We start from the raw sequence: 42661 nt of genomic DNA on the forward strand, positions 1-42661 counted from the left end.
ATTGAGCCTGTTAACAAGCAGAGTGGCCTGTATCTGATTGAGGGACGCAATCGCAAGCGCCATATTATTCCCCAGCAACGGGTACGTCTGGATCGTCTGGAGCCGCGTCTGAGCAGCTGGAACATGGATAACTATATTGTTCAGGAAGGCATTCCTGTGCAGTTGCCGAATGGCAGGGTCCATGATTACCGTATGCTGGTACAGAAAAATAGCCAGGGAGTATGGGAGCTAACGGGATGTGCCGGGCGCATCGGTGCACATCGGAGTGTCACTTCCAACCTGCATGGCGGAGGCAAGGCAGTACCGATGAAGCAATTGCTGACGCAATGGATTCGTGATGAAGGCCACAGAGAGAAAATCATCAAGCAAGGGGAAAAGCTCGGACTGGACATTGCTGCATATCTGGAAGAAAGCTATGGGGCATTATGTGAGCTTGCGCTCGATTTGGCAATTAATAAGGACGGTCATATCTACGTGCTTGAGGTCAACCCGAAGCCGGCTCGCGAGGTATTTTCACGCATTGGCGAAAAAGAAACCTATCGTCGTGCCATCACCAAACCTATGGAATATGCCCTATGGGTCTACCACACTCAGATTAATCCGAAGCCACAGACGGAACAAAAAGCAGAAGAACAAACAGAAGATAAGACAGAAAGTAAAACAAAGGAAGGCTCCGCCTAAGTGGCTGCCTTCCTTTGTTTTGTTATCTGCTTAACATCGTTTGCATGTATTATTTATATGGTACGCCACAGCGATTTATAACTCTTATCTGCGTTTTCACCGTTACTCTGCGTTTTTATAAAGCGTAAGCAACTGCGTAAAGTCTGTAATAATCGCATCGGACCCTTCCAACTCATCATTCACACCAAATCCAGCATAAGCACAGCCGATCACCGTCTGTCCGTTCTTTTTGCCAGCTTCCACATCTGAGGAACGATCTCCTACCATCCATACATTCGAAATATCGTGCTTGCTCAACAGAATTTCTAGCAAATTCACTTTGGAAAGCGTACTGTATTCCCCAGCGCTGTACAGTCCTTCAAAAATAGGAACCATTTCATACGCTGCAGCGATCCCCTTTACGTAGTCCTCCAGCCCGTTACTGGCTACGAATAATCGGACACCTTGCTCATGAAGTGCCTGAAGTGTTTCTTTTACATGTGGATACAGAGCATGACTTCCATTCTTCAACCCCTCCAGCTCCAGCTGAAGCAACAACTCGTCCGCTCTTCTGTGAGCTGCTTCACTAGCTTCTGGCATCACTCTTCTCCAGATTTCATCCAGCAGCATACCCAAACTATTCAAAATAAGCTCCTCGGGAGGTGTCTCTCCTTCATAAAGCCCTTCGGCGCGCAGCGTATCAAACAGCTTGTGGTACGCAGGAAGCAATAGCGTCTCTGTCTGAAAAAGCGTACCGTCCATATCAAATACCATAGCCTCAGGTTTCTTCAACACAGGTGCATTGTTCATGTAGTTATCAGTCATTCCTTTCCTATGTAAGTTTACACTCCAACCCCTCTCATGATAAGCAATAAGAGAGGTCTGTGTAAACCTCATTGCGCATACCGTTAACTCTTATATTTTTTTAGAACAGTCCTAAAACAATGTAAACCGCCCCACATGTCTGTGTGTAGAGCCCCCCGTGGAAGCTTAAGATCCACACCACTCCAATACGAAAACCCCGCTTCTTCTATCCATTGTTCCATCGTTGAAAGATCCACTGTAGGATAATCAAATGTCAGTAGAAGCATGCCGTCATCCCGTAAAGTTCGGTGAAATTCACGCAAGGCTGCCAAAGATTCATCGGGGGTTAAGTGCTCCAACACTGATATACATACAATTTTGTCAAAACTGGAATCTTCATAGGGCAATGCGGTCAGATTGGCATGGGTGGAGTGGAGACGAACCGGTAAAATCTCCTGAATGCGCTCAGCGGCCTCCTCCCCAATATCCTGCCGCACCTCGGCCAAGATAGCATCTACAGAAACGATGCGTATATCCAGATCGCAGGCATAGACCTGAGCGCAACGGCGGGCCAGCTCAAATTTAAATGGATGAGGGATTCCACATGCCGCGTCCAATACTGTATCTTGCCCGGACATAAATTGAAGACACCACTCATACTCATAGGGACGACTCCACCAGCTTTGAGGGAGTCTGTAAATCATGTTAGACGAGTTGGGATCAGAATATACAAAAAAGCGAGACAGATACGGGTCAGCCATATTCATGAATGTAGCCTCCTTTGGAGATGTTTAGATTACTCTTGCTACACAGCATAATTCATGACCCCGTTTCTCACCTTGAAGCTTAGCCAACAATCCCATTTGCTCTGTAAAGGCAAGCTCACCATACAAAGGATGTGCTTGCAGCAAGGCATCCAAACCAGCAGGAAGCTGGCGGGTGAACAAAGCCACCGGGCGCAAGCCGGACTTTTCCAGCAAGAGCGTCAGTGTATGATCCGAATAATGGTACAAATGATCTTCCTCCGTAAATAAAGGTGAGTGAACGCCATAAGCCTCGTTGGTAAACGAGTTTTTATTGGGCACCGTAATATATAACGTTCCGTCAGGTTGAAGCTGTTCACGCAAATCCGTCAAAAATGCGACCGGGTCCGCGATATGCTCCAGCACATGCCAGCATGCGATGGCTTCGTATTGGTGCTCCAGAGGTAAGTCGGCTTCTTCCTCTAAACTTTCAGTCTCAATCGCTTCCTGATCTTTATAATCTTGATTAATTTCTAGAGATTGTTGAATTTGAGCATCTAGCTCTGTTTCACCGTTCCAATAACCCGGTAATAATTCCACCTCATATTTGCACTTGGCATAGGCACGCGATTCACTGGACGGCTCAATGCCCACTGCATTCCAGCCAGCTTGAAGGGCAGCATGGATAAATTCTCCAGTTCCTGAACCAATCTCAAGTAGCTTTCCTTTTTTGGGACTGAACATATCGAGCAACATAAGTCCAAAAAGCGCATGATCCCCATAGGTAGACGCCGCTGCACTATCCCGCATAGCAACCCAATTGGCATTATAAATCTCTGCTATCATTTTCTCAGACTGAATATGATCCACATCCTTACGAAAAACCAATCCACAGAAGCCGCATCCCATCAAGGTAAAGTGTTCATAATTGTGAAATACTATCGTGTCGGCTGAGCCACACAATTTGCATTTTACGCTCTGTTCTGCTCCTCTCCCCTTCTCCTTACCATAAGAAATAACCTTGGCTTCACCTTTAATTTGGAGATCGGATTTGTTCATGACCTGTACACTGGCCACCTTGGCGACATCCAAGGCGTTCACCTGATGGTCAGGTTCATATTCTGATGTAGGTTCTTTTTCTGTATTTTTGTTGTCCTGATCCACCCAGAGCGTAAGTCGTGGGTTCGGGTCCAAAATGGATTCATATTGCTCTTTCCATCCATAACGAGCACTTGGGTCAAGCAGCTGGTACCGCTCAAATTTAGCCATGCGAATAGCAGGTGTATACCAACCCCAATGTTGAATACGGTAGTTGCTGATCTCTGTGGGAAGGTCAAGTACATTTTCGGGTAATCTCCCACAGTGCAAGGACTGCTCCTTCCATTTATAAGGGAACCCCTCTTTATATCGAATTAAAAAAGGACGGTAATACCGATGAGCCTGCCAATAGTCATCATCACGGTAATGCGTCGAAGACCACATATCAAACAACCTGAAACAAATCGTATCCGCTTTCGTTCCCGCTAACAAAGAATGTACCCCTTGGGCAAAGCGGGATTCGAACATTTCGTCAGCATCCATGCTTAATATCCATTCGGGAGAAGAAGCCAATGTCTCTCTCCACTGCTGCTTTCGAAGTTCGACTTCATTGATAAAAGAGGGTGTTTCATTGCGGATCAGACGTAGAGGGATTCCTTGTAAGATTTCCCGGCACAACGCTCCGCTATCGTCATGACTACCATCATCAATAATGACTGCTTCATCAATGTATTCCCGGTGACTCAGCAGCACGTCTGTAAGCTTGCGATCTGCCTCATTGCATACCGTCATGGTCAGCGTCAATTTAGGATTAGAGACAGGCGGTGTATAAAGCTCACTTTGTCGTGGACCAGTGAACGCCGGGGGTACAACAAACGAATCTGCCGTGTACTTGGCAAAGACAGCAGTTTCGCGGAGATCATCGGGTATAACTGGAGCTTCATTGAATTTAGGGGTTCTTGACGATGCTGGACGATTGAAGGCTGGAGAGCTTGGAGAAATATCGGAGTGTTCCGCATGTGTTACATGCTCTGGGCGGTTCGATGTAAAGTACTTTAGGGTGAATAATAGCTGTTCTGCCTTCATTCGATCGGCTTCCCGATATAGATGCATTGCCGGATAGTGTGTGTCTACAAAAAGTGGAAATCCAAATGCAGCCGCTCGAATACAAAAATGTCGATCTTCTCCCCAATAAGAAACATTTTTGATTTTACCAAAATGAATCCCTGCTTCCAGCGCCCGTCTGCGGATTAAGGTACACGCGCCTAGACCACCCACCTCATACAAACCTGGAACATGCAACTGGTGTATAAAATGCAATTCACGTTGCGCTCGCTCCTCTGCCGACAACACTTCGCCATCTTCACGATGGAACAAGTTATATTCATCACTAACCCACACTTGAGGCAATAGCGGTCCTTCCGGTTGCCAGCGTGTCCAGAAAATCTCTGATACAATATCCTTCTCCGTCTCCACCAACCTGCACAAGGTACGGGAATGGAGAACCAGGTCTGAATCGACCAGAAACAACGCGTCATAATTGTGCTGAAGTGCATAATCAATAAGACGATTTTTAAAGCCAGCCACTTTCCAGACAAGAGCAGGCGGCCAATAATGAGTGTGCTCATCACTTCGGGTTTCCACTTGCTGCGAGCCTGTTAACAAGGGTAAAACCCGTCCCGGAAGTCGATTGGAAAAGTCAACTAGCCACTGGCTTGAAATCGGATTGTCATTATCATCGACAAACAAATAATCCGGTAGTACGTCAGGTGCCTCCAGACGCTCCAATGCTTGAAGGAACAAAGACAAAATTTCCGGCTTCTGGTGCACCGGGCTGCCGATTAGTATACGCATGTGTCAACGCCTCCATCAGGCGGAAGCCTCATAACCATTCCCCCTCCATGTCCTAACGCATACCATAATTGCGACCAAGCGATATGGGAGTGAGCGTGGTATGAATGGACTTACACCTGGAAATATCAATGAAAACGACATCAATACAAAATACAATCTCCCCACTCAACGATAAAACCCATCCTGTCGCACATCCTAACCCGGAACGTCACCCACATCTTCAATCCATACCCTTCCCCCAAACATCCAGCTTTGATTTTCTAATTTATTAGAGCAGAACTGAATTTATGATCATCATATCCCCTTTACATGTTCAAGCCGAATTACTACATAATGAGCAAGCTATCCTAATAAAATGGAAATTATACCGAGTTTTTTGGGAGGGACAGAGAGCATGGTGACTGTCAGCTTATGTATGATTGTCAAAAACGAAGAAGAAGCCCTTCATACCTGTCTGAAATCAGTCCATGACCTGGTGGATGAAATCATTATCGTTGATACTGGATCTACCGATAGAACCCAAGAGGTCGCTGCATCATTCAACGCTCGGATATACAACTTTGAGTGGTGCGATGATTTCTCCGCTGCCCGTAATTATGCGTTTGATCAGGCCACGCAAGAATATCAATTTTGGCTGGATGCCGATGACATACTGGAAGAAAAAGATCGACTATCCTTTCTCAACTGGAAAAAACAAGCCACCCTCTCTTATGACAGCATTACAATGGATTATGTGCTATCCGTAGATGAACAAGGACAGCCGTTGTATAAGCTCAAAAGAAACCGAATTGTACGGCGTGATCGCAGATTCAGATGGACCGGATTTGTTCACGAGTTCCTGAATGTAACAGGCAGCATCTTTCATAGTAATATGGCGGTGACTCATAACAAAACACGAGCTTATACTGCTCGTAATTTGCACATATATCTCAAGCATCGGGAGCAGGGCACCGTATTTTCTGAACGAGATCACTACTACTTCGCCAATGAATTATATGATAACGGACGCACACTAGAAGCCATTCAGCAGTACGAACATTATCTAGGGCTAAATCAAGGATGGATAGAAGATCGGATTGCTGCTTGCTTTAAGCTTGCGGATTGCTACGGTCGTCAAGCACAAAAACAGGAGCAACGGATGGCACTGCTCCGCACACTTACCCTCGATGTACCACGCGCCCAATTCTGCTGTGCTTTCGGCAATTTGTTCATTGAAGATGAGCAGTATGCTCAAGCCATTTATTGGTTTCGTCAGGCGACGCTGATTGAGCCCCCGCAAAATGTGATGGCCTTAACCAATTCGTCGTACTATACCTGGTTTCCACACTTGCAATTATGTCTCTGTTATGACCGAATCGGTGACATCGAAAAAGCAAAATCGCATCATCGCATAGCCCAGTTGCACCATCCTACTCATCCAAGTGTTTTATATAACGAGCAGTATTTTGCACAGCTAGACCAAAAATAATATTCTGTTGAGCGCCATTAAAAAAGTCGATTTCTTTTGTAGTAAATCGACTTTATTAGCTACAATCTGCTTTGTTTACAAGTTACTAGTTTTATAGATAGGAAAGGCCACCTGCACGTGATGCTTGCAGATGGCCTTTCCTATTCGTCATACAAGACTCCTTCAGAACACCTTTTTCCGGTCTCTTTCTCCCTTCAAAATTTCTACTGACTCACGGAAACGCAACGAATGAATCACCTCACGTTCACGCAGAAACTTCAAACTATCCTGCAAATCCACATCGTCTGTCAAATCAATCAGCCACTGATATGTAGCTCGCGCCTTTTCCTCTGCCGCAATATCCTCATACAGATCAGCAATCGGGTCACCTTTAGCTTGGATATAGGCCGCTGTAAAAGGCACTCCGGAAGCGTTTTGGTAAAATAACGCATGGTCGTGTGCCGCATAATATTCGCCTAGACCGGCTGCCTCCATTTGCTCCACACTCGCATCCTTGGTTAGCTTGTAAATCATAGTCGCAATCATCTCGAGGTGCGCAAATTCCTCAGTGCCGATGTCATTGAGTACACCGATCACTTTATCGGGAATCGTATACCGCTGATTCAGATAGCGCAATGCCGCTGCCAGCTCGCCATCCGCTCCGCCATACTGCTCCATCAGCAGTTTAGCCATATGAGGATCACATTTGCTGACACGTACGGGATATTGCAGTTTTTTCTCATATACCCACATTTATGTTCCTCCTTTATACAAAAGGTTGACGATTCCCTACCTATACCTGCCACGGCCAAGGTGATTGGCTCCACTCCCAAGGATACTTGGAATAGGCACGACCAAAATTCTGTAAGGGTCCATATAGGAGTTGATACTCGTTAGCAATCGCCGTTCTTTCCTGTGTCAGCTTGTTGAACTGTTCGATGGCCTGCAAATCATCCGGGTGTGTATCCAGATACAAATTCAGTTCCACCAGCACAAAATCCACCGCTTGGAGCTTCTCCAATAGCGCATAAAACTGGGCATCACCCGGCTTGGTTTGAGGCGCATAGGCTTGGGGCGTATAACCTTGGATCGGTTCTCTGGGTTGACTATAGTCCTGGGCTTGATTTTGATACTGGTTCTGATATTGATATTGGTTCTGGTATTGATATGAATTTGAATAAGGGCTTTGAGACTGATTCGGCTGTTGATGTCCACCCTCAGGCTGATTTGGCTGTTGGAATTGATTTGGGGACTGACCCTGATTTGGATTCTCCATTTTATTCGCCTCCCCCCTGGTTTCTCCTAGGCTCATAAGGACTGTAAAGCAATGGCCATAGCGTTCCTTTCGTCAGTGCTTCCTCTGGACTGAATTGTGGCAGACCAGGGGGCTGAAATTGTATAAACAAGTTTGGCGGGAGCACATAAGTCTTGCACAGAACGGGCGGACACGGATCGAACGGGCCGACAAACGGGGCATACTGACCTTGCTGTGGAAATTTCACGGGCCGGGACCTCCTTTAATTGATCCATCTGCTTTACTATTCAACATATGCCGCATCGCCCAAGTCTCGAACAAAAAAATAACGGATACAAATTTTTGTTCAAAGAAATAAACTATCGAACTGCTGCTCAAGCTGATTATGGCATCCTCCCCGCTATCTATATTTCGATTGAATTGCAGTAGTAACTAACTCAAAAAGAGCCTTTAAAACCACGATAACGTGGATTTAAAGGCTCTTTCTTTCAGCACTCTATATAACTACATATCTGAACTAATCATGGCTATCTCTGTGGATTAGGATTCCTCATCGTTAGAAAGCTCATCTTCAATGACAGGCTCAGTTTTACGGTGAATTTTCACTCTCATAATGCGAAGCCTTGTTGCTTCCTCCACTTCAAAGGTCAGATTATAAAACTCTATTTTCTTCCCTTTCACCGGACTGCCTTCCAATTCCTTGAACAGCCAGCCTCCGATGGAATCCACTTCGTCGTCTTCAATGTTCACTCCAGTTAAATCATTCACATCCTCAATGAGCATACGACCGTCCACAGAGATAAAGTCTTCCTTCATTTCCACGCTTGGACGTTCATCCTCAAACTCATCATAGAGATCCCCGACGATTTCCTCCAGAATTTCCTCCGCTGTCAGCAGACCGGCGGTTCCACCGTATTCATCCACCACGAGAGTCATTTGGGAATGCTTTTTCTGCATAAGGCGTAGCACATGACTTACTTCCATGGACTCAGGCACGTTCAGAATAGGACGCACCACCGAGGCCAGATCCAGTTGCTCACCCTGCTCGGCTAACAGAAGATCTGTAATATGGACAAAACCGATAATCTGATCTTTATCCTCGACTGCTACCGGGTAACGGGAATGCTTGGTCTCACTGATAATCTTCAAATTTTCCTTAAACGACAAATTCGTGTACAAGCAATCCATATCAGTACGCGGCAACATGATTTCACGAGCAAGCAAGTCGGAAAAATCAAAGATATTATCCATCAGCTTGATTTCATCCTTATCGATTACACCACTCTTGGCGCTCTGATTCATCAATATACGGATCTCTTCCTCAGAATGTGCCGCTTCGGCTTCACTCGCCGGCTGAATGCCGAATGCCCGTAACAACATGTTTGCGGCAGCATTTAACACCCAGATTACAGGTAGAAAAACCTTATAAAAAAGCAGCAAGGGCGCCGATAAAAACAACGCCACACCTTCAGTCTTTTGAATCGCCAAAGACTTGGGAGCCAGTTCGCCCAATACAATATGCAAAAAAGTAATGACGCAAAATCCGACGACAACGGATACCGTTGTAATCAGTGTACCGTCAGTTACACCGAGTTTGTGCATGAGTGGCTCTATCAGGTAGCCGGATATTGCTGGCTCACCAATCCAGCCTAGCCCCAATGAGGCCAGCGTAATGCCCAATTGGGTGGCAGACAGATAAGCATCCAACTTTTGGTTCACCTTCAGCGCATAGCCTGCCAGGCGATGACCCTCACTTTGGAGCTGCGTCAATCGGGATTGGCGCATTTTGACCAGCGAAAACTCTGCGGCCACAAAAACACCGTTTAGAAAGACAAGCAGCAGTACCAAGAAGAGATTCACCCCTAGCAATCCCCAATGAAACTCGGTATGACCATCCAATACGAACTCCCCATTTCTTTAGTTAGCATTTTGCACCATTCGACTTGTAAGTTATTCAATTCAGTATTTATGATTGAAAACTGTAATTGTAATCATGTAAAAATGCTTATAATTGCAAAGCTTTTCTTGATTTAAAGTCTACACCCTTGTAATACATATCTGCTACGAGTAGATTCGGTCCGCAACACGCAGCCGCATCACAATGACAGTTCACGGTCTGATTTAGCGGATGCTCATTCAGCCATTCACCGAAAATATTATCTAGACTGTTTTCCTGAATGTTTCCGAAAGCTGGAATGTCTGCAAAATCCGTCACATATACGCTACCCGTGAACATATTCACATTTACACGGTTTCTTCCGTCTGGATCATTACGTACCGTAATATTCGGTTCTTGTCGCAAACGGCGAAGCAATTTACGGTCTTCCTCATGCTCTGAACAAGCAAAGAACGGTAGGGTACCAAATAACATCCACATGTCCTGATTTCGTACATCCAGCAGTTTATCAATCGAGTTTCGCATATCGTCAAGGGACAGTACAGGCAAGGCAGAAGCAAAATTCGACGCGTACATCGGGTGAACCTCATGCCGGCGGCATCCCATTTCGTTGATCAACTGATGAATGCCTCCTAGCTTCGTGTGTGTCCGATAATTAATCATGGACTCAGCTGAAATGAACATTCCCATTTCGCTCAATTTGCGTGCATTCTCTATCATTTTTTCATACAGGCGCACAGCACCCGCGCGTGGAGTCGGACGTCCGGTATTTGCAAATCCCACTTCATAAAAATCGTCAGCATTTAAATAATTAAACGATATATGCATGACATCCAGATACGGAAGCATCTTCTCATATCTTCTGATATCCAATGTCAGGTTGGAGTTAATTTGCGAACGAATACCGCGCTCTTTAGCATACTTCAACAGCGGAACGATCACATCGTCCACTGTTTTATCAAGCAATGCAGGTTCTCCGCCTGTAATACTTATTGTCTCCAGATGCTCAACTTCATCCAGCCGCTTCAGCATCAAATCTAAAGGAAGGAAAGGGGCCTCCTTCATAACCAGCATATCGCCGACAGCGCAATGCTCACAGCGCATATTACATAAATGTGTTACGGTCATTTCCACACTTGTAAGCAAATGACGACCATGTGTACGCAGTGAGACAATCGGGTCCCACGGATCATACGTTGGCGATATTTGGGGTAGTGTGTTATTTTGTAGAACTGTCATTATGTTTTCACCTTATTTCTGTTATTAACCTCAAAAGACGTATAATTATCATATCATGATGTGTAAAGTGCCTGCATGCTTTCTTCCACATCCTCTGCTAATCTACGCGTACTCCTCCGAAAGGGCCGGTAGCAGCGCCTAATGTATTTGTAATCATAACCGAAAGGGATACGGATAAATCCACATCATAAGGCGCCTTCAGTTCCTGCCCATCCCGGTCTCTTACAATACGAATGACAGGCCTTTGCGGGATTTTGGAATGTATACGCACTACGACTCCCTCTTCCCCTGTGTTGAGCATTACAGAAAGCCCCAGAGGGTAAATAGCTACACAGTCACGAAAGGCTTCCAGCATCCGCTGCTCATACAGCGTTCCTGCCCCGGCGTATAGCACCTCCATTGCTTCATAAGGCAACAAAGCCTGCTTGTAGATTCGACTTGCCGTCATCGCGTCATACGAGTCCGCCAGACCGATCCATTTCGCATATTCGTGGATTTGGTCCTTCTTCCAACCGTGTGGGTATCCACTACCGTCAATACGCTCATGATGCTGTAATGCACAATGAGCTGACAACAAGGGAATCCCGGGTTCGTCTTTAAGTAGCTTATAGCCGATCACTGTATGTGTTTTCATATGCTCATATTCCTCGTCCGTCAATTTACCCGGCTTATAGAGCACTTGAGGTGAAATCTTCATTTTACCGATATCGTGCAGTAATGAACCTATCCCTAGCTCCATGAGCTGATTATTATCGTAGCCATTGGATATCCCCAGGACTAGTGAATACAAGCATACATTCAAAGAATGATGATACAAATCCTGATCCGCGGCCCCGATATCCATCAACATAATGATGGCATCCTGGCGGCCTCCAATATCGTCCAGAATCGATTCCATGACCTTATAAAATGACTTGCCAAAATATTTGTGCTTATGATCTACGGAGTAGGATGACAAACCCTGAAACTGCTTTTTGATTTCCTGTAGCGCCGCCGCCCTTGTCTGTTCATGGATCATCTCGGGTATGACGATATCTTCTGTCACTGCATCCTCAATGTATACATATCCAATTCCGACTTGGCCTAGACGTTCAATCAATCGCGAAGTAAGCTCAACACCTTCCGAGAGCAGCACCATTCCATTTTCATTGTATATTTTTTTGCCCAGCTTCATGCCGGCTCTCAATAATGTAACAGGTACCAGTCGCAGCTTAATCCTCTCCCGATTGTTTTGATACCTGAAGCCACCTAGCTGCAAAACATTCTTCCATCGCGCCCGGACGCTTCAACTCCATTTCAATCAAATCCCGTAAAAATTCTGGAAGCATAAATTGGAGATCTGTTCCGTTCGCAAGCACCTTATAGCCTGCTTTGAAAGTGAACATATCCAACGTGCCCACTCTGTATTCCTCATCTTCTTCCAAGGGTTGACCCGCTACATGAATGTCCGTCACTTTTTCATAAGGAGCACGGTCCGGATCATACTGAATGGTCAACCCTTCCACACACATGGTGCCAAGTACTTTGCCTCTAAAGCCAAAGCCGGTCATGGGCTTGTCTGTAAATTCAGGCAGCAGGGACTGCTCCAGTGTCAACCGAATGTCTCTTCCCCGCAACTTCATAACACAGGGATTAATCGGCGATGGGCATAAGGAATGTAGTATTCCTTTGCTAATATCTCCTTGAGGCAACGGACCAAGCAGTTGACCTGCATTGACGAGGGCAATTTCGGTTCCTGTAAAATGGGATACCGATTGTGCCAGCAAATTCCCGAAAGGGGACTCCTCATTATAGGCGATCTCCAATTCCCGATCCGTTACTGCCACCGTGCTCTCCATGGCGCGTTCTGCTTGTCTGCGATGCAACACAATGGCCGATGCCACTTTTTCGTCCAGCAGCGTCTGATTCACAGGAACTACGCCGCCTGAGGTAACTCGAAACGGTTCAAGACTATGGTTACGGGTTAGTGTCACTTCACCGAGCAACGTTCCGAACTTCCCGGCCCCACATAGAACGGTGTTCCCAATCTGAAGCGGTTCCTCCAGCACATGGTGGGTGTGACCACCAAGAATAACGTCAATCTCAGGAAACTGGGACGCTAATGTCTCATCAGAGGGTAAACCCAGATGAGACATCACGACCACCACATCCACCTGCTTTCTGAGTGCCGCTATCTGCTTCCCCAGCACCTCAAACGGATCAAGCACATCCCAGCCCAACAATTGATAAAACTCTGTAAAAGGAGCCGTCACACCTAGTAAACCGATCTTGATTCCTGCTTTGTTCAAAATAACGGATTCCTTCATCCACGAAGGATTCCTCCCCGTAGCACGCTCTGTCAGATTGCCACATACAACTGGACAATGAATGCCTGCATATGCCTGTTCAATCATATCCGAGGTAAAAGTCAGTCCCTCATTATTACCGATCGTAATTGCATCGTATCCTGTCAGATTAATCACATCCACATTTGCCCCACCGAGCGTTCCTTCCGTTTCGGGGGCCATCCGATCCATGTGGTCTCCTATGTCCAGCACAAGAAGCGCATCCCCTGATGCAGCTCTTCGTTCATTGATCATCGCGGCTATCGAAGGCATACTGCCAAAATGACTATGGATATCATTGGTATGCAAAATGGTCAACGTTTGCCGAGTCGTCATCTCCATAACCGCCCTCCTCTATATTTTATATATCGACTTTGGAGCTTCTAATGTTTAAGCATACCATGTTATTTAGCAATATGGTACATATGAGGTGGACATAGATAGTGAAAATCATTGACATTACCTTCTATATGTAACTCAGAGGTGACGGGTCCTTGGGACCTATTTTACAGCTTGGAATAATAGTAAATTAGTCGTTGTCATCCCATATAATTCTTGATATATTAAGTTTGTTTCGTATTTTCGACAAATTTACGACAATAAGGAGGTTAGCGCATGAGAGTTCACGTTACCGATGCCAAGCCGGGCGATCGCCTCAAATCCGATACATACAATGGGCATGGTGTGCCTGTCATGATACAGGGCACCGAGCTTCAGCATGACGATATTTCCAAGCTCATTATGCACGGTGTCGATTATATCGACATTGATGCTGGTTCTACGAGCATTCCGGTTGGCTTTGCCCCCGATGTTCCAGCTTCCCCCGAGTCCCTTAAACGCGCCGTTCCCCTCATAGAGCAGACGATCAGCGGCTTTGAAAGCATGTTCCTCGAAGCTTCCTCAACTGGAAAATTTGATGAATATCGAGTTGATGAGCTCTTCGGCCCTCTCGTTTCAGAACTGGCTCGTCAAAAAGATGTCGTATCTCTGCTGTTAATTATGGAACGAGGAGACCACTATACCTATAATCATTCTCTCCAAGTAGGCATACTGTCATATTACATTGCCACTTGGCTAGGATATACAGAGGAAGAGGCATATGCCGCTGGTAAAGCTGGATATTTACACGATATAGGCAAGTCCATGATACCGGATGAGATTTTGAACAAACCGGGTAAACTGACACCTGAAGAATTTCATGAGATGAAAAAGCATTCTCTGTATGGCTATGATATTATTCGCAATTCAACCAGCGATGAGATTTCAGCAATCGTCGCCTTGCAGCATCACGAGCGCGAAGACGGAAGTGGGTACCCCCATGGACTGTTCAAGGAAGAAATTCATCCTTTTGCCAGCATAACAGCTGTTGCCGACGTATACAGCGCGATGATTTCCAATCGTGTGTATCAGACGAAGCAGGAGTTGCTGACTGTATTACGCGAGCTGCACAGTATGAGTTTTGGACATCTAAATCCAGAAACTACCCAAGTGTTCATCAGACATATGCTACCGAATTTTATTAATAAGCAAGTTCTATTGACTACAGGCCAGACAGGAACCATTATTCTGAACAATCCTGTGGATTACTTCAGACCGTTAGTAAGAATTAACGACGATGAATATATAGATTTATCCAGGGAACGCCATGTATCCATTGATGAGATTTATCTGGAATCCTGATCTGCCACTGCCACCCGGCGTTACTTTGTTTGTATGGAATGATTGTTCGAAGCATAGGTTACACGAATGAAAAGAGACTGTCCTTAATCCGTAGGTTTTTCCTACAAAGGACAGCCTCTTTTTGTGTTACGGACATAAGCCTAGTTACTATCTGTATTTATATATTTAATCCTAGGAATTAAGATCTTGTAGACCTGGGCTATGTTCATTAGGCAATTCAGGCATATACGGAAGAGGGAAGCCTTCTGGAGGGTCAATGACATTCAAATCCCCACCGTTTCTGCTTGGAGTTTGCCCATTGAATATTTCTCCAATACGGGTAGAATCCAATCGAAAATTAAACTGTGCATTGTGAAAGCCCATTTCAACATACTTCCGACATTCTGGATACTTGTTAATATCGTAGTTTGGAACCGGGAACAATTTTCCCCAATCCACTCCAAGTGTCTCTAATGCTTTGGCAAATGCATTTTGATGAGCATTATCCCGTACAATCAAAAAAGCCAATGTTTCCCGGAATGTTTTGTTCGAGCTCATTTCGTAAATTCGAGATTTTTGCAGAACCCCTGTAGATTCGAGTACGAGATTATCAAGCAAATCACTAATCAGATTGCCGTGGGAATAGACATAACTGCCTAACCAAGGATTACCACTTGCATCAACGGGTAAGGAACTTTGAGCTCCCATAATAAAATGATGAGGGTTGGCATATTTTATCGCTTCATCCAAAGGAGCATGATCAACTCCAGCATCGCCGGCTTGGTCTTCACCTGAGCCAGTCAGAAGTTGATTTATGGTATGTTGGACCAGTTCAACATGACTAAGCTCCTCTAGAAAAACTCCTCGAATCAAATCCCTATATTGAACAGCATTACCACGAAAATTATTACTTTGAAAGAAAAACTGCATCATGGTACGCATTTCTCCAAATCGACCACCCAATACCTCCTGAATCACTTTTGCAGCAGCTGGGTCGGGTTTATCAGGTACTATTATGTTAATTAAATCTTCTTTATAAAAATACAATACCAAAACCCCCTTAGAGTTTTATTTTGAAGTGAAACATATGCTACCCTTTTTTATCATTTTTATACAAGTCAAAGAACCAGAAAAGTTATTTTCATGAAGGATTCTATCATTCTAGCAGTATTAGGGGATTTTATGGTTAGGCATATCCTCGTTTTGTTGCGCATTGAATGGGTTAATATAGCATGGATTCACTAAACTGCTTTTAACCTATAGGAGGACTAATTATGTTTAGACATCAAAAAGAGTTGCAGTTCGAAGTGAAAGTAGAGCGACCTGACCCTCTATTTGCCCGACAGGTACAAGAAGTTTTGGGAGGCCAATTTGGAGAAATGACCGTGATGATGCAATATTTGTTTCAGGGGTTTAACTGTCGCGGTGATGAAAAATATAAAGATATGTTAATGGATATTGGAACAGAAGAAATAGGACATGTGGAGATGCTGTGTGCTTTAATTAGTCAATTACTTGATGGGGCTAAACCAGAAGATCAGGAGCAAGCTGCCAAAGACCCTGTTACAGCTGCCATTATGGGAGGAATTAACCCGCAGCACCTGCTGGTCAGCGGTCTTGGTGGATTGCCTACTAATTCCAATGGAGTTCCATGGAATGGTTCTTACATTGTGGCTAGTGGCAATCTTTTGGCAGATATGCGGTCCAACCTGCATGCAGAGAGCCAAGGTCGATTGCAGGTAGCAAGACTATATCATATGACGCAAGACGAAAGCGTTAGGGCTACATTACGGAAAATGCTAGCACGCGACCGCTATCATCAATATCAATGGATGGCGGCAATTCAAGAATTAGAAGAAAAAAATGGTGTTGTGGTACCGGCTTCCTTCCCTCCTGAAGCAGAGCAAGAATCTCAGCCTGAAGCATATGAGTTTTGGAACTTGTCAGAAGGCGAAGAATCTAGTGAAGGTCTGTGGGCAACAGGAAGTGCGCCGGATGGAACCGGAAGCTATGTATACATCTCTAACCCCATTGCCAAAGGACAGATCTATAATGCCAAAATACCAGCAACCGAGTTGCATCATGACTTAGACCATAAAACTTCAGATAAATAAATATGTAGAAGCGAGCTGTCCCAACTTTTGGGGCGGCTTTGGCTTTTTGTCGACCTATTAAGGATCTGTAAACCCACTTCAAACGTAAACACGTATTTACACGTAACCAAAAAAAATAGAAGAAAGACGAACTTAAAAAGTTCGCCTTCTATACTAGCAGGAGATCCGAGTCGGTACACAATCGGCCTCTGCTTCAGTCAAACCATCGTTCATTAAACAAGAGGTTCCTCAATCAATGTTGCGAAATTAAACTGGTGTACATGACCATCATTTAATGTAGTCTGGCCCGTAACGAAATGTACGTGTTTTCCATTTCCGACTGGAATAGCTGGTCCTGTTCTAATCCTTCTCAGATTATGAAAATGGTTCACAAAATCAGTTTTCGTAAGATCAATTTCGTGGACATGACTTCTTCCAACTCGAATCGCTTGCCCAGTAACACCTGCAAAGCGGTGGTTATGTCGGTCTGCGCCTGCTTCAGCCAGTTTGGTACTACCTTCAAATTCATGTACATGCCTCTGTGTCTGTTTAGCTGAGATTGTTTTCTTCTTGACTACAGGTTTATTCTTCTGCATCCGTTGCCTGCCTCCTTATGTTTTGCAGTTTTTACAGTATCCTATTAAGCAAACATAGTTACGTGCTAGGCGATTATCTGCAGTCCTAACAATAAATTTTTGGTTTCACATGGCATTAGAAAAAAAGAAGAAGACGAACTTAAAAAGTTCGCCTTCTACATTTAAAAGGAAATTCGAGTCGGCACAAAATCGGCACGACTCGGATTAAACAGCTTTAATTACCTCAAGTACCTTGTCTCACAAAGGGTTACCGCGTTTTAACCGATACTACCTTCCATTTCGAACTTGATCAAGCGGTTCATTTCTACCGCATATTCCATCGGTAGTTCTTTGGTGAACGGCTCAATGAAGCCCATAACGATCATTTGTGTTGCCTCAGCTTCGGTCAGACCACGGCTCATCAGATAGAAGAGTTGATCTTCCGATACTTTGGACACCGTTGCTTCGTGCTCAAGTGTAATATCGTCATTCATGATCTCATTATAAGGAATAGTATCTGAAGTTGACTGATTATCCAAAATCAACGTATCACACTTAATATTCGATTTTGCACCTTGAGCCTGACGACCAAAGGAAGCTAATCCGCGATACGTTACTTTACCACCGTGCTTACTGATCGATTTGGATACAATGGTGGATGTAGTATCTGGTGCCAAGTGGATCATTTTCGCACCTGCATCCTGATGCTGGCCTTTGCCTGCAACAGCGATGGACAAGACCATCCCTTTCGCTCCACGACCTTTCAATACAACGGCAGGATACTTCATTGTCAGCTTGGAACCGATGTTGCCATCAACCCATTCCATCGTTGCATTTTCTTCAGCAACCGCACGTTTAGTTACCAGGTTGTAAATGTTTGGTGCCCAGTTCTGAATCGTTGTGTAACGAACGCGTGCGTTTTTCTTACAAATAATTTCAACCACAGCACTATGCAGCGAGTTCGTGCTGTAAATTGGAGCTGTACAGCCTTCTACATAATGCACAAAGCTGTCTTCGTCAGCAATAATGAGCGTACGCTCAAATTGACCCATGTTTTCCGAGTTGATACGGAAGTAAGCCTGCAATGGAACTTCACATTTCACACCTTTAGGCACGTAGATAAAGCTACCGCCTGACCATACCGCACTGTTCAGGGCCGCAAACTTATTGTCCGCAGGAGGTACGACTGTGGCAAAATACTCTTTCAGAATCTCAGGATGCTCACGCAACGCTGTATCGGTATCCATGAAAATGACACCCTGCTCTTCCAGGTCCTTTTGCATGCTGTGGTAGACAACCTCGGATTCATACTGTGCGGATACACCAGCCAAAAACTTTTGTTCCGCTTCAGGAATCCCTAGTTTATCAAAGGTTTCCTTAATTTCTGTAGGAACCTCTTCCCACGTTTTCCCTTGCTTCTCGGAAGGTCTTACATAGTACTGGATATCATCGAAATCCAGTTCATCCATGTCTCCGCCCCATTTTGGCATTGGCATTTTTTCAAATTGCTTCAATGCTTTCAGACGGAACTCCAACATCCAATCCGGTTCACCCTTAATTTTGGAGATTTCCTTTACAATTTCCGGAGTGAGACCCTTACCTGTTTGGAAAATGGACTTGTGCTCGTCACGAAAGCCATACTTATACTCTTCCATTTCCGGTGCTTTCTTGGCCATGTTTCTCAAACCTCCTCTGTTCTATTTAAATTATTTATCTTCGTCAATCCCTTTGCGCAGCGCGTTCCAAGCCAATGTCGCACATTTAATGCGAGCCGGGAACTTATTGACCCCTGACAAAGCTTCCAATTCTTCATAATCATCAAATTCGACCGCTTCGCCCTTCATCAGAGAGGAGAAGCGACTCGCCATATCCAAGGCCTGATCAATCGTTTTTCCTTTGACCGCTTCTGTCATCATCGAAGCCGAGGACATACTAATCGAGCAGCCTTCACCTGTAAAACGGGCATCCTCGACTACGCCGTCTTTCGTTTTGAGTTGAAGGGATATCCGGTCACCACACGTAGGATTATTCAAATCCACCGTAACAGCATCGTCCTCAAAACGTCCGCGATTGCGCGGATTTTTATAATGATCCATAATCACGCGTCGGTACAAGTCATCAAGTTGCATCGCCAAAATACTCCTTCGTTTGGATTAAGGCGCTGACCAGAGCGTCGATATCGTCTTCCGTGTTATAGAGGTAAAAGCTGGCACGTGCAGTTGCACTGGCTTTCAACCAGCGCATCAATGGCTGGCAGCAATGATGGCCCGCACGTATGGCCACCCCTTTGCTATCCAGTACAGTAGCTACATCATGCGGATGCACATCATCCAAGTTGAATGTTACAAGCCCGACATGACGTTCAGCAGGTCCGTAGATCGTCAAACCCTCCACTTCACGGAGACGTTTGAGTGCATAATTCGATAGACGGCTCTCATGCTGTGCAATGGTGTCTAGTCCGATGCTTTCCAGAAAATCAATGGCAGCTCCCAAGCCAACTGCCCCAGCAATAATCGGGGTGCCACCTTCGAATTTCCAAGGCAGCTCCTTCCATGTGGACTCATACAATCCCACATCGTCGATCATTTCACCGCCAAACTCAACGGGCTCCATGTTTTCCAGCAACGCCTTCTTGCCGTAGAGTGCACCAATTCCTGTAGGAGCACACATTTTGTGACCAGAGAAAGCATAAAAATCAGCATCTATGTCTTGCACGTCTACTTTCATATGTGGCGTACTTTGTGCACCGTCGACAACGATAACTGCACCTTTGCGATGTGCAATAGCAGCAATCTCTTTGACCGGATTCACAACGCCAAGCACATTGGAGACATGCGCAATCGCAACAATTTTTGTGTGTTCTGTGACGGTTTTCTCCACGTCTGCAAGATCAACGCTACCGTCCTCTTGAAGCGGAATATATTTTAAAGTCGCACCCGTGGCTTTGGCTACCTGTTGCCACGGAATCAGATTACTGTGATGTTCCATCGGAGTGATGACAATTTCATCACCCTCCTTACAGTTAGCTCTACCGTAAGAAGAAGCCACCAGATTCAGCGCGGTTGTTGTCCCGCGTGTAAAAATGATTTCCTGACTGCGCTTGGCATTCAGAAAACGGGCTACCTTCTCCCTCGCACCTTCATAAGCATCCGTAGCGCGGCTACCCAAGGTATGCACACCACGGTGTACATTCGAATTATCAAACTCGTAATAGTGCTTGATCGCCTCGATGACCGCTAGCGGCTTTTGCGAAGTGGCCGCATTATCCAAATAAACCAGCGGATGACCGTTAATCTCCTGATGTAAAATCGGGAATTGTTCACGGATCAATGCAGTGTTCATTGGCCTAACTTCCTTTCAACAAGGCTTTGCAGCTGATGTTGAAGTCCTTCGAGCGGAATTTCAGATACGACAGGTGCCAGGAAGCCATAAATAATCAATCGTTCAGCTTCTGCACGGCTAATTCCGCGGGACATCAAGTAATACACTTGCTCACGGTTAACCTGACCAACCGAGGCTGCGTGTCCAGCCGTTACATCATCTTCATCAATCAACAGGATCGGGTTAGCGTCACCACGTGCTTTCGGGCTGAGCATCAGTACACGCTCCGTTTGCTGACCGTCTGCTTTGGTAGCGCCTTTTTCAATTTTCGTAATTCCGTTAATGATGGAAGATGCTTCTTCACGCATAACTGCGCGTGTAATCATCTGACTAGCGGAATTTTTACCAAAATGCTGTGCTTGTGTCGTATAGTTCAGCTTTTGTGAACCAGAACCTACAGCAATAACCTTGGCATCCGAGTTGGAGCCATTGCCTTTGAGCACAGACATGGTATTGCTCGCTGTATTGCCGTTGTTCATTTCGCCTACAATCCATTCGATAGCAGCGTCATTTCCGAGCGTGGCACGACGAATGGAAATATCAGTTACTTGCTCTCCAAACTGATGCACTGTCGCGTAGCGTACTTTAGCGCCTGCATTCGCAACCACTTCTACCGCACCGTTATGAAGAACAGGTGCCGCCAAATCTGCAGATACATAGTTGTCTACGTACGTCACGGAACTATGGTTTTCAGCTATGAGCAGCACATGCGGCGCAAAAGTTGCAGTCGCATCATCCGTGAGGAACACAGCTTGAAGCGGTACGTTCAGTTCTACATTTTTAGGCACATAAGCAAATACTCCACCGTTCCAGAGTGCTGCATGCAATGCCGACAATGAATTTTCTTCAGCCTTAATAACAGTGTTCAGATGAGCTTTGACCAAATCAGCATGCTCTTTGACCGCCGTTTGCAAATCCGTGAAAATGACGCCTTGCGCCGCCAATTCCTCGCTCAGCTTCACATATACCGCACCAGAGTTGCGCTGGATGATCAGACCGCCCTCCTGCTGTTCTTTAACCAGATCAGCAATGGCTGCAGGAACCTGACCTACAGATGCAATGACCTCGCTCAATTTATGTTGACCGTAGTCGTTTAAATTCCAACGTTCGATTTTTGTTTTTTCAAATACCGGAAGCTCCAGTTGGCCTGCAAGCTCAAGTGCTTTTTGTCTGTCTTCGGCCAGCCAAGATGGCTCGCCATTACGTTCGGACAGAACACGCAGTTGCTCGGAATCTACCGGAAGGATTGTTTGTGTTGTCATCAGTTTTCCTCCTCGCTTCCGGCTTACGCCTCTTGTCCTACAGTTTCATCAACGATACCCAGCTCTTCCTTGATCCAGTCGTAACCGTCCGCTTCCAGACGCTCAGCAAGCTCAGGACCACCGGATTTAACGATACGTCCTTGCATCATTACGTGTACATAATCTGGTTTGATGTAGTTCAACAGACGTTGGTAGTGAGTAATCACAAGGAAGCCACGGTCTTCAGAACGCATAGCGTTTACGCCGTTAGCTACGATTCTCAAAGCATCGATATCCAGACCGGAGTCAATTTCGTCCAGAACGACAATTTTGGGATCAAGCATCATCATTTGCAGAATTTCATTCCGCTTTTTCTCACCACCGGAAAAACCTTCGTTCAGGTAACGGTGAGCAAACTCAGGATTCATTTCAAGCTCTTTCATTTTGCCTTCCATTTGGCGGATAAACTTAATCAGGGAAATCTCTTGTCCTTCTTCACGGCGCGCGTTGATAGCACTACGCAAAAAGTCGGAGTTTGTTACCCCTGCAATTTCACTTGGATACTGCATCGCCAGGAACAATCCTGCACGTGCACGCTCATCCACTTCCATATCCAGCACGTCTTCTCCATCCAAAGTTACTTTGCCATCTGTGACTTCATATTTAGGATGACCCATCAAAGCAGATGCGAGCGTACTTTTACCCGTTCCGTTAGGACCCATGATAGCGTGGATTTCTCCGCCCTTCATTTCAAGGTTAATCCCCTTCAAAATTTCTTTACCTTCAATGGTCGCTTTGAGACCTTCAATCTTAAAGTTTGTAGCCATATTCGCAATACCCTCCAAAAAATGTAGTGTGGTGTCGAAATCAGAAAGATATTTAAACAGGGGAGCCCCCTGATTTCAAGCAAATGTAATAATTAAAAATTTATTTATAATCATTCTAAACTGATTCTCAATGATTCTCAAGTTATTTTATAATAAATATCTTTAAGGGTGCAACCAACAGACGCACGTTATCCACCTTTCTTCATAAAATGTTCATCCTACCAATCACACAAATGGCAAAATACATCCTTCGAATGATTACATAGTTATAGTGTAGTACAAAAACCATGGGATACATAATCTCTTTTTTAGCCATAAAAACGCTACTGACAGCTTGACGTCAGTAGCGTTTTACATGTAAAGGGGTTATTTTAGTACGAAAGCCTGATGAGTTAGCCCAAATAAGAGCGAAGCATCCACATATGTTTCTCCAAATCTGCTTTGTAGCCGATCAGCAAATCTGCAGTAGGCTGGTCGGAATTACTTTCCGCCAATTCGATACCTTCCTGAAACTCCTCACATACCGTCGCAAAATCCTCAATCAGGGTTTGCACCATTTTTGGAGCATCTTCATTACCGGTAGCCTCTTGAATTGAGGACAGCTCCAGGTATTCCTTCAATGTTGCGGAAGGAGAACCTTTCAAGGCAAGCAAGCGCTCGGCAATCTCATCCATTTTCAATGTCACTTCATTGTATAATTCTTCGAATTTAACATGGAGTGTATAAAAGCTGGAGCCTTTCACGTACCAGTGATAGTTATGAATTTTTACATATAACACATTGAGGTTAGCGACTTGACGGTTTAAAAGTTCCTCCACCGATTTGGTTTGCGTATTTTTCGAGTTACTTGTTGTTTTAGCCATCATAAATCCCTTCCTTTTTCATCAAATTGACTTTCAGAAGCGTTTACGTATTCATCACCGTCCCTGCTGACGGTAAGACGCCAGCGGGCATTTGAATATCACCTGCCGGACGTCTGTTTCATATTTACCCTTTCTATACAGAGACGAAACAAAAAGAAGAAGCCCACCTCTTCCAATCCATCATAAAAAAAATGTACAAAAATTCAGTGATTTTCGTTATACTTTCTCTATCATATCAAAATACTTGGTTTAATATTGTGATGTTTTTTCTTACCATTTACATGTGCGCAATTTACGGAGGTGACCTCATTGTCCAAATATCATCCCTTAACGACCGAAGAAGCAATCGAATTCGTGAAGAACATTCCCGGATTTTTTAGCCAGGAAGCTCATCTGGAATGCCGAGAAATCGGCGATGGCAACTTAAATCTGGTTTTTCATATTACAGATTCCAAATCTAACAAGAGTATCATTGCCAAGCAGGCACTTCCCTATGTAAAAATTGTGGGTGAATCCTGGCCGTTGTCGCTGGATCGCGCCCGTATTGAACGCGAGGCACTTCAGCAGGAGCACCGGCTTTGCCCCGAATTGGTTCCTGCGGTACTAGGCTATGACGATGAGCTTGCGTTAACCGTGATGGAGGATCTTAGCTCACACACAATCATGCGTAAGGGACTAATTGAAGGCAACACATACCCTCTTTTTGCTAATCATATTGGCGAATTTCTGGCACGCACGCTCTTTTTCACCTCAGATTTGGGCATGAATCAGCAGGCTAAAAAAGAGCTGGTTAAACGCTTTATTAACCCTGAACTCTGCAAAATAACTGAGGATCTGATTTTGGATGAACCCTACCGATTTTCAGATAATAACAACTATGGTATGTACATTGAAGACGAAGCAGAGGCACTCCGTACAGATCAGTTGCTTCATCTGGAAGTAGCTTTGCTGCGAGAAAAGTTTATGACACGAACAGAAGCACTGCTACACGGCGACCTTCATACAGGCAGTATTTTTGTAACAGCTGAATCGACTAAAGTCATTGATCCTGAATTTGCCTATTACGGCCCCATGGGGTTTGATATCGGAGCGGTCATCGCCAATCTGCTGTTGAACTACGCAGCACAGCCCGGATGGACTTCTAGCGAGACGGCACTAAAGGAACGACGTGACTGGCTCCTGGAGACTGCCATTCAAGTATGGGAGCAGTTTGAGAGCAGGTTTCGTACACTGTGGAACGAGCACGTCACCGATCATTTGGCACGTACACCCGGATATCAGGACTTATACCTCCAGAAAGTACTGCAAGATACGATTGGCTTTGCAGGGTGCAAAGTGATCCGCCGGATCATCAGCCTGTCGCATGTGGCGGATATCGATACCATTGCCGATCCTGATATCAAGGAAGCTGCGGAACGTCTCGCGTTATCGATCGGAAAAGCCTTGGTTCTCCGCAATCGCGAGCTTCATTCGATCCGGGAACTAGAAGATATTGTTCGGACAGCAACAGCGACCCAGACTAAAGGAGCATCACGCATATGAGTGAAAATAAAGAATCTCTCCCCGCATCCTCCCATGAAGCAACTGTGTCTGAACAGGCTCTATCTTCACTGGTATGGAAGGGAAACCACTTGTCCATGCTGGATCAGCGTCTACTGCCCGAAAAGATAGTCATGCTGGATTTATTCACGACCGAGGAAGTGTGGGAAGGCATCCATGCCATGAAGGTACGGGGTGCCCCCGCCATCGGGATGGCCGCAGCCTATGGTGTTGTACTGGGTGCTGCCTCCTATCGAGGCAATGACGCTGCTGGGTGGCTGGAGCATGTACACGCAGTGTGCGGACATTTGGCTACCTCACGGCCGACTGCCGTAAATCTGTTCTGGGCTCTGGACCGCATGAAGAAGCGAGCCGGCGAACTCGTCACAGAGGCTGAGGTGGGCCAGATCGAAGACTGGAATGCAGGGCTGGAGCGTGAAGCTATAGCCATTCAGGCAGAGGATGAAGAAGTTTGCCGCCTAATCGGCATCCATGCTTTACCTCTGTTCAAGGATGGGATGGGCGTACTCACTCATTGCAACGCAGGCGGCTTGGCAACAGCGAAATACGGAACAGCGCTCGCGCCTATGTATTTGGCTCAGGAAAACGGAATCCACCTGAAAGTATTTGCTGACGAAACCCGCCCCGTATTGCAGGGTGCGCGTCTGACCGCCTTTGAGCTTCAGCAGGCAGGCATAGATGTCACCCTGCTCTGTGACAATATGGCAGGCATGGTGATGTCTAAAGGATGGGTGCAAGCTGTCATTGTCGGTACAGACAGAGTCGCCGCTAATGGGGATGTGGCTAACAAAATCGGCACCTATAGCCTGGCAGTGTTGGCGAAGGCGCATGGTATACCTTTTTACGTTGCTTCGCCGCTATCTACCATTGATTTACAGACCGCTACAGGCGCAGATATTCCGATTGAGGAGCGTTCTACGGAGGAAGTTACCGAGAGCTTTGGCAAAAGAACTGCCCCACAAGGTATCAAAGTCTACAACCCGGCTTTCGACGTTACACCACATGAGTACATTACCGCCATCATTACCGAAAAGGGAATTGTCCAGGCCCCATTTAGCGAGAACCTCACCGCTTTGTTTGCCGCCGATTAATTGTTCTTGCAGGTTATACACTTCGTATATAATTCAAATAGTTATACTCGATAGAATGGAAAATTTCACAGAAAAAACCGGAGCTGTAGCGCCCGGTTTTTTAACTTTTTCTTTTTTGCTTTTATCCAACAACTATTACTAGGCTTCTTACACCAGTTTCAATAATGCTTCATAGCCTGGCATCCCTGGCTTAATTCCAAGTTGCTCAGCTTCCGTCGTCACTGACTCCATTGGTGCTTCCAACAGTTCCTTTAGTGTTTTTACCCCCACAGCTCGTGCGGCCAGAATTTTCCGATCCGCCAACCGTTCATTGAGCAATCCGACATCCAGCGCACCACACATGATGTAACCACGGGAGTTGGAGATCGTCAACAGCGTTGTTTTAGGCAGTTTGACCTCGACTCCGATAAATGTATGCTCACCCACTTGAATGGGTTCCATGTGTATCATGGTTATTACATGCACCTCCTCTTTGTTCATCCGGAATATTTTATGCGGCATTTGCAGGTGGGTGTGGACACCCGTGGATACATTCAAAATTTTAGGCGGATCACGTATGTACAGCAAAACAGGCAATATCAAAAAGACTAGACAAAATCATTCCATCTAGTCTCTATGATCATCGTTAATGTTCTAGCTCTGTGCTTTATTCACACTTCTTTAAGTACTGTGGCGGTACAAAGTCGGCAAGCCAAACACCATGGTTGGCTTTATAAAACTTCACTTGATTAGCTAATGCCTTTGCTGTGTCGACTTCGAGGATCACTAGTTCTCCACGTCTTTTGCCTGCTAAAATTGCAAACTCAAGCGATTCAGACAGATGTACATACTTTCTCCCCATCGGCTTAATTCCTTCGGTGAAAATGTTATGGATTACCTTTGTGTTTGTACCGTGATAGAGAATCGTTGGTGGAGTAGCTTCCTCATAATTTAATCTGCCTGCACTGTGCCCATAATTAGCTCTTATGTACCCATTAACCATTTCATATCTTTGTTTTGGACAATGGCTTACTACTTGCTTGATATCCGACTCACTGACCTCAGACCATCTATTCTCTGATCTTATTCCTTGAATCAGGTCTTGAACGTCACAATAACCCTCATGGTCCAGCTCAAGACCAAACTGTTCTGGTGTATGCCTAAGAATCTTACTCATAAATTTACTGAGGCTCTCTTCTTGTTTTGGTGTTAACATGATGTACTCCTTCTAATAAAATATTTGTAACCGAAGGGAAAATATCGCATAAATATAAAAAAAGGTGTAGTCATTAAGCTGACTACACCTAATTAAATATCATTTATCATTGTAAGTTAGAGAAATATGAAAATAACCATCTCTTATACCAGGTAAACCATCCGTTTCTTTTATATCTAGAAAATTAAGTTTTTCTTCCCAAGCTTCTCTTTCTTTATCATTATAACTATCACCGTATCTATCAAAAACATAAGCGATAACTGATGCTTTTACTTCAACATTCCCCTTTGAAATACGTGTCCATTCTGTTGGTGCAACTATCTGGTTGCTTAAAGGTATTATTTCTTTCCCCGAGACATTCAAAACAAATACTTTGCCTTGATTTTCTACAAGCGCTACCTTCTTCTTAGCATCCCATGAAACTGAATCTACATAACCACTAAACAAATCTTTTAGGGGTATATATTGGGATTTATAATCAAATTGTTCCCCTTCTTGCTTATACGAGATTGTTAAAGCAGTGTTTTTAAGGTTTGAGTTATAAGCATGATCTGCTTTTTTGGCTATTGAATCACTAACACCTGCTGCTTGTATGCTTGCTCCAAAAACAAAAAACAAAGAAAAAGACAATAAAAATACAACTGTTTTTCTCATACTTTTCCTCCTAATCCTTCTTTGATATAAATACTGACCAAAAAATTGATATTGGAGCATGGTGAGTTAATTTTGACGCGCCTTCGTTTGAAGCAAGGTGTACAACTTTAGAGTACATGTTACACTTTTAATTAATTATATATTTTGAATATCGGAATTCATCTACCATATTTTTTAATTACGCTTTCTTTTAGCCGCCCTCTTTCGCCTATTTCATGATATGTAAGAATGCTAGGGTACTTCGTAATCGAATTAATTTTTTGTATATCCATGTTTGTCTCCTTTTATCCAACTAAAAAATTTTTGTTATATGTGCGGTTAGTTAAAGCTTCAATTGGTCAAATATCTTAACAAAAATCCTTGAGATATTCTTTGCATCATCAATTCCTCTATGATGAGTACCCTCCAATTGCAGATTAAGCATCTTTAAAGCTCTCTCCATACCAACTCCACGATCATTTCCAATCAGTTTTCCATGCTGATGTTTAATACTTATATGATTTCTAATCCATTCAGTTCTGATTTTATGTAACTCACAGTCCTTCTTCAGTTGACTCTTATCATAAAATCCCCAAGAACAAAGATAATAGGGTTCTTTACCAATCCATTCTTGAAACTTATAGATAGCTTGTGGAAAATATGTTGCCATATCAATATCTTGCTGCGAAATTGAAGTTAGACTCTTACAGAAGTCAGATAATTGTGAGTTCAATTTAGGTTTAATAAAAGTTTGAAATTCGCCTATGATCTCTAAATTTACATTTACTTTAACAGCACCAATTTCAATAATTTCATTCTGCCTTGTTCGATCATTCTCCCAGCAGGTAGCTTCTAAATCAAAGATTATGTAGTTCATTATTTATCCCTTCTCATGTCAAATCTTGTTTTACTCTCACCATATATAGCTAGGTTAACCATCTTTCAAGCCAATGAGCCATTTGCAAGTATTTTATGCAAGACTTGATAAGCTCTGATTGTTATATTTACTTCGTCAGCGATAATGATGATGGAATCATAGAAATAAGAAGCGATAATTCGAATGGTAAATTCTATGTCGTTTTCATATAGGTATACCTGGTAAATCACTTTTTCTTTACTGTTGTGCTCATTAATCACTTGCGCATCCTTGAATTCCTCGCGAATAATATCAGGTATCAGAGTGACAGCCTTTTTCTTGAATTCAAAAAAAATTAATTTGTTCTTATGAAATTCTAGTGTCAACCCTTCTTTCATTACAATCGCCCTCCTCATGGACAGAAAAATTCATTTTGATTCTTCCCAAGCTTTTATATATTTGCAAGATAATTATTAAATACTAATCCCAACGATCAATCTTGATGAGTCGTGCGGAGTTGCCTGATGTTACTTTCACAATCAAATTCCACTCACTATCCTTAGAGTAACCCACACCACTAGCTGACGCTGCTTCAATTCCTTCGATTGGAGTGTTAGCGGTGTACGCTTCAAGCGTCTTTCTGATTTCACGAAGTTCTGGTTTCAGTGTTTCAACGAAGAATCCTCTGCCTTTACCCTCCGACAAATCTTTGCATCCATCCAACAAGAAGAAAATATGATAGCCTGTATGAGTAACTTTCTCTTCGCCCCACAAATTTGGAGAAATCGTAATTCCGTTTACCTTGACGAAACTATTAACTGAAACATTCCATGCATCATCAGAAGAATATGAATTTGAGTTAACGATTTCCGGATGCTGGCCCTTAATATATTTAAATATAAATACGTCTTGTTGATAGCCATCATCGCCAGCAACACCATGATAGGAATATATTCTTCCATTGACTTCAAGCTCTACCTTGAATGGTGTGCTTCCTTTTCCTCGTTCACAGTAATTATGAACATAGAATCTATATGTTCCATTTCTAGCTTCTCCTTCGCTCCATCTGATATTTTCTACTGGCGAGTAATCTCTATGACCTCCACCATTCATATCAATGTCTAGCCAACCATTACACCCGCTTAGCTTGTCTCCGTAGTAAATATGTTCACCGTTAGGGGTCACGCAATGCAAATCAAGATCCGTATATCCTTCCCAAATGAGTGAGCATCGGATTTCATTGTTCTTATATTGACCACCTGCACTCTCAACCCTACGTTTGATCTCTCCATCAATGCCTCCATGATAATACCAACTAAATGCGTTATCCCATTGCAGAATGTTAGGTGCTGTACCATCAGAAGCCGTAACCAATGCCATAAATCTATTTGGATTATCGATTTTCGCTTCAATGCTTTCTGCTGATGGCATTACCGTTCTTCGGAATTTATCCCATGTCATAACCGCGCTTGGAAGGTCAACTCTGTTTGAAACAGTATTAGTTTTCTCTTTCGGCGTAATATTACCGAATATACCTCCAGCTTTAACAACACCCTTATTCACAAAAGAACCCTTACTCTTCCAAATGGTCTCAGAGACTTCTTCAATCGTTGCGTATCTTCGTTGTAGCGAATTAGCAATGCCAAACTTCTGAACAATCTTCTCAGCTTGCTCAATGTTCCCTTGAGATGGAGCAACTTGCGCTCTCATATAATTGGAAGGACTCATTTTTTCAGCAAATCTACGACTTATAGAGTCAAATGAAAGTCCATTAACAATATCGTCAAGCAAAGTTCCGATCATGCTGCTCTTCACATGGCAGAATCCAGATGGAGCAGTTGCAACAGCCATCCAAGTAATGTTGTCACGAATTTGACTGTTCCGAATGTTTTGATGTTTTGCGTGAAGAACTTGAAGAAATTTAGCTACACCAAGAATTTTGTCAGACCGATACAAAGATTCTGATTCCAAGAGAGTCACAGCTTGTTCTACAGCCTCCGGCGGATATTCCGTAAGTCCAGCAGTCAAAATTCTGAAATCTTCTTTTTTCTCTGCCAGTTCCTGTCCAGCAGTTTTCAGTCTAGATTGATAAACTTTTTCTGCTGGAAGCGTAACTGACATATGATCCCTTCCATTAGAGTGTGATTGACCAAGATTTCTTTCGCTAGAAACAAACACCCCTGTAACTCTTGATTTAAGAACAATTTGCTTCATTGCATTGACAGAATTAATGAAAAATTCAGGAGTGTTGCTTTCATCCCACAAAGCAGAATAGATTTCGCCATCTTCAGAAATAGAAACAAGCCCTCCAAAACGATTCACGAAATTTCTACAACTTTTACAAGTATAATGTTGTCTTGCTTCATGTGGTAAACCCTCAAGAAATGCGTCAAATACTCCATTCGAATCAGTTATGAAAAGCGGCTTGCTACTAAAGGTTGCAAATCTTTCTTTGATTACCTCACTGAAATGTGGGTATTGATCATTACTGTTGTCGTATTTGTCTTTGATAGAATTGATATTGTTGTTCACTTTTAAACCTTCTCCTAATTCTACTATTATTTTTTATGTAACATGATTGTAAAATCATCATTCCATTTCAAAAGTCTTCAGTATTTAGTTACCTGAAGCGATGCGTTTTTCAGCCTTACGATCTTTTTTAATCACTTACATTATTCCTATAATCGTCCATGAATCTAGACTCAAATAAGGCTCCCCCTCAATGATATCTTTTACCTTACTATGCTGCTGTGACTTGAAAAGCTCAATCATTTCAATTAAATCAATGCGATCCAACAAACTTCACTCCATTGAAACTGGACTAACAGTTCACACAAGTATCCGTAAATACCAAATCTGCTCCAAAATCTCTACTGTCTTGTATCTTATACGCATCACTATAGCCCAAGCAAATTGAACAGCTTCCGCAAATAAAATTCGAAATCCTTGCCATCTTCCATATGCTCTATTTCGTTAATACCGATTTTGTAAGGATCAATATCCTGCGTTACTTTATATCACTCTTGAATTTTAGGCTTTTTAAGAAAATCTAACGGAGTCAAAGCAAGTAATGACACCAATAATCACAAATATAGATAACCTCTGCTCCTCCTTGGCTATTCCAACTCTTTTCCACACTTGCTTATAATACAACACTCAGGGACAATTTCCCAATTATTTTTTTGGATAACTATAGTAAATTGAGAATAAATAACCCCTATTTTGTTAGATGCTTAGTTACATACCAAAGGGGTAAAATCAACCCTTCCTGATTCCTATATACACAGTCCTTCTAATTTCGCCTGCCTTTTTACAATATTTGCCTCAGATAGATATGGCGAAGAGCCTAAATCAATTTATTAGGCTGATTTGTTGTACATTTTACTGAACGTCATTCTATGTTTAGTGAATCACGAAGAAAAAGAATAAAATTCCTAATTATACGAAGTTTCTTTTCCTAATACTTTTGACAAACTGTCATAAGCCTTGATGTGACGGAATTTCACGTATTGTTAATGTTAGATGCTGTGTACATTTTTAGCGTGACTTAGAGTTTCAAAGATTTTATCCATAGTCCTTTTTATTGATTTAAAACGAGATAATTGACATAATATCAATAACATCCTTTTCAAAGATTTTTAAGATCGCTATATTTATAGACTTTTCCTACATTACTTTGAATGGCTTCATAGTACAAGAATTCTACTTTTCCAAAATCATTATTGGAGGCTAACAAATGAGTAAATTTGAAAAAAATTTAATTAAGTATTTGTCTTACGGTTTTTTTGTAGGAATATACTATTCCTTTATTAAAGGGCCAACAACAACGAGTACTCCGATCAACGGTACGTTTGAATTTTATACGGTACCCACTTCTACTTTTATTTTCGGAACATTATCAACCTCGTTTCTACTAAGCCTCTTTGCTGGAGTGGTGTATACAATTACTTTTCTATGTATAAGAGGAAGTAAGTAGATTCTTTGAATAACTCCAAAGCAAAAGAAGCTGTCCAAATCGCAACGGCTCCTTTTCTTAAGTGACGTTTCGAAGCAAATATTACGTCATTGGTAGCGCCACTTTAGCTTGCTCCAACAAAGGGGATAGTTATCGGAAAATAAATACGGAATATCAATCTTTACGGTAATGATATTTGCAAGCGCTTAGATGCTTAGTAGTTATACTAAAAATCATACTCAAAACGATAGGTAAAGCTCCCTTAGTTAGTACACAAGTTATTTTTAAGGACGAAACCAAGGCAAGGTATTTTTAAAGAGCAAGATAAAATTATTCAGTATAGCCACGCCCCCATTAAAGGAGTAGATGATGGGGCGTATAATTATTCTTCGAAGGATTATAATGGAAATGCGTGGATACATTCAAAATATTAAAAAGCTTATTTATGTACAGCAAAACAGGCGAAATCAAAAAGACTAGACGAATCAATCCATCTAGTCTCTTGATCATAAGTTAATGTTCTAGGTCTACGCTTTATTCAAACTTTTTTAAGTACTGTGGCGGCACAAGGTCGGCAAGCCAAACACTGTGGTTGGCTTTATAAAACTTCACTTGATTAGCTAATGCCTTTTCTGTGTCTACTTCCAGGATCGCCAGTTCCCCACGTCTTTTGCCTGCTAAAATTGCAAACTCAAGAGATTCAGACAAATGCACATACTTTCTGCCCATTGGCTTAATTCCTTCAGTAAAAATGTTATGGATTACCTTTGTGTTTGTACCGTGATAGAGAATCGTTGGTGGAGTAGCCTCCTCATAATTTAATCTGCCTGCACTGTGTCCATAATTAGCTCTTATGTACCCATTAACCATCTCATATCTTTGTTTTGGACAATGGCTTACTACTTGCTTGATATCCGACTCACTGACATCAGACCATCTATCCTCTGATCTTATTCCTCGAAGCAGGTCTTGAATGTCACAATAACCCTCATGGTCTAGCTCAAGACCAAACTGTTCTGGTGTATGCCTAAGAATCTTACTCATAAATTTACTAAGGTTCTCTTCTTGTTTTGGTGTTAAAATCATATACTCCTTCTAATTAAAATAATTGTCTATTTATATTGAGTTGGAATTTTAGATATAGCTTCTCATTTTTCGAACAATCTGCCATGATTGAAAGTATTGAGCATTTCACCGAATGAGGAATCATGCGTTAAAAGTTATTGCGTTTAAATAACCGTGTAATTGAAGGTTCTCCTATTTAAACATCGTCTCTTAATTCTAGGGTGGGTGGAAATTCCCCTCTTTATCAGATAGATTACTGTAAAAAAACTTACTCTCATTTTATTATCAAAAGAGCAAGCTCGGTTCGTATTCCTGAAGCTACTTTATGATTCAAATGTCATCTTGTTGGGAAATATGCCATCTTCTTTAACGAAGCAACGTGCCATCCGCTGTGCAGCCCTATCAAAATAAAATTTATTTGAATGACTCGGATCTGATAAAGGTTCAATTTCAGAGAACAACTTAGTCTCCTTGTTCAATTGAATTTTCCCCATAATGTGTTCATTTGGGCCATATCTATAAATAACTACTGTCTCATCTTCATGTTCTTTAAAAAGTAAAACAAATACCCCCATTATAAAATCTCCTCTAGCTTGTTTTAAATATACTCTCAAATCGGGATTCAAACAATTCATGGTTAAGCAAATCCATAACTTTTTGTGTTTGTGATCCTTTTTGTAATCTATCCCATGCTTGAGCTATTTCGTAATCAGAATGAAATCTGCCATAATCGCTTGACTTCATGTGTTCGTTTATGAAAACGTGTTTTTTTGATTCTTTGAACTCTATCATCCCAGAATTTTCAGCTATTGCTCTTACATCATTATCAGAAGCTCTGATTGGGTCATATTAGAAACAAAAATGAGTCTAAATAAAAAGGCAACAGGTAATACCTGCTACCTCACTTCCTATTATTCAGCTTCCCTTAATGTTTTTAAAGCTCCAGTAAATGAATTGTCGATCGACATAATATATCCATTAACTTGCTTGCTAAATTCAGACTCCGTAAGTTTATCTTTTCCTGCCGTGTGATTCTTAATGAATTTTATAAGGACTGCTTTTTGTTTTGCAATATCCTTTAAAACTTGGTCACTTTCTCGCTTGTAATTTTTAATACTTTTACTTAGTTCCACCTTTGCCACGCTGAGCTGCTTCTTTAATTTATCGCAATCAGCCTTGGCTTGAGCTATTACCACTTTACTAGACTTATTTTTCACTTCGTTTTTATATCGCGCAGTTGCTTGGTTTAATCTCTGAGTTAACTCACGAACTTCTGCCCCCAGGACAGCATTTAGCTTTTTTTGTGCAACTTTAATTTCTTTTACACGATCTTTGTAATTCTCAAAATATATTCTTTCGATTTCACTTGTTGACATAGCTTTTGTAGATGTTGCCGCCAATACTTGTGATGGAATTAAAACAACAAACATTAATAATAATAGAATAGCTTTTTTCATATGTATCCCCTTGTCAGGTAATAGTACAATTATCATAAGGGGAATTCAGGGAATAGGCAATAGGTCTTGTTTTAGTATCATGATATTTCTAAGGAAGCTTATCCGTTAGAATGATCATAGTAGAAACTCTTTTAATCTAAAAAAGGAGATAGTTATGAAGAAACATGGAATAGCAATCTTTATAGTAATTCTATTTGCAAGCATTTGGATACTTAGTAGTTACACTAAAAGTCATACGCAAAGCGAAGTTTTCAACTATCTTGTAAAAATTCAAGGATACAAACCCTCTGAAATCTATTCAGTTGAAACTAAAATAGCTAAAGCTCCCTTAATTAGTACACAGGTTATATTCAAGGACGAAACCAATACAAGGTATTTTTATAAAAAAGAGCATGGTAAAATTATTCAATATAACAAAGCCCCCGTTAAAGGAGTAGATGATGGTACTTATAATTATAAACATCATGAAAACAAATAAAAACGAAAGGATCATCCTCAATTCAATGAAAAATACTCAATTTAGGATGGTCTAGGCTATTCATTTTTCCAGATAATAGACCCATCTGAAGATGTAATCATGCTAGGGGGGGCGTCATGGAGAGAAATTTCAATAAAGGTGCTTTTTCCTTTTTGCAACCATTTATAGATACTTTCTTCCTCTTTAATCGGCTTAGATACTATTTTTTTGACTTCAATAACCGCAGCATCATATTCAAGGAACCCATGATCATCTTCATCTAAACCATTGTTTGTTTCATAGATGGTGTCCCTAGTACCAACAATCTTTAATCTATTTCCCCAATGAAAAGTTAATTCTTCTTTTGGCACTGAAATAATTGCTTTAATTAAAGAATCATATCCCATATACTCCTCCTTGGTTTAAGGCTCTTCTCGTCTTTGAATTCAATAGTAACGCTAGTGTTTCACTATAAATTAACCATTATCCCAATTCCTTATTTCCCTATCCAGGCACAACCATCTTATCATGGATGATATTGTTGTTTGCTGTATTCAAAAACTCGTGTCCTTTATTTGATTGACCAATTATTCAAAAAAGCCTACTTTATTTTATTGTTAAAGGAGCAGGCTCATAAATAAATTATTTTGTAACATTAATTATTTTTTCAGCGATTAACCGACATTCTCCAATACTTTTATCGAATTCCTTTTTAAAAGATTGAGCGAATACCGAATGAATCTGCTTTGCTAATTCTTCAACAGAGCTTGTTTCCTTACTTCTTTCATGAATTCTACGTATTTCTGAATAATATTCATCTTCTAATAGAGGATATATTTCGACTGGGTTCCATTCATTAATCATTTGTACAAAATCATCGTTCATTTCTATACACTCCTACTCTCCAAATAACGATTTAGATAGTGCTTTATATTCATCATCAAACTTACTCTTAGGAATAACTGTAACAAGTGCCCCATCGTTAGCAACTACAGCAGAACCTTCCTTTGAAATCAAATGGTTACGCTGAAAGTATATTTAATCAATTAAATGAGGAAAGACTACCTTATATAAGAAAAGTTAATTAGAAGTTGTAATGTTCACAATTAATGTTTCACCTATTTTTTGGGTATCCACTTTAGCTCCCAACACTTCAGAAACAATTCTTAAAGGAACTTGAACACGAGTTGTAGGAATCTGCGGTGCCGACAGCATCATTTTCTCTTCATCGTTGACATATGCAATCTTACTACCGATCGCCAATTTAATTACAGTTCCATTCTTTGATTCGATTGTGACTTGTTGTAAAGCTTTATCCCATCCTCTCACTTTACCTCCTAAATTTTCAGAAACGAAGCGAAGAGGAACAAAAGCTGTATTTGTAGCATTTTCAATATATGGAGGTGAATCTGAATTAGTTCCAAAATGAATAGGAACACCGTTTACCTGTACATTAATTGTGTAATTATAAGGATGTTTTGCACTTGCTTGTATGCTTAATACAAGTGAAAAAATAAGAAATACGGAAACCGTTAAAGATCTTTTCATCATGCATTCATCTCTCCCTTTGTTAAAATCAACAATTTACTAAAAATATATCTTTCTGACCTCCAAGATGTACTTTTCATGTGAATCATACATCGTTGCCTAAGAATGAAGCAAGGAAGTTTTTTATTCCAAACTTTGCTATTGTTATAGAGTTTGATTATACTTTAGCCACTATTAGAATTGCGTGTTTCTACCGAGGAGGGATCAAATTCCAATGAATTTAGCCGTCAAGTTGATGCAAAAATTCAAAGACCGCGATACTCAGAATAAGCTGAAAGGCTATCGGGACAAAACGGAGCTCATCAGGAAACGGAATTTGGAAGCATGGGACGATCAGCGGCTGAAAGCGGAATCTCTCCGGCTAAAAAAGGAAGCAAAATTGGGTGCGCCTTTGGATGAACTGCTTGTCGATGCCTATGCGCTAGTCTGCGAGGCAGCGAAGCGAAAGCTCGGATTACAGCCTTACGATGTCCAGATTATGGCTGCCATCGCTCTGCACGAGAGATTTGTGATTCAGCAACATACCGGCGAAGGAAAAACGCTCTCTGCTGTTATGCCTGCTTATCTAAATGCGCTGACCGGCGAAGGCGTGCATGTGCTCACTTTTAACGATTATTTGGCAAATCGGGATGCGGAGTGGATGGGTCCGATCTATCGTTTCCTCGGGTTAACGGTAAACTCGGTTCAAGCGGGCATGAGCTTGTCCGAGAAACGAAAAGCGTACGCCGCAGATATAACCTATGTTACGGCCAAAGAAGCGGGATTCGATTATTTGCGCGACACGATCACACTAAGCGAAGCCGATACCGTGCATCGTCCTTTCCACTACGTCATCGTTGACGAAGCGGATTCACTGCTTCTCGACGAAGCTCGGGTGCCGCTAGTCATCGCTGGCGAGCCGGATTCTTCCGGCAACGACGTAATTCGTTTCGCAGATGTGACTAAGCAGCTTGAGCAAGATAAGTATTACGACTTCGACGAGTTCAAGCGGAACGTTTATTTGAATGAGGTGGGCGCTGCGAAAGCGGAGTCGTTGCTGGGATGCGGCAATTTGTATGAAAGCCATAATAGTCATTTGTTGTCGTCGTTAAATTGCGCGTTGTATGCGGAAACGTTATTGAAAAAAGACGTCGATTACATCGTCCGGGACGGTAAAATCGAGCTGATCGACGAATATACCGGCCGCGTGGCGGAGAACAGGCATTTGCCAGAAGGACTGCAAGCCGCGCTTGCAGCCAAAGAAGGGCTGCACTCGAAAGTCGGCGGAAAAATTCTCGGAACGATCACCCTTCAACACTTCATTAGTCTGTATCCAAAAATTTGCGGAATGACGGCTACCGCGCACGCTTCCGCAATGGAATTCAAAGAGATTTATGCACTGCAGGTCGTGCAAATTCCACCGAATCGGCCAAACATACGAATCGACCAACCGCATCGGATTTTTACCCATAAGGAAGCCAAGCTTAAGGCGCTTGTCCAAGAAATCTTGTCCGTCCATGCGATGGGACGGCCGATTCTCATTGGTACGTCAAGCGTAGAGGAGTCTGACATGCTGGCAGAGGCGCTAGCAGTTGACGGCGTACCCTGCCATGTTCTGAATGCGAAAAACGATGCAGAAGAAGCCGAGGTCATTGCAAGAGCGGGAGAAATCGGTGCCGTGACGGTGTCTACGAATATGGCGGGACGCGGCGTCGACATTCGGCTCGGCGGTGGCAACCCTATGCAAGCAGAAGTTGTCGCCAAGCTAGGAGGGTTATACGTGATTGGTACGCATGTAAACGAAAGCGTGCGGATCGACGACCAATTGCGCGGGCGTTCTGGGCGCCAAGGCGACCCTGGAGCTTCCGTATTTTTCGTAAGCTTGGAGGACGAGTTGTTACTTCGGTTCGGCATCCATAAAGCGATTCGCGCCCCCAGGCAGGATGAGGCTCTCGAAGACCCAGCGCTACGCAGCAAAATCGCGCATATTCAACGTGTTATTATGGGCCAGAACTTCGATATCCACCAGGAACTAAACCGTTATTCGGATATGGTGGAGGAACAGCGACGTATTCTATACGAGGAGCGGCTCGCAATTTTGAAAGGAGAGACGCCGATGAGCCCTTCGGAGCAGCGGGTACGGCTTTATTATATTGACAAGTTCTGGGCCGACCATCTGGCATACATTTCTTACCTTCGGGAAGGCATCCACTTGGAGAGCCTTGCTAGCCGCAATCCGATCGACGAATTTCATGAGCAAATCATCCAAGCATACGAGCAAATTCCAGATAAAATAAATAGCGAGTCAGCGAATATGCTTGTAAGGCTCGGAGGTTCGACTGATCCGGCGAAGTGGGAAGAGTTCGGTCTGAAGAGCCCTACTTCCACTCGGACTTATATAATCAACGATCAATATATCCAGAATATGCGCAGCTCATGGACCACAATGACTGTATTTGCTTTTGGGATTCGCAAGATTTTGAGGCCGATATTCAAACTGTCAAAATTTTGATGCTGCGTAGCTTTTTCGAGGATGATCGGGACGAATATGAGCGACGCTCGATTCATCCTGCGCTGAAAAGGTTGAAGCGAAGCATTGACTCCGTGTTGAATTTGGACGTCCGCTTGGATTTCTCAATTTTATAATCAGTAAAAATATACTAACTACTGCCGCCAAAGCTATGTCGGCTTTCTTGCACTCATTTTGAGGAGGAATTTATATGCCGATGGCCACAAGCGTAGCCGCTATAAAGTAAGCATTCTCATTGAATGTAACCGCCATCGGATGTTGGGCTAATAGTCAAACCTGATTTTGAGATTGATCCGATATTCTTCTCTTTTTCTCAGCAATAAGCAAACCTAGCAGTATATATCCTCTGTACACTAATCCAATTAAAAGCACTCCGCCAGCAATAGAAAGGAGGATAACTAAAATGTTAAGTAAAAATAGAAACAACTCCAATAAGACACCTCCAAAGTAAATTAGTCTTATTTGTATTTTATAGTAAAAGTCATGTCGAAGTATCATAAAGCTTGTCATAAAACAAAATAAGAAAGCAGGTGAATGAAAGAACTAAGTTATTCAAAAAGGCTAATAGTCAGAATAAAAGACTTATATCTGTTCAACTTTTTTTCGTTTTTCTGGTATATATGATAAAAAAATGAAATCAGGTGTTATTCAATGAGACGAATTGTTGTTTCTCTACTTGTATCTTCCTGCCTTCTGATTTCTGGCCTGCTTCCAACGGCTCTGAGTTATGCGGAGAATTCAAATTCCAATCTTCCCGTTGTAGTAGAGGATGCGGCTGTGTTCTATCTGGTTCCGCACCAACTGACTGCCGAATTAAACAAATCTTCTTTATCGCTGGATTCCGTCTCCATAAAGACCGCTCCCCTGCTGAAAAGAAATAATCACTTGTATTTCCCGTTCAAATGGCTGGAGACAGCTCATCTGGCAACCATCAAGTGGGATGCAAAGACAGGCAGCAGGTGGGCAGAGTTTGATACTGAGAACTCGGCACCTTTTTCCTCATTTCGGTTGATGCCTAACCAATCAAAGATTTTCAGGTACTCAGACGGAACCATGACAGCGCTAGATGAGCCAATCCCTAAAACGTTTATGAAAAATGATCAATTGTATATTCCTGCGTCACTTCTGCCTAAGATGGGAATAAATTATACATGGAGTAATGGAGTCATGCACTGGGTCTGGAACGATAAAGTCGTCAAAGCGCTTCACCCAACGTATACAACGGACAAGGAAAACATCACTTTTAGCGCATTAGTACAAAAAGAGTTCGGGCATGCTTATGTTTTGGTGAATACAGGACACGGTGGTATGACAAGCTCCATTGGAGGTGGCATAAGCACGTTTAAGGGAACAGAAAAAACAACTGAAAAGTCAATTATAGTGAATGGAAGAACATTTCAGCGGATTGAATATTCAGTAGGCCTTCGCCCTGGTCCAAATCCACTGGAAATTACGACAAATGATAAAGGGTCTGCTAAGATTATGGTGCATCGCAAAGTATTAAACCCGTCCTCCGTTCCTATTAGATACAACCATGCCGAGAACGCGCAAGACATCCGCTTTACCAAGCCAACACAAGGGTACCTCCGTGTACAGGCTGGAGATCCAATAGCAATTGCTGGAGTCGTGACTACTACGGATCTGGAAAGCAATGAAGTTTCTTTTGGAGTGGCAGCATTTCAGAACGGTGATTTTGTTGAAGTTGAAAAAAAGACCGTTATCCCCCTCAAACAGGATAAATCCTTTAGCGGTTCTGTCGTTATTCAAAAACCTGGTACTTATTTGGTCAATATTCTAAGTCCAGATGTATTCGTGGGAGGTAGTTCACCGTACGGCTCTGTCAAATGGGCTGAGATAGCAGTCGAAGTATTGCCTAAAACCAAGAAAAAACCATAATTCTTCTCTTCCAGATCTAACACCAGCTAAATATGGACCAGTCTATTAAAAGGAACAGCGGCGGACACAACACTTGATAAATAAAGTCTTGTGTTCGCCGCTGTTGTCATTGAACTAATGTTTCCCGTTAGCGTAATGAGACTGTCACCTTTTCAAAAGTGGTTTCCAATTCTCATTGCGCTCATCGTTAATCTTTGGCTTAAGATTAACACGTCCTTGTAAATAAGCTTCTTGATATTGCCTTAGCGATTCAATATTTGCTCCCCCTTCATAATCGGGATCGTGATATTGAACAACATCATCCTCCCAAAAACAAATATCGCAAATGTCATAGGTACCGGGTGGTTCATAATCCAGTGTCTTATAACCACAGCATGGACATGCATATTTCATATATAGTGACCTCCACATAAACAGTCAGCACTTTGATGTGTTCGCTATATGCTTAACCTAGCCTGCCCATTCGTATTATGAGATCAACCAGTTCTTTCTGGTTGATCCTTTTTTCATTTGCATAGAGGATTAAGGTAGCCTGGTCG

40 protein-coding genes (1 of these 40 only partly in view) are annotated in these 42661 nt (G+C 42.8%); 9 read left to right on the forward strand and 31 right to left on the reverse strand.

Annotated elements, in window-relative coordinates; translation table 11 throughout:
• Positions 1 to 681 carry the 3' portion of a YheC/YheD family endospore coat-associated protein gene (locus tag G9G57_RS19705; protein WP_017425919.1) on the forward strand. It extends 498 nt beyond the left edge of the window, so 681 of the gene's 1179 nt are visible here — the last part of the coding sequence; the start codon falls outside the window, past its left edge; its stop codon occupies positions 679 to 681.
• A gap of 102 nt (positions 682 to 783) precedes the next feature.
• Here G9G57_RS19705 and G9G57_RS19710 read toward each other — a convergent pair whose 3' ends face one another.
• The 3 genes from G9G57_RS19710 to G9G57_RS19720 all read right to left on the reverse strand — a co-directional run bounded on the left by G9G57_RS19710 (position 784) and on the right by G9G57_RS19720 (position 5099).
• Positions 784 to 1485 carry an HAD family hydrolase gene (locus G9G57_RS19710; RefSeq protein WP_016819605.1) on the reverse strand — a complete coding sequence of 234 codons (702 nt, stop codon included), beginning with the start codon at positions 1483 to 1485 and terminating at the stop codon, positions 784 to 786.
• 83 nt (positions 1486 to 1568) lie between these two features.
• Positions 1569 to 2231, reverse strand: coding sequence for a class I SAM-dependent methyltransferase (locus G9G57_RS19715; protein WP_164965445.1), 663 nt, complete (start codon positions 2229 to 2231; stop codon positions 1569 to 1571).
• A 24-nt stretch (positions 2232 to 2255) separates the two neighbouring features.
• On the reverse strand, positions 2256 to 5099 hold the full coding sequence (locus tag G9G57_RS19720; RefSeq protein ID WP_164965446.1) for a bifunctional glycosyltransferase/class I SAM-dependent methyltransferase: 2844 nt from the start codon (positions 5097 to 5099) through the stop codon (positions 2256 to 2258).
• 394 nt (positions 5100 to 5493) lie between these two features.
• On the opposite strand from G9G57_RS19720, the gene G9G57_RS19725 reads away from it, so the two are divergent.
• A complete protein-coding gene (locus tag G9G57_RS19725; protein WP_016819602.1) occupies positions 5494 to 6567 on the forward strand; it encodes a glycosyltransferase family 2 protein in 1074 nt (357 codons plus the stop codon).
• A gap of 162 nt (positions 6568 to 6729) precedes the next feature.
• On the opposite strand, the gene G9G57_RS19730 is transcribed toward G9G57_RS19725, so the two are convergent.
• From G9G57_RS19730 to G9G57_RS19760, 7 genes are all read right to left on the reverse strand, one after another.
• Positions 6730 to 7299: a manganese catalase family protein gene (locus G9G57_RS19730; RefSeq protein ID WP_016819601.1), complete on the reverse strand. Its 570-nt coding sequence runs from the start codon at positions 7297 to 7299 to the stop codon at positions 6730 to 6732.
• 40 nt (positions 7300 to 7339) lie between these two features.
• Positions 7340 to 7822 carry a spore coat protein CotJB gene (locus G9G57_RS26245; protein ID WP_016819600.1) on the reverse strand — a complete coding sequence of 161 codons (483 nt, stop codon included), beginning with the start codon at positions 7820 to 7822 and terminating at the stop codon, positions 7340 to 7342.
• 1 nt (position 7823) lies between these two features.
• A complete protein-coding gene (locus G9G57_RS19740; protein WP_016819599.1) occupies positions 7824 to 8048 on the reverse strand; it encodes a spore coat associated protein CotJA in 225 nt (74 codons plus the stop codon).
• A 293-nt stretch (positions 8049 to 8341) separates the two neighbouring features.
• The gene (locus G9G57_RS19745; protein WP_016819598.1) at positions 8342 to 9700 is read right to left on the reverse strand and encodes a hemolysin family protein; all 1359 of its coding nucleotides are present in this window, start codon (positions 9698 to 9700) and stop codon (positions 8342 to 8344) included.
• Positions 9701 to 9806: 106 nt separating this feature from the next.
• Positions 9807 to 10937 (reverse strand): radical SAM/CxCxxxxC motif protein YfkAB, encoded by a 1131-nt coding sequence (gene yfkAB, locus G9G57_RS19750; RefSeq protein ID WP_164965447.1) that lies wholly within the window; start codon positions 10935 to 10937, stop codon positions 9807 to 9809.
• A gap of 97 nt (positions 10938 to 11034) precedes the next feature.
• Positions 11035 to 12195 (reverse strand): HD-GYP domain-containing protein, encoded by a 1161-nt coding sequence (locus G9G57_RS19755; RefSeq protein ID WP_017425923.1) that lies wholly within the window; start codon positions 12193 to 12195, stop codon positions 11035 to 11037.
• Positions 12149 to 13603, reverse strand: a complete 1455-nt coding sequence (locus tag G9G57_RS19760) for a bifunctional metallophosphatase/5'-nucleotidase (protein WP_019686831.1) — start codon at positions 13601 to 13603, stop codon at positions 12149 to 12151. The genes G9G57_RS19755 and G9G57_RS19760 overlap by 47 nt, the downstream gene beginning before the upstream one ends.
• Before the next feature lie 273 nt (positions 13604 to 13876).
• Here G9G57_RS19760 and G9G57_RS19765 point away from each other — a divergent pair, with 273 nt between their 5' ends.
• Entirely contained in the window at positions 13877 to 14941 is a 1065-nt protein-coding gene (locus G9G57_RS19765) for an HD-GYP domain-containing protein (RefSeq protein ID WP_016819594.1), read from the forward strand.
• Between the two features lie 171 nt (positions 14942 to 15112).
• On the opposite strand, the gene G9G57_RS19770 is transcribed toward G9G57_RS19765, so the two are convergent.
• On the reverse strand, positions 15113 to 15967 hold the full coding sequence (locus tag G9G57_RS19770; protein ID WP_017425926.1) for a manganese catalase family protein: 855 nt from the start codon (positions 15965 to 15967) through the stop codon (positions 15113 to 15115).
• 227 nt (positions 15968 to 16194) lie between these two features.
• On the opposite strand from G9G57_RS19770, the gene G9G57_RS19775 reads away from it, so the two are divergent.
• Entirely contained in the window at positions 16195 to 17034 is an 840-nt protein-coding gene (locus G9G57_RS19775) for a manganese catalase family protein (RefSeq protein ID WP_016819592.1), read from the forward strand.
• A 212-nt stretch (positions 17035 to 17246) separates the two neighbouring features.
• Here G9G57_RS19775 and G9G57_RS19780 read toward each other — a convergent pair whose 3' ends face one another.
• The 7 genes from G9G57_RS19780 to G9G57_RS19810 form a co-directional block, all read right to left on the reverse strand.
• A complete protein-coding gene (locus G9G57_RS19780; RefSeq protein ID WP_016819591.1) occupies positions 17247 to 17609 on the reverse strand; it encodes a YmaF family protein in 363 nt (120 codons plus the stop codon).
• A 257-nt stretch (positions 17610 to 17866) separates the two neighbouring features.
• Positions 17867 to 19264, reverse strand: a complete 1398-nt coding sequence (gene sufB / locus G9G57_RS19785) for a Fe-S cluster assembly protein SufB (RefSeq protein ID WP_016819590.1) — start codon at positions 19262 to 19264, stop codon at positions 17867 to 17869.
• 30 nt (positions 19265 to 19294) lie between these two features.
• A complete protein-coding gene (gene sufU / locus G9G57_RS19790) occupies positions 19295 to 19717 on the reverse strand; it encodes a Fe-S cluster assembly sulfur transfer protein SufU (protein ID WP_013309555.1) in 423 nt (140 codons plus the stop codon).
• The gene (locus tag G9G57_RS19795; protein WP_164965448.1) at positions 19707 to 20930 is read right to left on the reverse strand and encodes a cysteine desulfurase; all 1224 of its coding nucleotides are present in this window, start codon (positions 20928 to 20930) and stop codon (positions 19707 to 19709) included. The genes sufU and G9G57_RS19795 overlap by 11 nt, the downstream gene beginning before the upstream one ends.
• Positions 20927 to 22231 (reverse strand): Fe-S cluster assembly protein SufD, encoded by a 1305-nt coding sequence (gene sufD / locus G9G57_RS19800; RefSeq protein WP_031463199.1) that lies wholly within the window; start codon positions 22229 to 22231, stop codon positions 20927 to 20929. The genes G9G57_RS19795 and sufD overlap by 4 nt, the downstream gene beginning before the upstream one ends.
• A gap of 23 nt (positions 22232 to 22254) precedes the next feature.
• Positions 22255 to 23037 (reverse strand): Fe-S cluster assembly ATPase SufC, encoded by a 783-nt coding sequence (sufC, locus tag G9G57_RS19805; RefSeq protein ID WP_017425928.1) that lies wholly within the window; start codon positions 23035 to 23037, stop codon positions 22255 to 22257.
• Between the two features lie 392 nt (positions 23038 to 23429).
• A complete protein-coding gene (locus G9G57_RS19810; RefSeq protein WP_013309551.1) occupies positions 23430 to 23900 on the reverse strand; it encodes a Dps family protein in 471 nt (156 codons plus the stop codon).
• A gap of 309 nt (positions 23901 to 24209) precedes the next feature.
• Between G9G57_RS19810 and mtnK the strand changes: the two genes are divergently transcribed.
• Positions 24210 to 25442 (forward strand): S-methyl-5-thioribose kinase, encoded by a 1233-nt coding sequence (gene mtnK / locus G9G57_RS19815; protein WP_164965449.1) that lies wholly within the window; start codon positions 24210 to 24212, stop codon positions 25440 to 25442.
• Positions 25439 to 26551: an S-methyl-5-thioribose-1-phosphate isomerase gene (gene mtnA / locus G9G57_RS19820; RefSeq protein WP_044788366.1), complete on the forward strand. Its 1113-nt coding sequence runs from the start codon at positions 25439 to 25441 to the stop codon at positions 26549 to 26551. The genes mtnK and mtnA overlap by 4 nt, the downstream gene beginning before the upstream one ends.
• A 147-nt stretch (positions 26552 to 26698) precedes the next feature.
• Here mtnA and G9G57_RS19825 read toward each other — a convergent pair whose 3' ends face one another.
• From G9G57_RS19825 to G9G57_RS19865, 9 genes are all read right to left on the reverse strand, one after another.
• On the reverse strand, positions 26699 to 27001 hold the full coding sequence (locus tag G9G57_RS19825; protein ID WP_017425931.1) for a YunC family protein: 303 nt from the start codon (positions 26999 to 27001) through the stop codon (positions 26699 to 26701).
• Between the two features lie 196 nt (positions 27002 to 27197).
• A complete protein-coding gene (locus tag G9G57_RS19830) occupies positions 27198 to 27746 on the reverse strand; it encodes an RNA 2'-phosphotransferase (protein ID WP_164965450.1) in 549 nt (182 codons plus the stop codon).
• A 99-nt stretch (positions 27747 to 27845) separates the two neighbouring features.
• On the reverse strand, positions 27846 to 28400 hold the full coding sequence (locus G9G57_RS19835) for a stalk domain-containing protein (RefSeq protein ID WP_164965451.1): 555 nt from the start codon (positions 28398 to 28400) through the stop codon (positions 27846 to 27848).
• Between the two features lie 322 nt (positions 28401 to 28722).
• Entirely contained in the window at positions 28723 to 29256 is a 534-nt protein-coding gene (locus G9G57_RS19840; RefSeq protein WP_164965452.1) for a 3'-5' exonuclease, read from the reverse strand.
• Positions 29257 to 29321: 65 nt separating this feature from the next.
• Positions 29322 to 29633: a hypothetical protein gene (locus G9G57_RS19845; RefSeq protein ID WP_013370248.1), complete on the reverse strand. Its 312-nt coding sequence runs from the start codon at positions 29631 to 29633 to the stop codon at positions 29322 to 29324.
• A gap of 82 nt (positions 29634 to 29715) precedes the next feature.
• The gene (locus G9G57_RS19850) at positions 29716 to 31767 is read right to left on the reverse strand and encodes a YfaP family protein (protein WP_164965453.1); all 2052 of its coding nucleotides are present in this window, start codon (positions 31765 to 31767) and stop codon (positions 29716 to 29718) included.
• 1957 nt (positions 31768 to 33724) lie between these two features.
• Positions 33725 to 34273, reverse strand: coding sequence for an RNA 2'-phosphotransferase (locus tag G9G57_RS19855; protein WP_164965465.1), 549 nt, complete (start codon positions 34271 to 34273; stop codon positions 33725 to 33727).
• A gap of 305 nt (positions 34274 to 34578) precedes the next feature.
• Complete coding sequence (locus G9G57_RS19860) at positions 34579 to 34830, reverse strand: hypothetical protein (protein WP_164965454.1); 252 nt, start codon at positions 34828 to 34830, stop codon at positions 34579 to 34581.
• Between the two features lie 336 nt (positions 34831 to 35166).
• Positions 35167 to 35712, reverse strand: coding sequence for a hypothetical protein (locus G9G57_RS19865; protein ID WP_164965455.1), 546 nt, complete (start codon positions 35710 to 35712; stop codon positions 35167 to 35169).
• 154 nt (positions 35713 to 35866) lie between these two features.
• On the opposite strand from G9G57_RS19865, the gene G9G57_RS19870 reads away from it, so the two are divergent.
• Entirely contained in the window at positions 35867 to 36190 is a 324-nt protein-coding gene (locus G9G57_RS19870; protein WP_164965456.1) for a DUF3139 domain-containing protein, read from the forward strand.
• A 56-nt stretch (positions 36191 to 36246) separates the two neighbouring features.
• Here the strand turns inward: G9G57_RS19870 and G9G57_RS19875 are convergent, their stop codons facing one another.
• The 3 genes from G9G57_RS19875 to G9G57_RS19885 form a co-directional block, all read right to left on the reverse strand.
• Positions 36247 to 36576, reverse strand: coding sequence for a hypothetical protein (locus tag G9G57_RS19875; protein WP_164965457.1), 330 nt, complete (start codon positions 36574 to 36576; stop codon positions 36247 to 36249).
• A gap of 235 nt (positions 36577 to 36811) precedes the next feature.
• Positions 36812 to 37054 (reverse strand): DUF1871 family protein, encoded by a 243-nt coding sequence (locus tag G9G57_RS19880; protein WP_164965458.1) that lies wholly within the window; start codon positions 37052 to 37054, stop codon positions 36812 to 36814.
• 195 nt (positions 37055 to 37249) lie between these two features.
• Positions 37250 to 37720 carry a copper amine oxidase N-terminal domain-containing protein gene (locus G9G57_RS19885; protein WP_164965459.1) on the reverse strand — a complete coding sequence of 157 codons (471 nt, stop codon included), beginning with the start codon at positions 37718 to 37720 and terminating at the stop codon, positions 37250 to 37252.
• Between the two features lie 211 nt (positions 37721 to 37931).
• On the opposite strand from G9G57_RS19885, the gene G9G57_RS19890 reads away from it, so the two are divergent.
• Positions 37932 to 40208, forward strand: a complete 2277-nt coding sequence (locus G9G57_RS19890) for a preprotein translocase subunit SecA (protein WP_164965460.1) — start codon at positions 37932 to 37934, stop codon at positions 40206 to 40208.
• Between the two features lie 669 nt (positions 40209 to 40877).
• The gene (locus G9G57_RS19895; RefSeq protein ID WP_102997757.1) at positions 40878 to 42122 is read left to right on the forward strand and encodes a hypothetical protein; all 1245 of its coding nucleotides are present in this window, start codon (positions 40878 to 40880) and stop codon (positions 42120 to 42122) included.
• 144 nt (positions 42123 to 42266) lie between these two features.
• Here G9G57_RS19895 and G9G57_RS19900 read toward each other — a convergent pair whose 3' ends face one another.
• Positions 42267 to 42515, reverse strand: coding sequence for a CPCC family cysteine-rich protein (locus tag G9G57_RS19900; RefSeq protein WP_102997756.1), 249 nt, complete (start codon positions 42513 to 42515; stop codon positions 42267 to 42269).
• Positions 42516 to 42661: the final 146 nt, after the last annotated feature.

This window comes from Paenibacillus sp. EKM211P (assembly GCF_011066175.1).
Lineage (GTDB): Bacteria > Bacillota > Bacilli > Paenibacillales > Paenibacillaceae > Paenibacillus > Paenibacillus polymyxa.

Bases quoted from the DNA above. Each gene is read 5' to 3' on its own strand.
- G9G57_RS19710 (WP_016819605.1), bottom strand. From the start codon at position 1,485: ATGACTGATAACTACATGAACAATGCACCTGTGTTGAAGAAACCTGAG.
- G9G57_RS19715 (WP_164965445.1), bottom strand. From the start codon at position 2,231: ATGAATATGGCTGACCCGTATCTGTCTCGCTTTTTTGTATATTCTGAT.
- G9G57_RS19720 (WP_164965446.1), bottom strand. From the start codon at position 5,099: ATGCGTATACTAATCGGCAGCCCGGTGCACCAGAAGCCGGAAATTTTG.
- G9G57_RS19725 (WP_016819602.1), top strand. From the start codon at position 5,494: ATGGTGACTGTCAGCTTATGTATGATTGTCAAAAACGAAGAAGAAGCC.
- G9G57_RS19730 (WP_016819601.1), bottom strand. From the start codon at position 7,299: ATGTGGGTATATGAGAAAAAACTGCAATATCCCGTACGTGTCAGCAAA.
- G9G57_RS26245 (WP_016819600.1), bottom strand. From the start codon at position 7,822: ATGGAGAATCCAAATCAGGGTCAGTCCCCAAATCAATTCCAACAGCCA.
- yfkAB (WP_164965447.1), bottom strand. From the start codon at position 10,937: ATGACAGTTCTACAAAATAACACACTACCCCAAATATCGCCAACGTAT.
- G9G57_RS19760 (WP_019686831.1), bottom strand. From the start codon at position 13,603: ATGGAGATGACGACTCGGCAAACGTTGACCATTTTGCATACCAATGAT.
- G9G57_RS19765 (WP_016819594.1), top strand. From the start codon at position 13,877: ATGAGAGTTCACGTTACCGATGCCAAGCCGGGCGATCGCCTCAAATCC.
- G9G57_RS19775 (WP_016819592.1), top strand. From the start codon at position 16,195: ATGTTTAGACATCAAAAAGAGTTGCAGTTCGAAGTGAAAGTAGAGCGA.
- G9G57_RS19780 (WP_016819591.1), bottom strand. From the start codon at position 17,609: ATGCAGAAGAATAAACCTGTAGTCAAGAAGAAAACAATCTCAGCTAAA.
- sufB (WP_016819590.1), bottom strand. From the start codon at position 19,264: ATGGCCAAGAAAGCACCGGAAATGGAAGAGTATAAGTATGGCTTTCGT.
- sufU (WP_013309555.1), bottom strand. From the start codon at position 19,717: ATGCAACTTGATGACTTGTACCGACGCGTGATTATGGATCATTATAAA.
- G9G57_RS19795 (WP_164965448.1), bottom strand. From the start codon at position 20,930: ATGAACACTGCATTGATCCGTGAACAATTCCCGATTTTACATCAGGAG.
- sufD (WP_031463199.1), bottom strand. From the start codon at position 22,231: ATGACAACACAAACAATCCTTCCGGTAGATTCCGAGCAACTGCGTGTT.
- sufC (WP_017425928.1), bottom strand. From the start codon at position 23,037: ATGGCTACAAACTTTAAGATTGAAGGTCTCAAAGCGACCATTGAAGGT.
- G9G57_RS19810 (WP_013309551.1), bottom strand. From the start codon at position 23,900: ATGGCTAAAACAACAAGTAACTCGAAAAATACGCAAACCAAATCGGTG.
- mtnA (WP_044788366.1), top strand. From the start codon at position 25,439: ATGAGTGAAAATAAAGAATCTCTCCCCGCATCCTCCCATGAAGCAACT.
- G9G57_RS19825 (WP_017425931.1), bottom strand. From the start codon at position 27,001: ATGATACACATGGAACCCATTCAAGTGGGTGAGCATACATTTATCGGA.
- G9G57_RS19830 (WP_164965450.1), bottom strand. From the start codon at position 27,746: ATGTTAACACCAAAACAAGAAGAGAGCCTCAGTAAATTTATGAGTAAG.
- G9G57_RS19835 (WP_164965451.1), bottom strand. From the start codon at position 28,400: ATGAGAAAAACAGTTGTATTTTTATTGTCTTTTTCTTTGTTTTTTGTT.
- G9G57_RS19840 (WP_164965452.1), bottom strand. From the start codon at position 29,256: ATGAACTACATAATCTTTGATTTAGAAGCTACCTGCTGGGAGAATGAT.
- G9G57_RS19845 (WP_013370248.1), bottom strand. From the start codon at position 29,633: ATGAAAGAAGGGTTGACACTAGAATTTCATAAGAACAAATTAATTTTT.
- G9G57_RS19860 (WP_164965454.1), bottom strand. From the start codon at position 34,830: ATGGGGGTATTTGTTTTACTTTTTAAAGAACATGAAGATGAGACAGTA.
- G9G57_RS19865 (WP_164965455.1), bottom strand. From the start codon at position 35,712: ATGAAAAAAGCTATTCTATTATTATTAATGTTTGTTGTTTTAATTCCA.
- G9G57_RS19870 (WP_164965456.1), top strand. From the start codon at position 35,867: ATGAAGAAACATGGAATAGCAATCTTTATAGTAATTCTATTTGCAAGC.
- G9G57_RS19875 (WP_164965457.1), bottom strand. From the start codon at position 36,576: ATGGGATATGATTCTTTAATTAAAGCAATTATTTCAGTGCCAAAAGAA.
- G9G57_RS19880 (WP_164965458.1), bottom strand. From the start codon at position 37,054: ATGAACGATGATTTTGTACAAATGATTAATGAATGGAACCCAGTCGAA.
- G9G57_RS19885 (WP_164965459.1), bottom strand. From the start codon at position 37,720: ATGATGAAAAGATCTTTAACGGTTTCCGTATTTCTTATTTTTTCACTT.
- G9G57_RS19890 (WP_164965460.1), top strand. From the start codon at position 37,932: ATGAATTTAGCCGTCAAGTTGATGCAAAAATTCAAAGACCGCGATACT.
- G9G57_RS19895 (WP_102997757.1), top strand. From the start codon at position 40,878: ATGAGACGAATTGTTGTTTCTCTACTTGTATCTTCCTGCCTTCTGATT.
- G9G57_RS19900 (WP_102997756.1), bottom strand. From the start codon at position 42,515: ATGAAATATGCATGTCCATGCTGTGGTTATAAGACACTGGATTATGAA.